Consider the following 57671-nt stretch of genomic DNA (forward strand, 5'->3'; position numbering starts at 1 on the left):
GGCCCGGAGCCTGGCACCTCCGACGTCGACGCGGACGAGTCGCACGAACCGGCCACGCAGACCGAGCCCGCACAGCCCGACGCGGCAACCGCGCCCGCACCGGCCGCCCAGAACGAGCCCACCCCGGAGCGCGACGCCGCCGCGGCCGACGACGCTCCGGTCGCCGACGAGGCGGGGCAGCCCGCCGACCGATCCCCGCTCACCTACCTGTCCGACGCCCTGAGCCCCGTCGTCGAGGAGGTGACCGCGCCCGTCGAGGAGCTGACGACGACGCTCGGCGAGCTCGTCGGAGAGGTGGTCGATCCGCTCACGCCGGTCACCGACGCCGTGCTCACGCCCGTGACCGACGAGGTCGTCGCGCCGGCCCTCGAGTCGGTCCGACCGGTGACGGACTCGCTGCGTCCGGTGCTCGAGCCGGTCGGCACGGTCGTCGAGCCCGTGACCACAGGCGCCGCTCCCGTCCTCGACGTCGTGGACCCCGTTCTCGACGCCGTCGCCCCGGTGGTCCGTGCGGTCGACCCGGTGGTCGCTCCGCTGCGGCCCGCCGTCGACGAGGTCGTGACGATCGCCGAGCCGGTCGTGGATGTCGAGGACGTCGTCGACATCGGCATCCTCGCGCCGTCGCTCGACGAGCCCGGCCCGACGCAGGACGACGCGCCCGCCGGCACACCGCCCGCAGCCGACGAGGTCCCGCCCACCGCCGTCGCGCCCGAGGCACCCGCGGGGGGCCCGGCGCAGACGCCCAACCCGGCGGAGTCGGTCGTCCCGTCCGGGTCGCAGAGCCCGGCGGTCGAGATCACCGCGAGCTCCACGCCCGCCGCGCGCACGGCCGTGGAGTCGGGCGTCGTCGTCGACGTCGCGACCGACCACGTCCCCGAGGTCGTTCCGGCCGCCGTCGCCACCTCCGTCCAGGTCGCCGACGACGTCGCCGCGCGGGTCGCTCCGTCGCAGGCACTGGCACCGGAGGCCGAGCACTCGGGTCCCCAGCACGGCCTCGACGCCGTCGCCCAGGCGGGCCACTCGTTCGCGGTCGTCACGCAGGGCGGCGACTCTCCGGTGCGGGCCGGCGGGGCCGACAGCACGCCCGGCGCCCGCTTCGAGTTCGACACGACCCAGCTGTCCTGGCCGGTCGGCGACTCCGCCGACCGTGCCCTCCTCGACGTCGATCACGAGGTCCCGGTCTCCCCTGCCTGAGTGATGCCCGCCGGCACGCGTGCCGGCACACGCATCCACGCGCATCCGCGCACTCACGGCAGATTCCAAGGAGACAGACCATGCATGCACTGCTACGCCATGCCCTGAGAGTCACAGTGCTCTCGGGCGGGCTGCTCGTCGCCGGGGCCGCAGCGGCCCACGCCGACGACGGCCTGCTGGACGACGACACCACGCTCGACGGCCTCGTCGAGGACGTCGTCGCCGACAACGTGGTCACCGCACCGGTGACCGCCCCGATCGACCTCGGGGACGTCACCGCCACCGTGCTCGGTGACACCGACGTCCGGTCCGAGGAGGTGCCGGCCGCCGAGGCGGTGCCGACCTCCACGGTGGAGATCACGACGGACGACGCGTCCGCGGGCGACGAGGCGCCCACCGAGCTGCCGGAGGCCGCCGGTACGGCCGTCCCGGCAGAGCCGGCCGAACCGGCGCCGACGACGGACCCCGACGAGCCGATCGCGCTCGACGTCGTCGCGGACAACACTGCCACCCTGCCGATCACGGCACCGGTCACGGCCGGCGACCCGGTCGTCACCGTGGGTGGCACCACCGACGTCGAGCGGACGGAGTCCGGGGTGACCGCGCCGGCCGCCGCACCCACGTCGACCACCAGCGTCGACGCGCCGGCAGCACCCGCTCCGGCGGACGACGCCGCGATCAGCGACGTCGTCGCGGACAACACCGTCACCGCGCCGGTGACCGTCCCCGTCGATGTCGGCGACATCACCGCCACCGTGCTCGGCGAGACCACGATCGACGAGACCGTGGCACCGAGCGACGGCGACACGGAGACGACGGGATCCGACGCACCGGTGTCGACCACCACCGTCGACGCGCCCGCAGCTCCCGCTCCGGCCGACGACGCCGCGATCAGCGACGTCGTCGCGGACAACACCGTCACCGCGCCGGTGACCGTCCCGGTCGACGTCGGCGACATCACCGCCACCGTGCTCGGCGAGACGACCGTCGACACCACCGAGACACCGGCCGCCCCGGCGCCGGTGTCGACCACCACCGTGGACACCTCGGCCCAGCCGGTCGAGGCCGCTCCCGTGGACGAGAACGGGGACAGCGGACCGGTCGACGGCCTGCTGGGCGACCTGCTCGGCGACGGACTGCTGAGCGACGTGGTCGCGGACAACACCGTCACCGCACCGATCACGGTGCCGGTCACGGTCGGCGACCTCTCGCTGTCCCTCCTCGGCGACACGACCATCGACCGGACCGCACCGGCTGCGACCACAGGACCGGTCGCCCCGGTCTCGGAGGTGGTCGTCACCCAGGAGCCCGGCTCCGACGCCGGCTCGTCCGGGTCGCTCATCGAGGACGTCCTGTCCGGCAACGTCATCACGCTGCCGATCACCGTGCCGATCGACGTCGGCGACCCGACGGTGACGATCATCGGGGAGACCGAGATCGTCGACGAGGTCACGCCGACCGACCCGACGGACCCCGTTGACCCGGTCGACCCGACCGACCCGACGGACCCCGTTGACCCGGTCGACCCGACCGACCCCACGGACCCGTCCGACCCGACGGACCCCGTTGACCCGGTGGACCCGACCGACCCGACGAATCCGAGCGACCCGGGGACCGACCCCGGCAACGGCCCGGACGTCGACGCCACCACTCCGGTCGTGGTCGAGGTCGTCGACCACGGCACCACTCCGCAGGCGCCCGCGACCGACGGGTCGGCGAACGCCGGGAGCCCGGTGAACGAGCTGCCGGAGACGGGGGCAGGAGCCTCGCTCCCGCTCGCCGCTCTCGCGGGCGGGCTCATCGTCCTCGGCCTGCTCACGCGAAAGCTCGCACGGGTCTGACCCAGGGCCCCTCGCGGTCGGACAACTGGTCGACGTCGGCCGGTCCCCGTGGCGGTATTCCGTCACGGGGGCCGGACCGGCGGCCGTGCTGTGCCCGCGGGCGCCCGCCCGATGAGGCACAACTGCACCCGCACCCCTTTGCGCAGAAGGTGCCTGTCAGCCCATCAGCCACCGGACGAGGAACACGATCGGGACGATCACGACGGCGGAGGCGCCGATCAACCCGACGATGAGGGCACCCTTGGCCTCGGCGCCCAGCTTCGGCTTCGTCCATCCCGCCCGGTCAAGGACCGCCTGCAGCGGGGTGTTGAGGTCGGCGGTGTTCAACGTGTAGTCCACGGGTGTCGTCGGTCCGTCGGCGCTCGTCCCGAGCTCGACGCGCTTCTCGAAGCGCCAGACGCGACCGCCCTCGCTGCTGCCCGTGAGCGCGCCCACGACCGGTACGCCCGCCTGCCAGTCGAGCGCGTAGTAGTGGTCGGACCGCGTGACCTTGCCGGGGCCCGCCATGACGAGGCGGGTCTCGAACACGCGGTTCGTCCCGTTCCGCTGGGCGAGCACCCACCAGGACCGGTCCTGCAGGTCCCACCGCACCTGGATGACCTCGTCGTTGTGGGCGACGACGTACGGCGTGTCCCGCAGCTCGTGGGCCAGCGCGGCGGCGACCGCGGCGAGCGGCCACGGGGTGTCGAGATCCTGGACGACCGGGTCCGGGACCGCGGGACGGAGGTCGTCGGCGCTCGACGTCCCCATCTCGCGCCTGGCGCGCGGCGCGAGGACGAGGGCGATGACACCGACGACGAGGAACAGCACGGCGACGAACCCGAGCGCGAGCCGGTCGCTCGTCCCAGATGCCACCGCCAGCGCCAGCACGGCCGCTCCGGCACCCAGGAGCGTGAAGATCACGCCGAAGATGATCATGCCGATCCACCGGTGCTGCGGCTGCAGCGTCCATCGCATACCTGCGCTCCTTCCTGGTCCGGTCACCGGTGCCCGGCGACCGCGGCGGACCACGCTAGGTGCCGTCCGCCGCGCCCCGACCGAGGGGGCGGGGGCAGATGTCCCCCGCCGACGCGCGCGCTCGGGTCCACCACCCGCACGCGCGCGAGGCGCACGAACCGCAATCTCGACGAGAGAACGCGGGCGCTGGGCCGCGCTCTCGACAGGAATGTGGCTCCCAACCGCAATCTCGACGTGCACCAACCGCAATCTCGACGAAGGGGGGCGGCTCAGGCGTGCTCCTGGCGGAGGCGAGTGAGGTGGCGGCGCTGGGCCGGGTCGTGCGTGAGGGCGATCGCCCGGTCGTAGGCGTCGGCGGCCTCGTCCGCTCGGCCCGCCAGCCGCAGCAGGTGGGCGCGCGTGGCCCAGGCGGGCTGGTACCCGCTGGTCCGGTCGGCGATCCGGTCGAGCACGGCGAGCCCGGCGTCCGGTCCGTCGGTGCGTCCAAGCACCGCGGCGAGTGCGGTGGCGCCGCCGAGCGACGGCGCGAGCTCGTCGAGCGCGAGGTGCAGCCGGCGCAGCGTCGCCCAGTCGATCGGCCCTTCCGGCGTGCGCGCGCAGTGGACGGCCTGGATCGCGGCCTCGAGCTGGAACCGGCCGACCTCGCCGCGCGCGTGGGCGGCGCGCAGGTGCTCGTGCGCCCGCGCGATCAGCGCACGGTCCCACAGCGCCGGGTCCTGCTGGTCGAGCGGGACGTACTCACCGCCCGGGCCGAGCCCCGCACCTGCGCGGGCGGCGGAGAGCAGGACGAGCGCCACGAGCCCCCGGGCCTCGGGGTCGCGCGGGGCGAGCTGGGCAACGAGCTCGGCCAGGTGCCGGGCCTCCGGCGGCAGCCGGCTCGGCTCCTGACCGGTGGACCACTCGATGACGTAGGCGCCGTACACGGCCTCGAGCACGGCGGCCATCCGCTCGGGCAGGGCGTGCCGGTCGGGGATCTCGAACGGGACCTGCGCTGCCTTGATTCGCCGCTTGGCCCGGGTCAGCCGCGTGGCCATCGTCCGGGCCGGGACGGCGAACGCCCGTCCCACCTGGGCGGCGGTGAAGCCGAGGACGACGTCGAGCATGAGCGGCGTCCGGGCCGCCCGGTCGACGTCCGGGTGGGCGCACGCGAGCAGGAGCTCGAGTCGTCGGTCTCCCACGGCGTCCGGGTCGATCTCGTCGACGACGGCGAGACGGCGGGCCACGTCGTCGTCGAGCGGGCCGGTCAGCCGGGACTCGCCGGATCGCCACCGGTCACGCATCCGGTTGCGCGCGACGGCGAGGAGCCAGGCGGCCGGGTCGTCCGGCACCCCGCGGTCCGGCCAGGTGCGCAGGGCACGCTCGAGGGCGTCGCCGACGGCGTCCTGGGCGGCCTGGAGGTCCCCGTCGGCGGCGGCGAGCAGAGCGACCACCCGACCGTAGGCGTCCCGGGCCGCGCGCGCCGCGGCGTCGTGCGCGACCTCGCGCGCGTCCCGGGTGGTGCCGGCGCTCAGGCGGTCCATGCCCCGTCGACGATCGACGTCGCGGCCGGGCGGACCTCGATCGTCCCGTAGGAGCTGGCGGGGCAGCGCTCGGCCCACGCCAGTGCGGCGTCCGCGTCGGGCACGTCGACGACGAACACGCCGGCGAGCGCCTCCTTCGTCTCGGCGAACGGCCCGTCCTGGACCTGTGTCTCCCCCGTCCGCCGCGTGACGGTGCGCGCGTCCCCGGGCGCGGTGAGGATGTCGGCGCCGACGAGCACGCCGGCCCGCGTCAGCGCGTCGGCGTACTCGCCGAACAGGCGCTGCATGTCCGCCATGTCCTCGTCCGACACCTGCCCCGGGTCCGGCACTCCGTTGTGCAGCAGCAGTGCGAATCGCATGATCGTCTCCGTCCGTCGTCGTCAGTCTCACGCAACCAGGATGTCGCGCACAGTGATGACGATCGGCCGGGGCCCGGATCGTCACCCCGGTCGATCCGGCCCGACGCCGTGGGGGGGGGGCCTACCGGTCGTGCACGCTGCGCGCGGCGGCGACGAACCGGTGGATGAGCGCGGGGTCCTTGACGCCGCGAGTGACCTCGACGCCGCTGGAGACGTCGACGCCCCACGGGTGGACACGGGAGATCATCTCGGCCACGTTGTCCGGCGTGAGCCCGCCGGCGAGCATCCACCGGCCGTGCGGGGAGGTCAGCTCCTCGACATCCCACGTGTCCCCGGATCCCGGGGTCGCCGAGTCCAGGAGGAGGACCTCCTCGTCGTGCGCCCGGACCTCGGTCGGTCCGTCGGCCCCGGAGGTGGCCCGCCACACGCGCGGGAAGGTCGCGGCACCGCGCAGGTTGTCGGCCTCGCCGTACCCGTGGAGCTGGAGGACGTCGACGCCGACGTCCCGCGCGAGAGCCACGGCGTCGTCGACCGGCAGGTCGTGGACGACGAGAACGGTGGTCGTGCCCCCCGCTGCGCGGACGAGCCCGGGGATGTCCTCGGGCGGCACGGCGCGGACGCTCGTCGAGCTGACGACGATGCCGACCGCGTCGGCGCCGGCGCCGCGGGCCTCCCGCACGTCCTCGACCGTGCGCATCCCGCAGATCTTGACGAACACCGGCTCTCCCTCCCTCGGCACGACGACGCCGCAGCTCCTCCCGGTCCGGGCCCCGCAGGACCCGGGGCGGGCCGGACGCCATTGTGCCCACAGGCCCGTGCCGGCCCACCCTGCCGCGCGACCTGTGGACGCGCACGGACGCACCGTCGGCCGCCGGGCCACGCTCGTGGCATGACGGGCAGTGACACGACGGCGGAGGTGGAGGACCATGAGCGTCATGACGGTGATGCCGCGCACGGACGGGTGGACGGTCGATGACCTCGACCGGATCCCCGACGACGGCCTGCAGTACGAGCTGCTCGACGGGATCCTCCTCGTGACCCCGGCGCCGGTCCTCGCCCACCAGCGCGCCATCGGCAACCTGCACCTCCTGCTCAGCGCCGCCCGTCCGCCCGGGTGCGAGGTGCTGCTCGCCCCGTTCGACTGGCGCCCGGACCGCCGCACCTCCCTGCAGCCGGACCTGCTGGTCATCGGGGTCGGCGACTCCGGCCCGGCGAACGTGACGACGCCGCTGCGGCTGGCCGTCGAGGTGCTCTCGCCGTCGACACGCCGCAAGGACCAGGTGCTCAAGCGCTCGAAGTACGAGGAGTCGGGCGTCGAGTCGTACTGGATCGTGGACCCTCAGGAGCCGGGCATCCTCGCCCTTGACCTCGTCGACGGCCGGTACGTGGAGGTCGCGAGTGCGAGCGGCGCCGCGGCCGCCCACCTCACCGCGCCGTTCGACGTCGACGTCGTGCCGGCCGAGCTCGTCCGCCCGCCCGACTGACCGCCGGACTCGATCCTGGCGAGCTTGCGCCATCGCGGGCGTCGTGCGCCAGTGCCGCGGTCCCGCGCCCCCCTCCGCCGATCGGCTGATCCGGCCGCGCGTCCGCGTCCATAGCGTCGACCGCATGGACCGATCAACCACCACCACGGACCCGGGACCGGCCCGCGCGCTCGCCCCCGATCTCGCCCGCGGTCTCATGCTCGCCCTCATCGCGGTCGCCAACGTGGCGATCTACCTGCACGACCGCCCCTACGGGCTACGCCAGCACATCGTCGAGGACGGCGTGCTCGACCGCGCCGTCACCCTCGTCGTCGCCCTGGCCGTCGACGCCCGCGCCTACCCGCTCTTCGCCGCGCTGTTCGGCTACGGGCTCGTGCGGATCGCCGACCGGCAGCGCGACCGCGGGCTCGGCGAGGACGACGTGCGGCGCCTGCTGCGCCGCCGCTCGCTCTGGCTCGTCGCGTTCGGCGCCGGCCACGCCCTCCTCGGGTTCTCGGGGGACATCCTCGGCTGGTACGGGCTTCTCGGTCTCGTCCTCGCCGGGGTGCTGCAGATCTCGGACCGGGCGCTGCTGCGCGCGGCCGTGGTCTGGCTCGTGGTCGCCTCCGCGATCCAGGGACTCGTCTACGCTGACGGCGCCGTGACGACCCAGCGCGGCCACATGTGGTCGTTCGCCATCGGCGACCCGATCGAGGCGCTCGTGTGGCGCCCGGTCGAGTGGCTGATGGGTCCGGTCGGCCTGCTCACCGTCGGCGCGCCGATGCTCGTCGGTGTCTGGGCGGGCCGGCGCCGGATCCTCGAACGCCCCGAGGCGCACCTCTCTCTGCTGCGCCGCACGGCCGGCGTCGGCATCACGGTCGGGCTGCTCGGCGGGGTCGGCACGGCGATGGCGACCGCCCGGGTGTGGACCCCGGGGGACATCGCCCTCGTCGGCTGGTCGTGGCTGCACATCCTCACCGGCGTCCTTGCCGGGCTCGGGTACGCGGCGGCGGTCACGCTGCTCGCCCGCCGCCTGGGCAGGGACCGCGACGGCGGCGCGGGCAGGCGCGTGATCGATGCGCTGCGGGCCACGGGCGAGCGCTCGCTGAGCTGCTACCTCGCCCAGTCCGTCATCTTCGTCGCGCTGCTGCCGGCGTGGACGCTCGGGCTCGGGGGCGACCTCGGTACCGCCGCGGCGAGTGGGCTCGCCCTGCTCGCGTGGCTGCTCACCGTGCTGGGCGCTGACGCCCTCGCCCGGCGGGGTCGACGCGGTCCTGCCGAGGCGGTGCTGCGCCGGCTCACGTACGGCGTCCCTTCGCAGCCGACGCGGTCCGCCGTACGGTGACCGTCATGGCGGACGCACCGCGCAGCAGCTGGACCGATCGGGTCTGGATCCTGCTGCCCTACGTCCTCCTCGTCGCCTCCGCGGTACTCACGCTCCTGGCCGACGGCACCGGCCGGGCCAACCTGCCCGTGCTCGTCGGCGGGAGCGTGGCGCTGCTGGCCTGGCACACCGGGTGGTTCTCCCTCCGCCCGGGAATCCTCGGCACCCGCCTCCTCCCGTCCGCCGTCTACTACGTGGGGCTGGTCGCGCTGTGCGCGGTCCTGCTCCACCAGTCGTTCAACTTCTTCCCGCTCTACGTCGTGTGCTTCCCACTCGCGTTCGACGCGCTGCCGGGCCGCTGGGCGTACGTCGGGGTCGCGCTCACGTCCGGGGTCGTCATCGCCGGACCCGGCGACGTCACCCCGACCGTGGAGAACACCGTCGTCACGCTCGCCGCGGGCCTCGTCGCCGGTCTGGCCGGCTGGTCGATCCGCACCGTCGAGCACGAGTCCGCCCGCCGACGCGCCGCGGTGACCGCGCTGGCCGCGGCCAACGACGACCTCGCCCGCAGCGTCGAGGAGAACCGCTCGCTGCAGGGCCGGCTCCTCACGGAGGCCCGGTCCTCCGGGGTGGCCAGTGAGCGGGCCCGCCTGGCGGGCGAGATCCACGACACGCTCGCCGCGGGGCTCGCCGGCGTCGTCGCCCAGCTCGAGGCCCTCGACGCGGAGCTCGGTGAGGACCACCCGGCCCGCGGGCGCGTCCGGACCAGCGTCACGCTCGCGCGGGACGGCCTGGCCGAGGCCCGTCGCTCGGTGCGGGCGCTGCGACCCGGGCCGCTGGCCCATCAGGCACTGCCGGCCGCCCTGGCGGAGTCCGCAGCGCGGGTGCAGCGGACCCACGGGCTGCCGGTCACGATGATCGTCACCGGCGAGGAGCGGGAGGTGGCCGCCGACGTCGAGGACGTCCTCGTCCGCAGCGCGCGCGAGGCGCTGAGCAACGTGGTGCGTCACGCCCGGGCCACCGAGGTCCGGGTCACGCTGTCCTACCTCGACGACGCCGTCGCGCTCGACGTCGCCGACGACGGCACCGGCACCACGCCCGCACCCGACGACGACGACGGAGGCTCCGGCTCGGGCGTGGGATCCGACGGCGGGGCCGGCGCGGGCAACGTCACCGGCACCGGCTCCGGCTCCGGCTCGGGATCCGGCCAGGGACTGGCGTTCATGCGCGGCCGGGCCGAGACCGCCGGGGGCACGATGACGGTGGACTCGACGCCCGGCGAGGGCACCGTCATCACCGTCACGGTGCCCGCAGCACCGGACGCGCGGAAGTCACCGAATCGGCCGGACGCGGCCGAGTGGCCCGATGCATCGACGGGGGCGCGCCCATGAGCGGCCCGGGCGACCGGACACCGGGCGGGTCCCCCGGTCAGGACCGTGTCCGGGTGCTCCTCGTCGACGACCACCCGGTCGTCCGCGACGGGCTGCGGGCCCAGCTCGACGCCGCCCCCGACCTGAGCGTCGTCGCCGTGGCGGCGAGCGCGGAGGAGGCGCTCGCGCTGCTGCGGCGGCACGCGGTCGACGTCGTCGTCACCGACCTGCGCATGCCCGGCCGCGGCGGCGTCGCCCTCGTCCGGGACGTCCGTGCCCACCACGAGGGGACCGAGGTGCTCGTCCTCACCACGTACGACACCGACGACGACGTCGCACCCGCCCTCGCCGCCGGCGCCCGCGGCTACCTCCTCAAGGACGCGAGCCGCGCGGAGATCGTCGCCGCGATCCACGAGGTCGTCCACGGCCGGGCCGTCCTCGCGCCCTCGGTCATCGGCCGGACCGGCGCGGCGGAGCGCCCGCCCCTGCTCTCGGCCCGCGAGAGCGAGGTGCTCGCCCTGATCGCCGAGGGGCGGACGAACCGGGACGTCGGGCGCGCGCTGTTCATCGGCGAGGCCACCGTCAAGACGCACGTGCAGAACATCCTCGCCAAGCTCGAGGTGCCGGACCGGGCGGCGGCCGTTGCTGCGGGCTACCGGCGCGGCCTGCTCTGAGCGGCGTCGCCGCCCGCGCCCGCCGGCGCACTCCCGCGTCGAGACCCGGCAGGCCGACCCAGCCGCAGCGCTCAGGGCCGCCGGCCGAGCGGCAGCGGAGATCCGGTCGGGTCGGCGAGCCGCTCGGCGGTCACGGCCACCGCGGGGACGAGCGCGCGCGGCAGTCGGAAGACGTCACCCGTGCGCTCGACGACGTCGAGGCGGGCGAGCGCGAGCAGATCGAGCCACACGAACCAGTCGTCGCTCGGCTCGGTCGTCCTGCGCGGCTCGGGCACGCTCAGGCCGTCCGGCCCAGCCGCCGCGAGCAGGGTGACGGCGGTCGCCGGAGCGGCCGCCGCGCGCCCGGGGTCGGTCTGCCAGGCGAAGAAGGCACCGAGGACGTTGGAGTGGAACAGTCGGGAGCGGCGCACCGTCTCGTCGATCGAGGGGCCACGGACGAGGACCGGCAGGCCGGGGCGGGCGCGGGTGGCGGCGAGGGTGACGGCGCCCGAGCCCACGAGCGCCGACCACACGACCGACAGCTCGAGGACGTCCCACATCGAGCTCCTGGGTTCGTTCCACGTCCTGATGCCGAGCAGCTCGGCGGCCTCCTCGGTGTCGCCACGTCGCAGTGCCCCGGTCCGCGTGGTCGGCCGGCCCTGCCCCAGCAGGTCGAGCAGCTGCCGCGCCCACCGGACCGCCCTCGAGGTGGTGAGCAGCGCCGCCTCCTCCTCGGGGCTCGGCCAGGTCCGGGCCTCGTCCGGCAGCGCGACGTCGTCGAGGAGCTCGGGCAGGCCGGGACCGAGCAGCACCGTGGGCAGCCCGTACGGGCCGCGCACGGACAGCTCGGGCGGGGGCACCAGGTCGGTCCCGCCGACCAGGCGCAGGTGGCCGCCCGTGCGCGCGTCGCCCGGCGGGGGTGTCCGTCTCCTGGCCATCCGTCCTCCGTCAGCGCTGCCGGCAACGACCGCAGGCGGCGGTGCCGTCTCGCGCGCCGCGGGCCCTCACGGCGACGCTAGCGGGATCCTGCCAGCACGTCCCGCAGGATCCACCGTGCCTGCCGCACTTCCGCATGCTGCCGCTCGCGTGGGCCCAGGCGTGGCCCTCCTCCCCGCACCTGGACCGACCGGACCGGGCGGCGCATAGCCTGGACCATGGCCCTGACGATCGCGGGACGGATCAGGCGGTACGGCGTCGCGGAGGACACCCCGCTCCCGGCGCGGCCTCGCGTACCAGGGGTGGACCGGCTGCGCGCGGGCCCGACGGTCCTCGTCCACGAGGAGCTCCTCGACACGCCCGACGGGACCCTGGCGGGTGAGGACGGGGTCCTGGCGACGCACGGGGCGGCGCTGCGCCGGACCTTCGACGGCGCCACGACGCTCGCCGTCGAGGTCCCGCACCGCGGGGGGCACCTCGTGCTGGTCGACCCGGACCAGGACGGGGAGGTCACCGACGAGGTCACCGACGCACTGCAGGCGCTGCTGCGCGGGCGCGAGGTGGACGTCGTCGCGGCACGCGCCGTGCGACGCTCACCGGTCGACGTCCTCGACCCCGGCGGACGGGTCCTCGCGACGTTCGACGACGACGTGGTCGGGAGCGCCACGCAGGGCACGACGACGACGTCGTCCCGCGAGTGGTCGATGACGTCGGACGACGCCGAGCTGCTCGAGGCGCTCGACGACGAGATCCGGACCGCCGGGGGTCGGCCCGTCCGGCGCGGGGCCGCGGCCGGGGGGCGGACCGGCGACCTGGCCGCGACCCTGTCGACTGCGCTGTCCGCCCAGGTGTCGATCCTCGTCGGCTGGGACCCGCTCGTGCGGTGCGACGTGCCGGACTCCGTCCATCGCATGCGGGTCGCCGCTCGGACGCTGCGCTCGATCGTCCAGGTCTACGCACCGCTGCTCGAGCCGGGGGCCGCGAAGGAGGTCTCGGCCATCCTCAAGGGCCTCGGCCGGGCGCTCGCGTCCGCCCGCGACGCGGAGGTGCTGCGCGAGTCGCTCGACGCCCGGCTCGCCGACCTGCCCGGAGGGGCGGAGGGTGCCGTGGCGGACCTGGTCCCCCGCAAGGCACGGCGGCGGCTGCGCCGGACCCGCGCGGCCAACTATGACAAGGCGCATCGCGCGCTTCTCTCGGCGATGGCCGGACCCGCACACTGGGCCGACCTCGAGCGGATCGAGCGGTTCGCGCGCGAGGTCCCCGTGCGGCGGGACGCCTCCCCGGACGACGCGGCGCAGGGGGCGGTGGCGAGCACGCTGGCGGGGCTCGGTCGGGCGCAGGTCGACGTCATCACCGACCTGGTCGAGCAGGCGGACGCGGAGACGGACGACGACCGGCGCCTCGAGCTCCTGCACGACGTGCGCAAGGAGGCCAAACGGCTGCGCTACGCCGTCGTGGCCGTGCAGGACGAGAACGGTACCGAGCTCGATCCCGAGCTGTCCGACCTCGTGGCTGAGGCGCACGCCGTCCAGAAACGCCTGGGCACGCACCGGGACTCCGTCATGCTGCAGGAGCACCTCCTCGACTGCGCGCGCAGGGCACGGAAGAAGGGCGAGGACACGTTCGCGTACGGGCTGCTGCTCACGGGCGAGATCGAGCACGGCGAGCGGGCGCTGCGCAGGGCCCGCAAGCGCCTCGCCCGCCTCACGGCCGGGTCACCCACGGTCTAGCGTGGCCGACGGCCGGGTCGAGCTCGGCCCGGCGTGGCATCCGGCCGCGATCACGACCACGACCACCACGACGACGAGAAGAGGCAGTCGAGCATGTTCACGGGCCTGAGCGCCTTCCCCCTCACGCCGCTCGCGGACGACCACCTCGATGAGGCCGCGTTCGCCGGACTCGTCGAGCGCCTCGTCGACGCGGGCGTGGACTCGATCACCGCCCTCGGCTCTACCGGCTCCTACGCCTACCTCGACCCCGAGGAGCGGGCGCGGGTGGCCCGGCTCGCCGTCGCGCACGCCCGGGACGTCCCGGTGCTCGTGGGGGTGGGGGCGCTGCGCACCTCGCAGGTGCTCACGCACGTCGACAGCGCCGAGCAGGCGGGTGCGGCAGGAGTGCTGCTGGCGCCGATGACGTACCAGCCGCTGACCGACGACGACGTGCTCGAGCTGTTCCGCACCGTCACCGAGCACACGGACCTGCCGGTGGTCGTGTACGACAACCCCACGACCACACGGTTCACCTTCACCACCGAGCTCTACGCCCGCGTCGCCGCACTACCCGGTATCGCGTCGATCAAGATCCCCGGCGTGCCCGCGGATCCCGCTCAGGCCCGTCGGCACGTCGACGCGATCCGCACGGCCGTCCCCGATCACGTCACCGTCGGGGTCTCCGGCGACGCCCTGGGGGCCGCCGGGCTCGTTGCCGGGTGCGACGCCTGGTACACCGCGGTCGGAGGCACGCTTCCCGCTCCGATGCTCACGATCACCAGGGCCGTGCAGGCCGGGCGTCCGGAGGAGGCGGCCGCGGAGTCGGCACGCCTCGCACCGCTCTGGGAGCTCCTCCCCGAGCTCGGCGGGAGCGCCCGGGTCTCCGCGGCGATCGCCCAGCACCTCGGCCTCGTCCCGGGCTGGTGCCTACCGCTGCCGATCCGGGCCCTCACCCGCGCTCAACGGGCGCGGGTGGCCGACGTCGTCGACGGGCTCGGGCTCGGCCGGTAGCAGCGCGGGAAGCGGCCTCCGCACGAGACGAGAACGCCGTCACCCAGAGGCAGGACCGATCGGGCTCCGGTCACCATGGGTTGGCACTGAGCTTGTGCAGCTGTCCGGGCGGCGGCGCGGAGGCAACTTGACGCCTTCGGTGAGCCCCCGCCCGGAAGAGGTGAGATGTCACACAGGTTCTCGACGTGACCGATGGTAACGACTTAGTCTCACGCGGTCACGTTCCGATAACGAGGAGAACCGACCGACGTGTTTGCACCCCCGCGCGGCCGCCACGTCCGGCGCCGCACCCTCGCCCCCCGGGTCGCCACCGCACTCCTGACCGTCGCCGCCGCGAGCGCGACCGTCACGACCGCCCAGGCGGCCGAGACGCCCTCAGGCGTCCGCACCGTCAGCCCCGTCATCCGCACCGACGCCGGCTGGCAGAACCAGGTCGCCAACGCGATCGCCGCCCAGACCAACGCCTACCGCGCCGCCAACGGCCTGTCCCAGCTCACGCGCACCGGGTCCATCGACTCGGTCGCGCAGTCCTGGTCCAACCACCAGGCGAGCATCGGCTCGATGGTCCACCGCGGGGACTACGGCCGCTCGGCCGTCCCCGCCGGCTCGACCGGCACGTCGGAGATCCTGTCCTGGGGCATCTACCCGGACCACCAGGCCGACTACTTCATGAGCCAGTGGCGCAACTCCCCGGTGCACAACAACATCCTGCTCACCGGGTCCTACACGCACTTCGGCGTCGGCGTGGCCGTCTCGGCCGACGGGCGCGTGTTCGCCACCCAGAACTTCGCCACCTACCCGGGCGGCGGCCCCGGCGGCTCGACCCCCGCGCCGGCCGAGCCCGCGCCCGCGGAGCCCGCCCCGGAGCCCGAGACCGCGCCCCAGGTCGAGGCGGAGCCGCAGGGCGAGACCGAGGCGCAGAACGACCAGGAGGCCCGGGACTCCGCCGCCGCGCGCGAGGCGGACGCCGCCTCCCGCGACGCCGCGCGCACCGAGCCGGAGCCGGCCCCCGAGCCCGAGCCCGAGCAGCTGCCCGGCACCCCGCGCTTCCTGCTCTCGGACGAGCTCGCCGGCGACGCCGCGCACAACTTCCTCTACGGCGTCGAGGGCGACGAGATCTTCGTCGGCGACTGGGACGGCGACGGGTCCGACTCGATCGCCGTGCGCCGCGGGAACGAGATCCACCTGACGAACACCCTCGGCACCGGCCCCGCCGAGCAGGTCCTCCGGCTCGGGGAGCCGGGCGACGAGATCGTCCAGGGCGACTTCGACGGCGACGGCACGGACACGTTCGCGGTCCGCGACGGCAACGTCCTGCAGATCATCAACGACCTCGAGAACCCGGGCGAGATCGAGCTCGCCGCCTTCGGCGCCGACGGGGACACCCTCCTCGTGGGTGATTTCGACGGCGACGGCACGGACACGTTCGGCGTCCGCCGCGGCTCCGACGTCATCTGGACGAACGACCCGACCGGCGCAGGCGTGGACGGCGAGATCTCGCTCGGCCGCGACGGCGACCTCGTCCTCGTGGGCGACTGGGACGGCGACGGTGCGGACAGCCTCGCCCTCCAGCGCGGCGCCGACTTCTTCGTGACGAACGAGATGGCCTCCGACGCCGAGGTGACCGAGACCCGCTACGGGCGCGACGGCGACGTCGCCGCGTTCGGCGACTGGGACGGCGACGGCGCGGACAGCCTCGGGGTCGTCCGCATCGAGCAGACCCGCTGATCCACGCTGGGCGGGCCGTCCTCTGTCGGTCCGCCCAGCGCTCCTTAGCAGCGGGACCCGACGGGGTCACCGGTCCATCGGACTGGTGACCCCGTCGTCGTTGACGGGACTGAGTCGTCCCGGCGCCGCGGGCAGGTGTCGGCACGAGCGCTGCGGGTGGCGCCGGTGGGTCAGCTGCTGCGGCGTGGGCAGGGCCGGTGAGCACGGAGAGAAAGGTCCTGTCACGGGCACGAGGTCAGTGAGGCGAAGGGGCCTGACTGTGGTCGACGCTCCTATCCCATCCTCAGCAGGCGGTGAAGGGACTCCTGACAGTCAGACGATGGTCTGGAAGTTGGCGGCGAGGCCCTGCAGGTAGCCCGAGATCCAGTTCCAGAGCCCGGTGATCATCGCCAGTCCGAGCAGGACGAGGAGCCCGCCGCCGAGGCGCTGGAAGGTGAGGCGGTGGCGCCGTAGGAACTTCAGCGCCCGGGTGGAACGGGACAGCAGCATCGCTCCGGCGACGAACGGGATCCCCAGCCCGAGACTGTAGGCGAACACGAGGATTCCGCCGCGGGCGGGATCGGCCTCGCTGAAGGCGAGGCTGAGCACCGCGGCCAAGGTCGGTCCCATGCAGGGGGCCCAGCCCAGCCCGAAGACGACGCCGAGCAGCGGCGCGCCCCAGAGGCCCTGCCGGGGGGTCAGGTGCAGGCGCCGCTCGCGCTGCATGAGGGGGACGTAGCCCGTGAAGGCCAGGCCCATGAGCACCACGAGGACACCCAGGATGCGGGTGATCATGTCCAGCCAGGGAGCGAGCAGGATCCCCAGCCAGGCGAAGATGACGCCGAGCAGGACGAACACGGCGGTGAAGCCGGCGACGAACAGCAGTACCCCGGCCAGCAGGCGCCGGTCACGAACCTTGGTCTGCTGCCCGCCGGCCAGCTGCGCACCCGGAGTGGTGGCTCCGGCCATGCCGCCGAGGTAGCCGACGTAGCCGGGCAGCAGCGGCAGCACGCACGGGGAGGCAAAGGAGATGAATCCGGCCAGCGCGGCTACGGGCAGCGCGGCGAGCATGGGGCCGGTGAGCACGGTGCTGGCGAAGAACGAGCCGACCTGGTCCCAGCTCATGCGTCTTCGGCCCTCTCGGCGAGCGTGTCGTCGATGAGGCCGCGCAGGCTGGTGGGGTCGAACTCGCCCATGATGCGGGCCGCGACCCGCCCCTGGCGGTCCAGAACCACGGTCGTGGGCATGGCCTGCAGGGGCACGAGGCCCTGGAAGGCGGCCACGGCACGTGCGCTCTGGTCATGGATGGAGGGGTAGGGGATCTGGAAGGTACGTTCGAAGGCCTGGGCGGTGGCCGTGTCATCGCGTGGGTTGACTCCGAGCAGGCGGACCCCTTGGTCCTGGTAGTCCTCGGCGATGGCCTCGAGGGCTGGCGCCTCGGCCCGGCACGGCGGACATGCGGCATACCAGAAGTTGACCACCGCCACCTCCCCGCGCCAGTCGGTCAGGTCGATGCTCTCCCCGGTGTAGCTCGTGCCCGTCATCTCGACCGGTGCACCGCGCTCGTCGGGCGTCCACAGCGACAGGGACCCGTCACCGGACACGTAGCCTGCGCCGGCCACCTCGGCGGGACTGCCGCCGCTGCCGGGTGCGCATCCGGCCAGCGTGATGGCAAGGGCGAACACGGTCGCTACGACAGCGCGCAGCCGTCCCGGGCCGCGACGAGCCTGGTGGTCGGGATCTGGGTGTGGACGAGGGGCAGGCATTATCCGGAACGTCTCTTTCACGGTTGACATGGGACAGGGCAGCGAGGTCTGCCCGGGCGTCCAGAACTGAGCGCAGACGAGCGTTGGGCGTGGTCGGCGTGCCGGAGCCCGGCGTTGTGATGAGCACGATGACGCAGCGGCGAAGGACCCCACGACCGTGCACCCACAACCGCGCGGGTCGTATCCATGCCGCGCCTCAGGACTTCACGAGGCGACTGATGGCTTCGGAGGCTTCCTTGAGCTTCTCGTCAGCGTCGGCGCCGCCGGCCTTGGCAGCCCGGACGACGCAGTGCTTGAGGTGGTCGTCGAGGAGGGCCAGGGCGACGTTCTCCAACGCGGAGGTGACGGCGCTGATCTGGGTGAGGATGTCGATGCAGTAGGTGTCCTCGTCGATCATGCGGTGGATTCCACGGGCTTGTCCCTCGATGCGCTTGAGACGAGCCAGGTAGCGGTCCTTATCGCTGATGTATCCGTGGTCAGCTTCGGTTGCTGTCGCGGTGGTGGTGTCCATCGTGTCTTCTCCGGATTCGTGCGGTCTCTGCTACGACAGCAGACGGGTGCTCATTCGGTCGTGGCCTGGTCAAGGATCTTCGCCGTGCTGGACGCGGGGGTGAGATCGAGGCGCCGCAGCAGCTGGGCATTGAGTGCAACGACGACGGTGGAGGCCGACATCAGGATTGCGCCGATGCTCATCGGCAGTACGAACCCGATCGGTGCGAGCACACCGGCGGCCAGGGGTACCGACATCAGGTTGTACCCGGCGGCCCACCACAGGTTCTGCTTCATCTTGCGGTAGCTGGCGCGGGAGAGGTCGATGACGGACAGCACCGAGCGCGGGTCGGAGGAGGCCAGGATGACTCCGGCGGACCCGATGGCTACGTCGGTACCGGCACCGATGGCGATGCCGACATCGGCCTGGGCGAGCGCAGGGGCGTCGTTGACGCCGTCACCGACCATGGCGACCTTCCTGCCTTCGTCCTGGAGCTCGGCGACCTTGGCAGCCTTGTCCTCTGGCCGCACGCCGGCGAAGACCCGGTCGATGCCCAGCTCGCGCGCGACGGTGTCGGCGACGGCCTGGGCGTCCCCGGTGATCATCACGACCTGGGCGCCGGCGGCGTGAAGGGCGTCGACAGCATCGTGGGATTCAGGGCGGATCTCATCGGCCAGACGTAGCGCCCCGATGACCTCGCCGTCGGCCAGGACGTGGAGGATGATCGCCCCCTCGTTCCGCCACTGGTCGGCGACCGGCAGTTCGTCCAGCCCGTGCTGGTCGAGCAGGTAGGGGCCACCGACCTCGACCACGGAGCTGTCGACGGTTGCCTTGACCCCGACCGCCGGCGAGGAGGAGAAATCCTGAGCCTTCGCCACTGGAACCTCGCGGGCACTGGCTGCGCCGACGATGGCCCTGGCCAGGGGGTGCTCGCTGTCGGACTCCGCAGCCGCGGCCAGCGCCAAAACGTCCTCGGCACTGCGGTTCCCGACCGGTTCGATGGCGGTGACGGTGGGCTCGCCCTTGGTCAGCGTTCCGGTCTTGTCGAACAGCACGGAATCGACGGTGCGCATCGATTCCAGGGCGAGCCTGTCCTTGACCAGCACGCCCCCGCGGGCTGCGCGCTCGGTGGCGATGGACACCACGAGGGGGATCGCCAGACCGAGTGCGTGCGGACAGGCGATGACCAGGACGGTGATGGTGCGCACCACCGCGGCGTCCGGCAGCCCGATCAGCGACCAGATGACCGCGGTGATCAATGCGGCGCCGAGGGCGAACCAGAACAGCCAGGCAGCGGCGGTGTCGGCGATCCTCTGTGCGCGCGAGGACGAGGCCTGCGCGTCGGAGACAAGTTTCTGGATGCCCGCCAGGGCGGTGTCGTCACCGGTGGCAGTGACCTCGACCCGCAGCCCGGAGTCGGTGGCGACAGTGCCGGCGACGACCTGCTCACCGATCTCGCGGCGTACCGTCTTCGATTCTCCGGTGACCATCGACTCATCCATGGAGGCCGACCCGTCGACGATCTTTCCATCGGCGGGTACCGAAGAGCCGGGACGGACGACGACGACGTCGCCGACCACGAGATCGCCGGGGGAGACCGTCACGACCTCGTCGCCGTCAACCTTCTCGGCCTCGTCCGGGAGGAGCGCTGCCAGGGAGTCGAGGGCGGAGGTGGTCTGCGCCAGGGAACGCATCTCGATCCAGTGGCCGAGCAGCATGATGACCACCAGCAGCGCCAGTTCCCACCAGAAGTTCAGCTCGTGGTCCAGGACGCCCAGGCTCGCACCCCAAGAGGCGAGGAACGCCACGGTGATGGCTAGGCCGATCAGCAGCATCATCCCGGGCTTGCGGGCGCGGAGCTCCGAGACCGCGCCGGTGAGGAACGGCTGGCCGCCCCAGACGTACATCACGGTTCCCAGGACCGGCGACACCCAACGGACCCATCCTGCCTCGGGCAACGGGTACCCGATGAGATCGGCGAACATGTCGTTGAACCCCACCACGGGCACGGCGAGGACCAGCATGATCCAGAACAGGCGTCGGAACTGCGCGACATGGTCTCCGTGACCCGCGTGCCCGCCATGTCCGTGATCGCCGTGTCCACCGTGGTTCCCGTGCGCCTCGGAGTGATCCGAGGCCTCGTCATGTCCCTGGGTGTGGGAGTGGTGGCCAGCATGCGGATCGGACCCGTGGTGCCGCGTGTCGTCGGGCGTCGAGGGTGATCGTGTTGAGTGGTCGTGGTGGCTCATGGTCGCCTCTTTCGTGTGTCCTCCAGGCTGGGAATGGAGCCTGAGCGAAGGGCCCGCGCTCTGCGAGGACGTGCGTCGAAGGAGCGCGGGAACGGATGCGGCCTCAGCCCACCGTCGCGTATCGATCGGGGTCGGCGTCGAACAATGGGCCGCAGGACGCGCAGCACAGCCAGTACCGCTGGCCGTTGTGATCGCGGACCAGACCGGCGTTCTCAGCTTCTGCCTTGACGACCGGGGTGCCGGCCATCACGGGGCACTCGGCCATCTCCTCAGCGGAGGTCTGTGCGACGGCGTCGGCGCTCGGCGCGTGTCCACAGCAGCTGCCTCCACTCGACGAAACGTCGGTCAGGTTCAGGTTCTCGTGTGCAGTCATCGGGTGTCCCTTCCTGTTGCGTGATGACGACGGTCAGACGTTCACCGGCTCACGGGCCGGTGCCGTGCCAGCAGGAGCCGCCGCGCTCTCGTCGTCCGCGCGGGCCGTGAAGGTCCGCAGCCGCAGGCTGTTCGACACGACGAACACCGACGACAGGGCCATGGCCGCTCCGGCGAGCATCGGGTTGAGCAGACCGAAGGCGGCCAGTGGGATCGCGGCGGTGTTGTAGGCGAAGGCCCAGAACAGGTTGGTCTTGATCGTGCGCAGCGTCCGCCTAGCCAGCCGGATGGCGTCCGCAGCGGCGCGCAGGTCCCCGCGCACCAGGGTGATGTCGGCGGCCTCGATCGCCACGTCGGTGCCGGTGCCCATCGCTAGACCCAGGTCGGCCTGGGCCAGGGCGGGGGCATCGTTGACGCCGTCGCCGACCATCGCGACAATCTTGCCCTCGTCCTGGAGCCGGGCGACGACACCGACCTTGTCCTTGGGTAGGACTTCGGCGATGACTTGCTCGATGCCGACCTCGGAGGCGACCTGCTCGGCCACGGACTGGTTGTCGCCGGTCAGCAGCACCGGCGTCAGTCCGAGTTCCTTGAACTGGGCGACGGCCCGGGCACTGGTGGGCTTGATCTGATCGGAGACGACCAGGACCCCACGGGCGGCGCCGTCCCATCCGACCGTGATCGCGGTCTTGCCCTGGGCCTCGGCGGCCCGCTTGGCCGAACGCAGGCTCTCGTCCACGTGCATCGACCAATCGGCCAGGAGCGACTCCCGGCCAGCGACCACTGCGTGGCCGTCGATGACGCCCTGCACACCTTGCCCCTCGACATTGTCGAAGGACTCCGGCGCAGGCAGGTCCCCGACCTCGCTGGTGGCGCCGGCCGCGATGGCTTGGGCGATCGGGTGCTCGGAGTAGTCCTCCAAGCCACCGGCCAGGCGCAGCAGCTCGGCTCGATCGCCCCCGTCGGCGGTGATGACATCGGTGAGGGTCATCTTCCCGGTCGTGACGGTGCCGGTCTTGTCGAGCACGATCGTGTCGACCTTGCGGGTCGATTCGAGGGTCTCGGGGCCCTTGATGAGCACCCCCATCTGCGCACCGCGACCGGTGCCGACCAGCAGTGCCGTCGGAGTGGCGAGGCCCAGGGCGCAGGGGCAGGCGATGATGAGCACCGCCACGGCGGCGGTGAAACCTGCCGACAGGGGGAACCCGGCGCCGATCCACGCGCCCAGGGCTGCAACGGCGATCGCGATCGCGATCGGCACGAACACCCCGGAGACGCGGTCGGCGAGGCGCTGGATCTCGGCCTTGCCCGATTGAGCGTCCTCGACCATCTTTGCCATCTGCGCCAGCTGCGTGTCCGAGCCCACCCGAGTGGCCTTCACCACGAGCCGGCCGCCGGCGTTGACGGTCGCCCCGGCCACGGTGTCGCCTTCGCCGACCTCGACGGGAACGGATTCGCCGGTGAGCATGGAGGCGTCGATCGCGGACTTGCCGGAGCTGATCGTTCCGTCGGTGGCGATCTTCTCCCCGGGCCGGACGACAAACTCCTCGCCTACGGCCAGCTCCTCGACGGAGACCCGCTGCTCCCTTCCATCGCGCAGCACCGATACTTCTTTCGCCCCAAGCTCCAGCAGGGCGCGCAGGGCGGCACCGGCGCGGCGCTTGGAGCGCTTCTCGAAGTAGCGGCCGAGCAGGATGAACGTGATCACCCCGGCTGCCACCTCGAGATAGATGTGTCCGAGCCCGTCGGAGCGAGAGATGGTCAGCTCGAAGGGGTGAACCGTGCCGGGCTGGCCGGCGGTGCCGAAGAACAGGGCCACGATCGACCAGAGCATCGCCGCGGTCGTGCCCACCGAGATGAGGGTGTCCATCGTCGCCGCGCCATGGCGCAGGTTCATCCACGCCGCCTTGTGGAAGGGCCAGCCGGCCCACACCACGACCGGAGCGGCGAGCACCAGTGACGCGAAGCCCCAGTAGTCGAACTGCAGGGCGGGAATCATCGCCATGGCGATCACCGGCACCGCGAGGATGGCAGAGCCGATGAGCCGCTGGCGCAGCGAACGCAGCTCGGCGTCCGCGGCAGACTCACCCTCCTCGCCCGGGCTCTGATCGGAACCCTTGGTAGGGGTCGGGAGTGCGGCCGTGTACCCGGTCTTCTCGACTTCGGCGACCAACAACATCGGATCGAGATCGTCGGGGCCCGTGACGCTGGCCTTCTCGGTCGCGTAGTTCACGCTGGCGGTGACGCCGTCGAGCTTGTTGAGCTTCTTCTCGATCCGGTTCGCGCACGAGGCGCAGGTCATGCCACCGATCTGCAGCTCGATGCTGGCGATGCCCGTGCTGGTGTTCTCAGTGGTCATGGCCGTCTCCGCCCTCATTCTCGTCAGCGTTTCCCGGCTCCTGGCCGGGACGCCCGTCCTCGGAGCGCTCCCCGCCGCCGGGGCCTTCGCCTGGGTCGGTGGTCGTGTCGATCACCAGCGGCGCGGTGTGGACCTCGCCGTCGATCTGGAAGTCGAGATAAAGCAGGTACCTCCCAGGCGTGGGCGCGGTGGCCTCGAACACGATCTCGGGTCCGGAGGTCTCCCCAGCCTGGGGTTCGTCCCCGTGCGGGTGGACGTGCAGGTAGGCCAGGTCCCCGTTACGAAGGGCAACCAGGTGACCGAATGCGCCCAGGTAGGGCTCCAGTTCGGTGACCGGCTCGCCGTCACGAGTGATGGTCATGGTCAGCTCGGACGCCTCACCTGCGGTGAGGCTGCCCTCCACGCTGACGTCGAAGCCGCCCACGGTCGTCTCGGTAACCGGCTCGGTCGCCGGTCCCGGGTTGTAATCGCCGGCCACCTGGACCGAGGTCGAGAGTGTGAGGCCCTCTCCGGTGTCTGCGGGGACAAAGTCCGCGAAGACCCGGTAGGAGCCAGCTCCGTCCCACTGCCAGGGGATCGACCAGGTGCCCTCGTCATCCATCTCGGGGTGCACGTGGCGGAAGTGCTGCCCGTCAGCACGGACGGCGATCAGGTGCAGCTCCTGCTCGTGCTCCACCTCGAAGTCCGTCACCGCCATGCCGTCCGGGCCGGTCACGGTCAAGGACAGCTCGCCCTCGCTGGTCGTGTCGGTCGGCGCGATCACGGCGGCCAGCCGGTAACCCCCCTGGGCCAGGCTCAGGCCCAGTGACGACACTCCGGCCTCGCGACCGTCCTGCTCGACGGCGTTCATCAGACCTTCTCCGTCGTGGTGGGCGGTGTCGTCGGTGTCGTGCGTCCAGCCCTGCACGGTCTCCTCGGAAACCACCGCGTTCGCTACGAATCCAGCCACAGCGAACACAGCCACCAGGAGCAGCCCGTACAGGCCGAGCCGCGCAGGCGCCTTCATGTCAGCTCCTGACGGCGGCGTAACCAGCCTCATCGACTGCGGCGATCACCGCGGCATCATCTACCGGCCCATCGGCCGTCACAGCCAGGTGGCCGGTGGCCGCGCTGACGTCGATGCCGGTGACGCCGGGGACCTCGCCTACCTCGGCGCGGACCGCGCTCTCGCAGTGTCCGCAGCTCATGCCAGTCACCTGGTACTCGGTCGTGGTTGCCATAGCTTCCTACTCCTTCATCTGTGTACGACGACCGTCACCCTATACCCCTAGCGGGTATCAATCAATTGTTGGAGCCGCCACGTTCTGCCTCGACCCCGATGACGCGCCGCGGTTCATCTAGGCGATCCTGTTGCCGGCGTTCACTGCCTCCGCGACTCAGGAAGGAACGCGGTGAGCAGCTCCGCGATCGCGATCACCGGCGAGGGTCACCGCACGCCCGGTAACAACACCCGGCCTGTCTCCATCGACCCGCTGTTCACCGTCCGTCACCTCGGCGATACCCCGGTTGCGCTGACCGGGGCCGACACCGCCAGTGGTGCTCCTGCACATGAGTCAGGTGTCCGGGCGGCTTGTGGTCGACCACAGGGGCGGTCGGTAACCTGGCCCGATGGTGTCCGTGCCGGCGACGCGATCCGAGAGAGCCCCTCGGGGCATCTTCCGGCGCCTCCTCTGGGGTGGTCTGCTTGTTGCCGGGATCATCGTGGGCCTGGTCGCCATGCATACGCTGAACCTGCATGGCACTCCGACTGCCCAGGCGCCCGCAGCCATCTCAGTTTCCGCCCCTGAGGCCGGAGAGGCCCACCACGCGGCAGTAGGGCAGCAGACATCCAGCGACACGGCCAAGAATCACGAGGGTGCGTGTGCGGACTGCGGCGCCAGCGACCATCTAGAGATGGCGATGGCGTGTGTGCTCGCGCTTCTGCTCGCGCTGCTCGTCCTGATGCCGCCGCGTCTCCTCCCTGGATGGATGCACAGCAACCCACGATCAGATCATCCCCAGGTCCGCCTCACCGTCCGAGTGCCACTGAGGGCACCGTCCTTACACGTTCTCTGCATCAGTCGCACGTGAGGGGCCGGTGAACCCGGCGCGTCCCAGAACGCCCAGGGTTCCCCACCTCACTCACGCGATGCCATCGAGGTTCGCGTGCCATCCAAGCGACTGTTGATATTGGAGAACACTGATGACTACCCGAACTGCGGCGACCGCTGCGCTCGCCCTCGCCGCTGCCTTGGTACTGGCCGGCTGCTCCGCCGGGAGCGAGGACGACTCGACGCCGGTCACGGAAGACGACTCGACCGAGCAAGCAGCAGGCGTCAACGATGCGGACGTGATGTTCGCATCGATGATGATCGTCCACCACGAGCAGGCCATCGAGATGAGCAACATCGTCCTCGCCAAGGACGACGTCGACCCGGAGGTGGCGACGTTGGCCGAGGAGATCAAGGCGGCCCAGGGCCCCGAGATCAACCAGCTCAATGGTTGGCTCGATGACTGGGGCGTCGACCCGGACGAACGCGAGATGGACGGGATGGACCACGGCGACGGAATGATGTCCGAGGAGGATCTCGCCGCCCTCGAAGCGGCCAGTGGCACCGAGGCGTCGCGCCTGTTCCTGGAGCAGATGATCGTCCATCACGAAGGAGCGGTCGAGATGGCCCAGACCCAGGTCGAGGACGGAAGCGACCCGGCTGCGATCGAGCTCGCACAAACGATCATCGACGACCAGACCGCAGAAATCCAGGAGATGGAAGACCTCTTGGCCTCCCTCTAACGCTCCGTCCGGGCCGGTGTCGGAACGCTCGAGCGTTCCGACACCGGCTTGCCCCCACGTCTCAAAGGATCAAACTATGACCAACCCCACCAGGACCCGACGAGGGAGTCTGCTCACCGCAGCCACCATGGCGCTCATCTCTGGCCTCGTGCTCGCCGGTTGCGCAAACTCCACCCCCGAATCAGCAACGCCGCCATCCAGCAACCAAGCTTCCGACAGCGAGTTCTTCTCCACGCACGACCTGGCGGGACTCGACGCCGCGCAGGTCATCGAGCGGCTCGACACGATGCCCGTTGCCGATCGCCCATCTGATCTGCTCGCATCCGTTCAGCCTGACGCTCTCGTGCTCACCGATGACCAGGGCCGCGAGGCACAACTGCCGATGCCCGAGGACGAGGTATACGTCTCCGTCGCGCCCTATCGCGAGCAGACGCACGACTGCTATTTCCACAGCCTGACCACCTGTATCGGTGAACTCGGCAATGCGGACGTTCAAGTCGTGCTCACCGACGCCGACGGTGAAGTTCTCATCAACGAGACGCGCGAGACGTTCGACAACGGCTTCGTCGGGTTGTGGGTGCCTCGCGACATCGAGGGAACCCTCTCGATCGCGCATGAAGGACAGGAAGGGACAGTGGCAATCACCACGCTGAACGAGGATGACCCGACGTGCATCACCACCCTGCGAGTTACCTGACCATCAGATAACAGGTTCGACAGCGCGGCGGCGAGTACAGGCTCTTCGGACATCGGGGGCTGCTCGGGTGAGCGGTCGGGAGCGGGGCGCGCCGGGTTGAGGTTGCGGGGGTAGGCGTCGGGGTCCCCTGGATGACCAGCAGTGACGAGTCATGCTGATCACCCTCGGGGACCTCGACGTTGTGCCACGCTACTCAGTGGCCTGGTGCACCCTTCTACGACTGAACTACGCCAACGGCGGGACGACCTCGTGGGACAGCCCGGGGCGCACGTCGAGGCTCCCGAGTGCACCGAGGAACTGGTGACGGTCACAGTCTCCTCGCCGCGGCAGCTGATGGGGTGCCCAACCTACGGCGTCGTCACTCCTAGCCGTGGCCGCCAGCTGCGAGCCCTGCGGAATATGCCGGCGACCGTACCGGTGGGCGTGATGTGGCAACACGAACCGCCCTGAAGCCTGCGCACGCCCACCAACGAAATACGGCTGAACTCCCGGCGCCCGGGGGTCCAGCCGTTCACGAGTCGCTGTCTCACGACTTCCTCGAATGGACGCAGGTGGACTCGGACCGAACATCTGGCGGCGGTTCGAGCGGCTCGGTTTCGCGGCTCTTCCGGATTGAGGGTGTAGACGGCCTGGCGCGGTGGTGAGCGAGGTGCCGGCGTGTCAGCGTCCAGATAGGGGTCGAGGTCTTCCGATGATGGGGGTTCTCACGCCACCCACCGGGAAGACCTCGACGTGCCTGACGCTACCTTCGCCCGCCCTGATCTGACCACGTTCGCTCGTCTGGACGAGCTCGGCTTGGAGGTCGTCGGCCAGCGCATCGAGCCTGGTCGGGCGGTCCTGGCCTGCAGGGTCGTCGAACCGGACAGCTGGTGCCGGCGGTGCGGGTGCGAGGGCGTCGCGCGGGACACCGTCACGCGCGAGCTCGCTCACGAGCCTTTGGGGTGGCGTCCCACGACGCTGGAGGTGAGGGTGCGTCGGTACCGGTGCACGGGCTGCGGGCACGTGTGGCGTCAGGACACGACCGCCGCGGCCGAGCCGCGCGCTCGGCTCTCCCGCCGCGGGTTGCGGTGGGCGCTGGAAGGGATCGTGTGCCAGCACTTGAGTGTCGCTCGTGTCGCCGAGGGGCTGGGGGTCTCGTGGAACACCGCCAACGCCGCGGTCCTGACCGAAGGACGCCGCGTCCTCATCGATGATCCGACCCGGTTCGACGGCGTCAGCGCCATCGGTGTCGACGAGCATGTCTGGCGCCACACCCGCCGCGGCGACAGGTTCGTGACCGTGATCATCGACCTCACCGCTGTTCGCGAGGGGACCGGCCCGTCCCGGCTGCTGGACATGGTCGAGGGCCGCTCGAAACACGCCTTCAAGCAGTGGCTCGCGGGCCGGCCGCAGGACTGGCGCGACGGGGTCGAGATCGTCGCGATGGACGGCTTCACCGGGTTCAAGACCGCCGCCGCCGAAGAGCTGCCCGACGCGGTCGCCATCATGGATCCTTTTCACGTGGTCCGCCTCGCTGGCGACGCGCTCGATGACTGCCGGCGCCGTGTCCAGCAGGACACCTGCGGGCACCGGGGCCGCAAGGGCGATCCGCTCTACGCCGCCCGCCGGACCCTGCACACCGGCGCCGACCTGCTCACCGAGAAGCAGTCCCAGCGCCTGGAGGGCCTGTTCGACGGCGACACCCACGTAGCGGTCGAGGCCGCCTGGGCCGTCTACCAGCGCATGATCGCCGCCTACCGCGTCCCCGACCGCGCACATGGTCGCCAGCTCATGGCCCAGCTCATCGCCTCCGTCAGCTCCACCGTGCCAGCCGCCCTGACCGAGCTGCGCAAGCTGGGCAGGACCCTGAAGCGCCGCGCCGCCGACGTGCTCGCCTACTTCGACCGGCCCGGCACGTCCAACGGCCCCACCGAGGCCATGAACGGCAGGCTCGAGCACCTGCGCGGCTCGGCCCTCGGCTTCCGCAACCTGACCAATTACATCGCCCGATCACTACTCGAGACGGGCGGATTCCGACCCCAACTACACCCTCGAATGTGAAGAGCCGGTTTCGCGCGGAAACAGCCGAAGCTCAATGCTGACAAAGTGGTGCCCCTGAGACTGATCTTGCCGCTGGCGACCGCGCCCATATCTGAGACGACCACGAGGTCACCGCGCTGCACCACTATCCGGGACTCAACTGTGCGCAATGTGTCCTTCGCAGGGCATGCACACGTCTCATGACCTTCTAACATCGGCCGTGGCGAAGAGATGCTGGCTGCAAATCTACGCAGGCGTGGTGATACTCGGTCACTTCTCGAGACACGATTCGTCATCAGATGTGCGTATGTGTATGCGGTTAGTGCCGGATGGAGGATGGTGGCGATGTCGACGTTGAGGGCGCTGCTTCACATAGTCTTGATGCATCTTCGTGTCGCCCCCCGTGCACTATGGACGAGGACCAGAGCCAGGGTCAGCAGCAGGAGGCTCCCGTGGTGCTCAGCGACGTTCTTGGCCTGGCGGCGGCGGGGTGGGGAGTCGTCATGGCGATCGCCCCGACTCTGCAGATTCACAGGATGCTGCGAACTCGGTCCGCCGACGATGTATCACTCGGCTATTTCGCCCTGCTCATCCCGGGCTTCCTGCTGTGGGCCTTCTACGGACTGGCCCGGCACGACTGGCCGCTCGTCATCCCCAACACGGTAGCCACGGCCGTGGCACTCGTGACCATCGCCGTTGCGGCCCAACTCAAGAGGAGCAGCGCGCAAGCCGAACCGGACGTCTGAGTCGCACCTCTCGACCGCGAACGGACCCGGCAGGGCAGTCCGGTCGGCCCGAAGCGATTGACCATGCGGATCAGAATCGGCGCGACCTCCTCTGCCAGACGCGCGACAGCCTGGCAGGCTCCGGACGGGAGCGAGATCAATGTCCGAGCTCAACCGCCCTGACGCCCGCGCACTCCTACCGACGGAGAAACGGCCGGCTCCCCGCATCCGGGGAACCAGCCGCTGACGAGTCGCTGTCTCACGAACCACTCGAGTGGAGCTAGGGGGATTCGAACCCCCGACCTTCTCATTGCGAACGAGACGCGCTACCAACTGCGCCATAGCCCCATGCTCCCCGGCGGGCCGGTGAGCGAAGAAAAGTCTAGCACCGCGCAACCCCCTCACCAGCGCCTCGATCCGTGTCCTGCGTCATGCCGAGGGGCCCCGACGACGACGAACGCCACCGCTCGGCAGGGCCGGCCGCAGGTGCGGGTCAGGCGCCCTTCGCCCGGCGGCGCGCGAGTGCGGCGTCGAGGTCGAGGACGGGGGCCTTCGGTGCGTCCGGAGCCGGGGCGTCGGCGCCCGAGCCGGCCACGACGGACCCGGCCGAGCTCGGCCGGGTCGGGCGCAGCGGCACGCGGGCGGACGGCGCGACGGGCGGCTCGAAGGCCGGGGCGGTACGGCGCTGCGCACCCGAGCCGTCGCCGGACCACCGCGAGGCAGGCACGGGCACCGGCGTCCACGCGCCCGGGGCGTCCTCGGTGCGGGGGGCACGAGCAGGACCGTCCTCGCGGACCTCGCCCGACCGACCCAGGGGCTCGGCGGCAGGCTGCGGGTCGCTGTGGGGGGTGAGCTGCGCGGAGGCGACCGTGGCCCAGGTGCGGGCGGCGACGCCGTCGGGGGCGGACGTGGCGGCGCGCCCGGCGGGCGTGGCCTCCTGCTCGTCCGTGTCCGTGCGCTCGGCGTCGGCACGGCTCTCGGCGTCCGTCGAGCCGACCGCGGCGGGCAGCTGTGCGCGGGTCCGGTCCTGGCCCGCCCCGGTCGCGCGCTCCTCGGCGCTCTCACCGGCCTCGAGCTCGCCGGCCGCGCGCGGACGGCGGGCGAGCTCCTTGAGCTCCCCGTCGATCCGACGGATCTCGGCGCGGTCGACCGAGTTGAGCATCCGCCGCTCGCCGGCCGCCCGGACCGACAGGGCCACGACGGCGACGAGCAGCAGGCTCGGCACGATCGCGGCCGCCAGGTGCCAGCCGGCGTAGTGCACGAGCGCCCAGGCGGCGACGGCGAGCAGTCCGAGGACCACCTGGTACATCGTGCGGCGGTTGCGGGCAGCGTCGCGTCGACTCATCCGGGCAGCCCGCTGCGAGCGGGCATGGGCGAGGTCGCGGGCACGCCGCGCCGGCTCGGAGAGGCGGGGCTTGATCGTGCTCATGGCGCGTGACTCCGGTCCGACGGGTAGCAGCAGCGGTGCGGTGGGTCGGTCGGCCGCGCTGCGCGCGACCCGACCGGGATGGCCGGGCGAGGCCCGACCCCGGCGCCCGCCGTCACCGACGGTCGCCACGACCCGCAGCCGGTCGGAGTACCGGTCCTCGAGCCGCGTGGCGGCCATGAGGCGACGGCGGTCCGCGACGGCGGGCAGCGCGTAGACCAGGAGCATGACCACCGCCGCGGCGAGGACGTAGCCCTGAAGATCCACGAATCCCACGCTAGGTCGGCGCGCGGGCAGGATCCGGGAGGCGCGCGGACGTGACAGCGACCGCATTCCGCACCGTTGCGCCGAATCGGACGGCGCCCCTGGCTACGCTGCGACGAGCCCCCCGGGGCCGATGCAGCCGGGCGCCCGCCGCCCCGCATCCCCACCCGACGATCACAGGAGCTCCAGCCCTATGCGCACCACCACCCGGAGGATGACCGCCAGCGTCGCGCTCGCCGCGGCCGCCGCCCTCACGCTCGCCGCCTGCGGGAGCGACGGCGAGGACGCGACGCCCGCCGAGGAGCCGACCTCCGAGGAGGCACCGGAGGAGGAGGAGACCACCGAGGAGACCGAGTCGGAGTCCGAGGAGACCCCCTCCGAGGACGAGGAGTCGGAGTCCGAGGAGACCCCCTCCGACGACGCCGCCGGCGGCGAGTCCCCGAGCGAGTCCGCGAGCGACGAGGGCGGTGCGTCCGCCGGCGCCGGTTCCGCTGCTCCCTGGGCCAACGAGGTCACCGAGGACGGCGAGCTACTCGGCACGATCGAGGCCGGCGACGTGACGGTCGACGTCTACCAGGTCGGCACCGGCCAGGCGACGCGCTCGAGCATCTGGGCGGACCCGGACACCGACGAGCCGATCGTCAACGAGGGCGACGAGGTCCTCATCCTCAACTACGTCGTCACCAACAACGGCGACCCGATCACCCTGACCTACGGGCTGGTCGACGCGGGCCTGAGCTACGACACCTGGCCCTACATGCAGCAGCCGTCCGTCTCCGACACCGACCTGCTCGAGGAGAACGGCGTCAACGACAACGCGGTCAACGGCGACTCGCTCGGCGAGGACACCTACGTCCTCGGCACCGGCGAGCAGTACTCGGTCGGCGAGGTCATGCTCTACCAGCCGGGCGAGGCCTTCACGGTCGAGGTGTCCTACGAGCCCCGCGACGACGCCGGCGAGCGTCTCGGCGAGGAGTTCGAGGGCGAGCTCACCGGCACCGTCGAGTAGTCCGCCGCCGGCGCCCCGCGCGCCGCGCACTCACCGGCCCCGTCCCGCACCCGCGGGGCGGGGCCGGTCCCGTTCCACCGCCGGGCCGGGCCGGGTTCGACCGGCGCCTCGCCCTCGGGCCGTTCGGTCCCGCGTCCTCGGGTCGGTCCCGCGTCCTCGGGTCGGTCCCGCGACCTCGGGTCGGTCCCGCGACCTCGGGTCGGTCCCGCGACCTCGCGTCAGTCCGTCCCGCCCGACGACGAACCGCCGTCGAGATGGCGCCGCACCGCCCCGGGCCCGCGCCCGTGGTCCCCGGCCAGCAGCGCGAACGAACGATGGTCGCGCCAGTCGCCGTCGACGAAGATGAGCCCCCGCCTCGGGCCCTCCTCCGTGAAGCCCAGCTTGGCGACCACGCGCAGGCTCGCCGCGTTCTCCGGCCGCACGTCGATCTCGACCCGGTGGATGCCGAGCTCGTCGATGAGATGGTCGGCCACGAGCGCGACCGCCCGGGGCGCGATCCCCCGCCCGGCCACGTGCCTCGACACCCAGTACCCGATCGATGCCGTCCAGCTGGACCCGCGCGTGACCGGCTGGGCCGTGACGGCCCCGACGATCTCGCCGCCGAGCACGACGACGAACGGCAGCGCCTCCCCCGCGCGTGCCGCCCTGCGGTTGGCCACGACCTGCTCACCGACACTCATCGGTCGCCCGGGCGCGGGTGACCCGGCCATCCACGGCTCGAGCCAGGCCCGGTTCGACTCGAGCAGCGCCTGCCAGGGGCGTCGGTCGCGGCGGCGCAGGCCGCGCAGCACCAGCTCGTCGTCGTGCAGCTCGACGGGCCAGGTGGTAGGCGTGGGCACGCCTGAGAGGGTACGGCCCGCCCACGTCGGGCACCGCCGCGCCACCGCCTACGCCGGGGGCGAAACGGTGGCATCTTCCCCCCTGGTCGCCGCGCCTCGGACCCCGATCCTTGGCATGATGGTGGCCATGCACCGGCGCATCCTTGACCTTCCGCGCGTCGACCATCTCGAGGTCGACGACGCGAAGCAGATCCTTCGGGCGACCGTCAGGGACCACCGCGCGCGACGGCAGGACACCGACCGGGCCCGGGACGGGATCGCGATCGCCCGCCACGTGCTCCCGCTGCTCGACGGCGCACGGACGGTCGCGCACCACGTCTCCCGCCGTGCCGAGCCGCCGTCGCTCCCGACGATCGAGACCCTGCACGAGACGGGCGTGCGGATCCTCCTGCCGGCGCTCGGGCCGGGGCTCGCCCGGGCCTGGGCCACCTTCCGCGGCACCGACGACCTCGCGGAGCGCGCCCCGGGCCGCCCGCTCGAGCCCTCCGGCGACCCGATGCCATCCGAGGCGATCGCGGAGGCCGACGTCGTCGTCGTCCCCGCCCTGGCCGTCGACCGACAGGGCAACCGACTCGGGCAGGGCGGTGGCTGGTACGACCGGGTGCTCAAGCACCTCCCGCCGAGCACGCCGGTCTGGGCCGTCCTTTTCGACGACGAGCTGGTCGACGGCCCGCTCCCCCACGGCCCGCAGGACGTCCGGGTGGCCGGCGTCGTCCAGCCCTCGGGGACCACGAGCCTGCTGCCGCCCGACGACCCGTACGAGACGACGGCCAGCGGGGACAGCGCACCCGCGCGCGGGGCCTGATCCCGGCGCTCAGCCGCCGGGCGTGAGGACGAACCGGTCGTCCTCGGCCTCCTCGACCGCCGCCCGGCTGAACGCCCACGGGAAGGTCTCGCCCTCGGCCCACGCCTCGGCCTGGTCCGTGTAGTGCGCCGAGGCCGGGTGCCCGCTCGTCCCCGAGGTGGTCACCCAGGTCGAGGCGTCGAGGTCCGCCATGTCGACGACCATCCGCATCGACGGTCCCGCGGTGACCGCGTAGCTCGGCCGCCCGTACTCGTCGCGGGCCGAGGTGCTGTAGCTCGTCGCGTTGACGACCGCCGAGCCGCCGGGCACGCCGACCGGCTCGGGGTTGACGTACCGCCGCACGAGGCCGGGCACCCCGTCCCCGCCGAGCACCGGGTGCTGCGGCGCGAAGACATGGAGGTCGCCCCAGCGCCAGGTCGACGGGTCCTTCCCGAGGCGGGCGGTGAGCTGGTGGCGCCCCTCGACGAGCGCCTGGCCGAGGATCTCGTCCCGGGTCTCGACCACGTTGACGGTGGTCCGGTCGTCCCAGTGGCGGTCCGAGGGCTCGGCCAGCATCTGCTCGAGCACGAGGAGCCAGCGGTCCCCACCGTTCGGCGCCTGCGCGTCGGGCAGCTCGTCACCGAGGGTCATCGCGAGGATCTCGACCCACACGGCGTTGAAGTAGGCGGCGCCGGCGGAGTCCACGTCGTTCGGGTAGCCCTGCTCCGCCCAGTCCTCGAGGAGGGCGACGGCCTCGGCCACGAACGGGTCCTCGACGTCGACCTCGAGGAGGTAGGGCACGACCACCTCGCCGAACGGGCTGGCGTCGTCGAGCATGATCTCGTTCGCACCGTCCACGGTCAGCGGCTCACCCGCGGCGAGCCGCTCCTCGAGGAGCGTGCGGATGCGCTGCGAGCGGTACCCCGCGTCGTAGTCCCCCGTGAGGAACGGCTCCGTCCCGGGCGGGAGCACCGCCTGGTTCGCGGCGACGACGAACCCCTCGGCCGGGTTGAGCGCGGCGGGCATGTCCTCCGGCGCGACGAACCCCTGCCAGGCGTAGCGCTCGTCCCACCCGGGGCGCGGCCACGAGCCGTCGGCGGGGAGCTCGGCGTCCGGGACCTCGCCGCGCACGGGGATCCGGCCGGGCGCCTGGTAGCCGATGTCGCCGTCGGCGGTCGCGAACACGATGTTCTGGCTGGGGACCTCGAACAGCTCGGCCGCGGCCGCGACGTCCTCGGCGGTCGCGGCGCGATTGAGGGCGAACACCGCGTCCCCGGTCCGGCCGGGGGTCAGTGCCGTCCACTGCAGCGCCACCGAGTACCCCTCGAAGTGCGCCTCGGGCGAGTCCTCGGGCACGGGGACACCGGCGGCCGCCCGGGTGTCGCCGAGCACCTCGGAGACGATCGGCCCCGCCTCGGTGGACAGGACCTCGAGGGTGACGGGGTCCCCGCCGTCGACGAGGATCGTCTCCGTGCGTCGCTCGAGCGCGAGGCGCTCCTCGCCGCGGAGGTAGGTGCCGTCGGAGAACACCCGCTCGAGCGTGAGGTCCATGACGTCGGCGCCGAGGTTCGTCAGCCCCCAGGACAGCTGGTCGTTGTGGCCGATGATGACGCCCGGCATGCCGGCGAACGAGAAGCCGGTGACGTCGAACGTGCAGTCCGCGTCCAGCTCCACGCAGTGCAGGCCCACCTGGTACCAGAGATTGGGCTGCTCGAGCCCGAGGTGCGGGTCGTTGGCAAGGATCGGCTCCCCCGTCGCCGTGTGCTCCCCGGCCACGACGAACGAGTTGGACCCGATGCCGTCGCCCTCGCCCAGGAGCACCGGCACGGCGTCGAGCGCGCTGCCCGCCGAGCTCACGGCGTCGCCCGCCCGGTGCGAGGTCAGTGAGGAGGCTGTCCCCGCGATCGGGTCGGTGACGGCGCCGCCCAGCGGCCCGGCCCCCGGGATCGGGGCGGCGCCCGGACCGGTGTCGACCTCTGTGCCGGCCTCGGCACCCGGCACGGCTTGCGCGTCCGGTGCGGCGTCGGCGTCCGTCTCCTCGGTCGGCGCCTCCGAGTCACCCGAGGGACTCTCGCCGGGCTCCCCCGACGGGCTCTCGCCGTCCCCCGGAGCCGGGGCGGCGGACGCCGACTCCCCGCCCCCGTCGCCGCCCTCGGGAAGGATCGGGGCGTGCTCCTCGGCAGGGTAGGCCGGGAACAGGCCGTCGACGACCTCGACGTCGCCGAACATCGGCCGCAGGGCGCCCGCGCGCGCCACCTCGTCGTTGTAGTTCCCGCGCAGGTCCCAGGCCATGGCCTTGAGCCAGGCGAGCGAGTCGACGCCCGTCCACGGGTCGATGTCCTCGACGTCCGTGCTGAGGGACAGGACGGTGTACTCCAGGCCGAGCCGGGAGGCCTCGCGGCCGTCGAGGTAGGCGTTCACGCCGTCGGCGTAGGCCGTGTACAGCGCTCGGGACTCCTCGGTGAGCAGCTCCCACTCCTCCTCGGCGACCTCCCGCCAGCCCATCGTGCGGATGACCATGTCGGCCTCGACCGCAGCGGGGACGTCGCCGACGAGCTCCGAGAGCCGACCGGAGGTGACGTGGCGCCGGTAGTCCATCTCGAAGAACCGGTCCTGGGCGTGCACGAACCCGAGCCCCGCCATGAGGTCCTCGTCGGTCTCCGCGTACAGGTGCGGCACGCCCCGTTCGTCGCGCAGCACCTCGACCTCGGCGGTGAGGCCGGGCACCTGCTGCTCCCCCGAGTGGTCCGGCAGGGGTCGCCGGACGAGGTAGGTCGCTACCGCGACGACCGCCACGGACAGGACGAGCACCACGGCGAGAAGACTGACGAGCGCGGTGCGCCACCTGGAGGACGAGGATCGGGCTGCCACCGCCCGAGCGTATGGCGCGCGGGTCGACCGGCGACGCAGGTCACTGCGCGCGTCGAGCCGACGGCGCTAGCATTGGCACTCGACGGGGCCGACTGCTAGCGCCGCCCCACGAGACCGGAGGTCCTCCCAGGTGCCGACGTACGCCTACCGCTGCACGCTGTGCGGCCACGAGCTCGAGGCGAAGCAGTCCTTCACGGACGACGCCCTCACGATCTGCCCCGAGTGCGGCGGCGCCCTCCGCAAGCTGTTCAGCTCGGTCGGCGTGGTGTTCAAGGGCTCCGGCTTCTACCGCACCGACTCGCGCTCCGGGTCCGGCTCGAGCGGATCCGGCTCGTCGTCGAGCGTCGCCGGTTCCTCGTCGAGCTCCTCGTCCGACTCCTCGACCGGCACGACGCCGGCACCCGCCTCCGCGTCGACGTCCGGCTCCACGGGCGCCGGCTCGGGGTCCTCGGGTTCGGGGTCCTCGGGCTCGGGCTCCTCGGGCACGGCAGCGGCCGGCTCCGCCGCCTGACCCACCCGGGCGCACAACGCGCCCTGCCGAAGCCCCGTCCACAGGCGACGACGCCGCGGCGGCCTCCTGCTCTCCCCGCTGCCTAGCGTCGGAGCATGACGAGAGCCACCTCCCCACCCTCCCGCAGCGCCGGGGCCCGCCTGCGCCGCGGCGCGTGGCGCTGGCGCCATGCCGTCGCCGCGGTGTGCCTGGCCGGGGCCGCGTCCGTCGCGATCGGCGAGCTGAGCCCACCACCTCCGACCACCACGACGGCCGTCGCGCTGAGCACCGACCTGCCGGCCGGCCACGTCCTCGGCCGCGGGGACGTCGGCACCCGCGACCTGCCCGTGGGCGACGTGCCGGCAGGGGCGCCGGCCGACGTCGAGGCAGTGGTCGGCCGCCCCCTCGCCGTACGGCTCACCGAGGGCACGGTTCTCGGCGAGGGGATGCTCGCCGGCGCCGGGGTGGCCGCCGCGCCGGGCGAGGTGGTGGTCGCGGTGCTCGTCGCGGACGACGGGAGCGCGCATCTCGCCGAGCCAGGGCTGCGCGTCTCGCTGCTCGCCCCGCCCACCGACGGCGGACCGGCCGAGGTCGTGGCCGAGAACGTGCTCGTGCTGGGCGCCGTCGAGGACGAGGAGGGTGGTCTGCTCGGCGGCGGCGACGAGAGTGACGTCACTCGCATGTATGTTTCTGCAACGCCGGACACCGCTACCCTCCTCGTTGGCTCAAGTGCCTGGACCCCGCTGAGCGTCGTGCTCGGACCGAGCTGACCGGGGGCCGGCGTGAGCCGGCGCGCACCCGGCGCCACTCTCGTCACCCCCCGGTCCCACCCGCACAGATCCTCGGAGGTCAGCATGCTCAACGGTTTCAAGGAGTTCATCTCCCGCGGCAACGCGATCGACATGGCGGTCGGCATCATCATCGGCGGTGCGTTCACGCCGATCGTCACCGCCATCACGGACAACGTCCTGCTCCCGCTCATCGGCGCGATCTTCGGGCAGCCGAACTTCGACACGATCGGCCAGTTCGTCGTCAACGGCGCCACCATCTCGCCCGGAACGATCGTCACCGCGCTCGTCAACTTCCTCCTCATCGCCGCCGCCCTGTACTTCGCGGTGGTCATGCCGATGAACAAGCTCGCCGAGCGTCGTAAGACGGACGAGGAGGAGCCGGAGGAGAAGGCGGACGACGTGCTCGTCCTCGAGGAGATCCGCGACCTCCTGCGCACCCGCAACGTCTGACCGGTACCTCCGCGTCACGCAGGTCCGGCGTCGCCCACCGGCGGCGGACCGACGGCCCATCGCCCCCCGCGGGGCGGTGGGCCGTTCCCGTTCCTGCCCCGGGCAGCGTCCGCGGCACCGCCCCCGGCACGAGCGACGGCGCTCGCGGCGCCCCGGAGGTCCGAGGCGTCCCAGCTGTCGGAGACGTCAGAGGCGGCCGAAGTGCGGTGGGACCTCGCGCAGGAGCCGCTGGTCGGCGGCCGAGGGCGGACCGGACGACGACACAGGCGCGTCGGCCGCAGCGGTGTCCTCGACCGGCTCGGGCGCGTCGAACGCATCCTCCGGCCGGACGAGGTCGCCCTCGGCCAGCCGGCGCCGGTCGGCGGCCGACAGGGCGATGACCCGTCGGCGTCGTCCGGTCACGGCCAGGTTCCGTCGGTGCCCTGTCCGGCAACGTCGTCGGCGTCCGTGCCCGTGGCCGGCGCGGCCGGGGACACCCCGGAGTACGCGCCGCGGCGGGCCGCGACCTCGTCGAGCACCACGCGGCGCAGGCGGTCGGCCTCAGCCTGCGGGTCGAGGAAGATCGAGACGGTGAACGCGCGCTCGACGCGCCAGCCCGCACGCGCGAGCACGGCGCCCCGGTCGAGGCGGCGGCGCAGGCTGTGCTCGCCGGCGTCCTCCCCCGCGTCCGTGAGCACCGCGACGAGGCGCTGCCCCGGCAGGTCCGGGTGGCCGAGCGCGAGAGGCACGTCGACCGCCCCGCGCAGGTCCTCCTCGATGACGAGGCCGAGCCTGCGCAGCCGTCGAACGAGGTCGCCGAGGATCTCGTCCCGGGTGTCCTCCTCGGGCGACCCGGTCGTCTCCGCCGCCCGCACCTCGCCGTACGTCTCCTCGCGCAGCCAGGCCGGCACGGGATCGGGGGTGTCGTCGTCGGGGGTGTCGTCGTCGTGCGCCGCCTCGCCGGCGACCGGGTCGGCGAGGTCCTCCGCGACGGGGCGCTCGTCGCCGTCGTCCTCCGCGTCGACGGCGCCCCCGTCCACGGCGTCGAGCCGGGCCGTCGCCCCCGGGTCCACCCCGGCGTCGTCCGTCGGCCGCTCGGCGGCGACGGCCTCGGCGTCCGCGCCCGACGACGCGGCGTGCTCCACCTCGGCGTCGGGTGCCGACGCGCGCTCGGTGCCCGTCGTCGATCCGTCGCTCGCTCCGGCGACGACCTCGGGATCCGGGCCGGCCTCGCCCGCGGGCGGGGCGCCGACCGCCTGCTCGCCCGCGACCTCGGTCCCGCCGGAGGCCCCGCCCGCGGCGTCGGCCGGTGCCCCGGCGTCGGGCACGGTCCCCGCACCGCCGGCGAGGTCGAGGAGCTCGGCGAGCATGTGCGCGCCCTCGTGGTGGATACGGGTGCGGTCGATGGCGCCGGGGCCGATCGTCGAGACGACGACCAGCGACTCCCGGGGCGCGGCGAGCGCCGTCACCATCCGGGTCCGGCCGTCGGGGCCGGACAGGTCGCCGAAGCGGTGGACGAACCGGCCGTGCGCGTTCGCGCCGAACCCGACCGAGAGCACCACGACGTCGCGGCGCAGACCGCCGGCGTCCGCGAGGTCGGCCACGACGAGCGGCTCGACGAGCCGGGGGTCGAGCGCCGCCTCCAGGCCGGGGTCCTCGGCCGCCGCCTGGGACAGCGCCTCGCGGACGCGCGAGGCGTGCCGCGGGGACGGGGTGACGACCGCGATCGAGGCGAGCGGGGCGTCGTGCACCTCCCGGCTCACGGCGTCGACCACCGCGCGGACCTCGGCGTCGACGCTCTCGACGACCTCCTCGCCCGGCGGGGGCGTCCCGTAGCCCTCGACGAGCTCGAGGCGGACGCCGCCGTCGGGGCGGACGGACGGGACCGGGGCGACGGAGTCCTCGTAGCCGTGCGTGGCGAGCAGCCGAGCCGCGCCGGGCACGAGGGGCCCGCGCACGGCGGGCAGCTCGACGGCGGGCAGGACCTCGGCGAGGGCGTGGGTGGCGCCGCCGGGGTGACGGCGCACGTCCCCGACGACGACGACCTGCCGCGCCCGGCCCGCCACCGAGGCGACCTGCGCGAGCGGCAGCAGCTCGGTGCCGTGCAGCACGACGAGGTCGACGGTGGGGCCCGGCGGGATGATCTGCGCGACCAGGAGCGGGGCGGCCGCCCGGACGGGCCGGATCGTCGGCGCCACCTCGGGATGATCGGCGAGCGCCCGGCCGAGGGTCGCCCCCCGGTCGGCCGCGAGCTGCTCCCACAGGTGGGCCGCCTGGGTCCGGTGGGTGCGCACCGCGCGGCGCAGCCGGTCGGCGGTCGCGGACCGCACGGCCGGGACGAGCGTGGCCCGCTGCTCCGCCTCGCGCCGCTCGAGGTCCGCGAGGTCGGCGGTCAGCTCGGCGGGGTCGCGCCCGGCGAGCGCCGGCTCGTCGGCGAGGACCTGCTCGAGCACGGAGCTCCACCACGCGAGGTCGAGCTCGTCCGCGACGAGGTCGTCCGGCACGGCCCGCTCGACGAGGTCGTCGACGAGCTCGCCGAGCCCCTCGGCGCGCAGCTCGTCGACGAGACGGGTCCGCTCCGGCAGGGTCCGCAGCGCGGTCGTGTCGGCCTCGAGGGCGTCGATCCGTCGCCGCAGCTCCGCCAGGTCGAGGTCCTCGAGCGCGACGGTGTCGTCGTCGGGCTCGAGGACCGCGCCGAGCGCGGCCACGTCCTCGCTCGTCTCGCGCTCGAGCTCGCGGATGTCGGCGAGCCCGTCGGGCAGCCGGGGCCAGCCGCCGCCGGTGGAGTGGCGCCGCCAGATCTCCCGCTGCTCCTGGACGCGCAGCAGCTCGGCGTGCAGGTCGGTGACCGACCGGCCGGGGCGCACGAGGTCACGGGCCTGCCGCGTGAGGCGACGGCGCATCCCCGCGGACAGCTCGACCTCCTGGCTGCGGCGCTCGTTGCGCGGTGCCGTCGCCGCCACCATGTCGGCGGCGGAGTGCTCGAAGATCTGCGGCAGGAAGACGTCGAGCGCGTCGGCCACGCCGTCGAGCATCGCGAGCTGCTCGCGCCATTCCCGCAGGGTGGTGGCCCGTCTGAGACCGGTCTGCACGGCGGTGCTCTGGACGAGGTCGTCGACGGCCGGGAGCTCGACCCGGGTGAGCCGCTGGACCCGGTCGAGCGCGTCGGCGGCCTGCTGGTTGGTGGTCAGCCGCGCGCCGTACCAGGGGGTGCTCGAGCGGCGCAGCGTGAAGGCGCCGAGGATCGCGGCACGCGAGAGCCGGACCGCGGCCCCGCGTCGGGCGTCCCCGGTCAGCGCCCGCAGGTCCTCCCCCGAGATGCGGGCACCGGTGCGGGGTCCGGGCGTGCGGGCGGTGAGGCGGGCGAGCGCCTGCAGGGCGTCGAACAGCGAGACGCCCCAACCGTCGTGGCGGCGGTGGAGGGAGTCGAGCTGCTCGCGCACGCCGGCGCGCGTGGCCCGCAGCTCCTCGCGCGTCCGGGCCACCGTCGCCTGGTCGACCGTGACGGCGGGCGCCTCCATGCCGCGGCGGATCGACCGGGAGGCCTCCTCCCGCCAGCCGCCGTCGGCCCGCAGGTCGAGGACGAGCTCGCCGAGGCCCAGCTCGTGCAGATGGGCGACGGTCGACCGGCCGGTGCGCCGGTCGCCGGGGACGTAGGCGACGGTCCGGCCGTCGGCCGCCGAGGCCGCGAGGATCGCCGCGACGACGCCCACGTCGTCCGCGCCGGGCGGGGCGTCGACGACGAGCTGGTACCCCTGCGTGACGAGGCGCACCGCGCGCTCGCCGGCCACCTCGACGTCCCCGACCGCGCGCTCCTCGTCCGGGTCCGGGTCCGTCCCGTCGTCGGGCGGGAGGGTGGTCGCGAGCGTGCTGCGCGCCTCGAGGTCGCCGGCCAGCGCGGCCACGACGTCGGACGAGGCGAGGTGCGGGACCATCGACTTCAGGTCCTCGACCGCGACCTGTCCCGGGTGCAGGAACGTGCCGACGACGACCCGGTCCTCGATCTCCAGGCCCGGCAGGTACCGCGCGGCGAGCTCGGCCACCCCCGCGAGCGCCTCGCGCTGGCTCGAGGCCGGTCCCAGCGCCGGGAGGTGGTCGGTCGGCTCGCCGGGCAGGCCGGCCTCGGTGAGCGCGCGGGCGAGCACGGGGTTGAGCTCGACGGCGCGCTCGAGGGTGAGCTCGACCTCGCCGTCGGCCGAGACCGGCTGCAGGCGGACGCCGCGCAGGAAGACTGGCGTGCGGATCGTGCGCGCGAGCGGGGCCTCCGCGCCCTCGTCCGCGCGTCGGCCGGCGGGCGGCGCGGTCGGGTCGAGGTCGGCGTCGTGCTCGTCGCCGTCGACCACCGGGGGCGGGAGCGCCGACCAGGTGGCGACCCCGGTCGCGAGGTAGGTCGGGGCCACCCCGAAGCGCTGGGCGAGGTCCTCGGCCCGGGCTCGGACGAGCCGGGCGTGCTGGTGGGCCGCGACGGCGGCGTTGCGCTCCCGCACGAGGTTGGACAGGCGCGTGGGGCGACCCGCGTAGAGCTGGGCGGTGCCGCCGGGGTGGGCGTGGGTGAGGTCGAGGACGGCCTCCCCGAGGTCGTCGTCGTCCCCCAGGCCCTCGGCGCCGAGCGCGGTGAGGTCGGCGACCCACCGCTCGACGGCGCGGGCGACGACGGCGGTCCGGCTCGAGCGGCGCTGCGGCGACGGCGTGCCCGCGCCCTGCCCGGACGCGTCGGACGCCTCCTGCGCCGCCCCCGCACCACCGTCCGGGTGCTGCTCGGGGACGTCACCGTTCGCCGGGTCCTCCGGCGTCGAGGGGGCTGCTCGCCCCGGGCGACGGGCGGGCCGGTCGTGGTCTCCCCGGGCCACGGTCCGCTCGCGCGAGCGGTCGCTGTCCCGGCCGCGGCGGAAGGGCGGGATCGGCGGAGGCGTCATCCCACCAGGGTAGGCGGGGCACCGGCGTGGGGCGCGGAGCACGGGCGCACACCGCCGGAGATGTCGTGCCGCGACGTCGTGCGGCCCGGGCGCCGCACGGATCCTCGCCACGAGTCTCGTCGTCGGGACCTCGCAGGGTGCGGACATGAGAACGGAGCGTGACGCGCAGGGGGGGGCAGGCGTCACGCTCCGTCGAGCACCCATTCTGCCGACGTCGACCGGTCCGCGCAAGCCCCTGAAGGTCGTGCGCGTCACGTCGGCGCCGCGGCGCTCGTGCCCTCGGGCGGATTCGAACCGCCGACACCCGCTTTAGGAGAGCGGTGCTCTATCCCCTGAGCTACGAAGGCCAGAAGGCCCGCCAAGTTTATCGCGCCCGGGCCGCCCGCCCCGCGCGGACCGACCACATGGCGGCCCGGACTGACGGAACGGCATCCCGTGTGGCAGGCTTCACGTCAGGCGCAACGTCGCGCCACGACGATCGGGGGCACCGATGATCGCAACCGTCTCGACGACGCCGACCGCGCTCGTGATCGAGAAGGTCCTGGACACACCGATCGACGCGATCTGGCGCGTCCTGTCCGTGCCCGCCCTCCACGTGGCGGCCGACGCCAGCGACATGCTCCGCGGGGCGCGCTCGCCGCGGCCGATCGAGGCCCTCGGGGACCAGTTCACGATGGACATGCAGCACGGCCAGGAGGGCGCCCACTACGTGACGGTCAACACCGTCAGCGACTTCATCCCCGGACGGTCGATCGGCTGGATCGTCAACGCGCCGGATCGTCGCCTCGGCTGGGGCTGGCGCTACGACCTCACCGCCGTGCGGCCGGGCGGCACGCGCACCCGCGTCCGGCTGACCTACCACTGGGGCGACGCCTCGCCGGAGGCGCTCGCGTCGATCGGCGTCCCCATGCCGGCGATCCCGGCCGAGGTCCTCGAGCGCGGGCTCGAGCTGCTCGAGGTCGAGGCGGCGCTGACCCCCGCGCCGGACGTCGACGAGGGCGCCCCGCCGGTCGCCGGGGCGCCCGGGATCAGCCCCTCCGCGCGGACGTTGCCGCCGTCCGAGCCGCTGCCGGTGCCGGACGGCGCGGAGGATCCGGAGCCGGCCACCCCGGTCGCGGCGCGGGCCGCCGAGGTCTGACCGTGCCCGCCCCCGCCTCCCGGCTGGCCCGGAACTACGCCCCGCTGCCGGTGACGGTGGTGCGCGCGGAGGGTGCCTGGGTCGAGGACGCGGACGGGGCGCGGTACCTCGACCTCCTCGCGGGCTACTCGGCACTCAACTTCGGGCACCGGCACCCGGACCTCGTCGCGGCGGCCCGCGCCCAGCTGGGTCGCTCGACCCTGGTCTCCCGGGCGTTCGACCACGACCTGCTCGAGCCGTTCGCGGCGGCCGCCACGGACCTGACGTCCACCGAGATGCTGCTGCCGATGAACACCGGGGCCGAGGCGGTCGAGTCGGCGATCAAGGTGGCCCGTCGGTGGGGCGCGCAGGTCCGTGGCGTCCCGGCGGAGCGGGCGACGATCGTCGTGGCCGACGGCAACTTCCACGGCCGGACGACGACGATCGTCTCGTTCTCCACGGACCCCGACGCCAGGGAGGGCTACGGCCCGTACACGCCGGGCTTCCGCCACGTCCCGTTCGGGGACGCCGAGGAGCTGGCGGACGCGGTCGACGACGACACGGTCGCGGTGCTCCTCGAGCCGGTCCAGGGCGAGGCCGGGGTGGTCGTGCCGCCGGCCGGCTACCTGCGGGCCGCCCGCTCGATCACCGAGGAGGCAGGGGCGCTCCTCGTGCTCGACGAGATCCAGTCGGGCCTCGGCCGCACCGGCGCCACCCTCGCCCAGGACCTCGAGGGGGTCCGCGCGGACCTCACCACGCTCGGCAAGGCGCTCGGCGGCGGGATCGTGCCCGTCAGCGCCGTCGTCGGCCGTGCGGACGTGCTCGGCGTCCTCACCCCCGGCAGCCACGGGTCGACCTTCGGCGGGAACCCCCTCGCGTGCGCGGTGGGGATCGCCGTGTGCGAGCTGCTGGCGGACGGCACGATCCAGGCCCGGGCGACCCGCCTCGGCGAGCTGCTGGGGGCCCGCCTCGACGCGCTCGTGGCCGACGGTCTGCTCGCCCGCGCGCGGCGCATCGGGCTGTGGGCCGGGATCGACCTGCCGGGCGGCCTCACGGTGGACGGACGGCGCGCCGACGGGCACGACCTCTGCGTCGCGCTCGCGCGTCGCGGGGTCCTGGCCAAGGACACGCACGGCGCCACCGTGCGCCTCTCCCCTCCCCTGACGATCGACGAGGCCGACCTCGAGGCCGCGCTCGACGCCCTGCGCGCGGCGCTCGTGGAGCTCGCGGCCTGACGGACGCTGAGCCAGGCCCGTTCCGTCGTCCCCCGCCGGCGCGCCCCTGGACCGCGCCGCGCATCGGCCTGGTCCGGGGCCGGGTCCCGCGGCTAGGCCGGGTCCGGGGCCGGGTCCCGCGGCTAGGCCGGGTCCGGGGTCAGGCCCGCGTCCTCCACCCGGGACGGCGTGACGATGACGGGACACTTGGCGTGCCCGAGGACCGCCTGCGAGGTGGACCCGAGGACGAGTCCGGCGAAGCCGCCGCGCCCGCGGCTGCCGACGGCGAGCAGGTCCACCTGCTCCGAAACCTCGGCGAGGACCGCCGCCGGGTTCCCGTCGACGGCCCTGCGGTGGACGGTGATGTCCCGGCCGGCCAGGAGCGGCTCGACGACCTCGTCGATCGAGGCACGCACGTCCGCGAGGATCTCCTCGTGGTCGACGGTCGAGGGGACCCAGGCCATCGCCGACGCCCCGGCCGTCAGTGGGACGGCGGCGACGGCGTGGACCTCGGCCCCGAAGGACTCGGCGAGGTTGAGCGCCACCGTCACCGCGAGGCGGGCGGAGGGTGAGCCGTCGACGCCGACGGCGATCCGCCGGATCGGCACGAACGGCTCCTCGCGCGGCGCGGGCACGACCACGGCAGGGCTGTGGGCGTGGGCGGGCACCGCGGACGGCACGGCGCCGAGCAGTCGGTCGGTGAACCCGCCGCCCCCGCGCGTCCCGCACACGACCGCCCGCGCGTCCTTCGACAGCTCGATGAGCACGCCCGACGGGTCCCCGGGGTCGACCGAGGTGCGCACGGGAACGCCGTGGTGGGCCACGCGGGCCGCGGCGTCGTCGACGACCGCCTGGGCGGCCTCCCGCACGCTGGCCTCGTCGACGACGACGGTGCCCGCGCGGCCGGCGGCCATGTAGCTGGGGAGCCGGTACGCGCAGACGATGTGCAGCCCGAGCCCGCGGACCGCGGCGACATGGGCGGCCCAGTCCAGGGCGCCGAGGCTGATCTCCGAGCCGTCCACACCGACGACGATGTCCTGCGTCATGGCACTCACCCTTCCTCGCGACGTGTGCAGGACCATTGTGCCGCCTGAGGAGCGATCGGCGACCGGACCAAGGTCACGAACGGGGGCGCATCTCCCGTGCGCTGCGCGGTCGGGCCTCGCCGTCGGGGTTCGTCGTCGGGCATCGAGCTCGACGACGACGGCACGACGACGACGCCCCGCCCCGCTCGAGGCGGGACGGGGCGAGGTCGGTGGTGCGGTGGTGTCAGCCGACGCGGATGTAGGTCGGCGCGCCGAGCCAGGAGTTCGGGCCCACGCGGGTGCCCATGCTCTCGTTCCAGGCCCCGATGTTCTGTCCGTCGCCGATGTAGATGGCGACGTGGCCGGGCGTGTAGATGATGTCGCCCGGACGCGCCTCGGAGGCGGGCACGCGGGTGCCGGCGGAGAGCACGGCGGCCGGCGTGCTGCCGACCTCGTGGCCGAGCTGGCGGTAGACGTAGCTGACGAAACCGATGCAGTCCCAGCCGGACGGGCTCGTGCCGCCCCAGACGTAGGGCGCACCCTGGTACTGGAGGGCGATCGAGACCGCGGCGCTGCCCGAGGCGCTGGCCGCGGGGGCCGGGGCCGGCTCGGCGGCGGCCTGCGTGGCCGCCTCGGTCTGGGTCTCGGCCTGCGGCGCCGCCTCCTCGACGGCGGGCTCCGGCGCCTCCGCGCGCTCGTCGGTCCGGGAGGCCGCGGCCTCCTCGCGCTCGACGGGCTCCGGCTCCGGCTCGGGGGCCGGCTCCGGCTCGGGGGCCGGCTCCGGCTCCGGCTCGGGGGCCGGGGCAGCGTCGGCGGTGCCGAAGACGCTGGCGGTCTCGACGTCGTACGTGGCGTCGGCGGCGACCGTCAGGGCGGCGTTCGTCGGGACCACGCGGTCGGAGACCTGCGAGATGCGCTCGGTGGACTTGGAGCCGGCCTCGACCGCGGGGTCGGCGGCGGCGGAGGTCGCGGCGACCGCGACGATCATCGAGGCGGAGACGGCCGCGAGGGCGGTGCGGCGCGCGGGGAGACCCTGGAACGTGGTGGTCATGGATCAGCCCGCCACTCGGATGTAGGTGGGGTTCGCGCGGTAGATCGGCGACTCGTGGGTCGGCGTGCCCGGGTTGCGGGCCGCGATGTGGTTGCCGTCGCCGGTGTAGATACCGATGTGGCCGGGCCACCAGACGAGGTCGCCGGGGCGGGCCTCGGCGGCCGAGACGACCTGGCCGGCGCCGCGCTGGGCCGCCGAGGAGCGCGGGATCGAGATCCCGGCCTGGGCGAACACGTAGGAGGTGAAGCCGGAGCAGTCCCAGCCGCTGGGCGAGGTGCCGCCCCACACGTAGGGGACGCCGACGTACTGGCGGGCGATGGCGACGATCGAGCTGCCGGCGGCCGACGGGGCGGCGGCCGGGGCCTCGGGCTCCGGGGCGGCCTCGACGGCGGGGGCCTCGGCCGGCGCCTGCTCGGCGACGGGGGCATCCGCGGCGGGCGCCTCGGCGACCTCGGCCTGCTCCTCGGCGACCTGCTCGCGCTCGGCGTCGCGGGTGGCGGCCTCGTCCTCGCGGACGACCGGCTCGGGCGCGGGCTCCGGCTCGGGGGCCGGGGCGGCGTCGGCGGTGCCGAAGACGGACGCGGTCTCGACGTCGTAGGCCGCGTCGGCGGCCACGGTCAGCGCGGCGTTCGTGGGAACCACCGCGTCGGTGACCGAGGCGAACGTGCCCTGGGTCTTGTCGACGGCCGACTCGGGGGCGGGGGACGCTGATGCCGACGAGGCGGCGACCGCGACGACGATCGACGCCGAGACGGCGGCGAGCGTTGTGCGGCGGGTAGTGCTCTGCACGATGGGGGACCTCTCCTGTGACCTCTACGGGGTGAGCTGTCGGGTTCGGACTGGGAGAGCGTCCGGCGCAGCCCGGAAGGCCGCGCTTCACCCCAAGACCGGTCGCCCGGCCGTACTACCTGGTTCCCCCGCCCCTGCCGCGGTGGTTCGCACCTACCCGGGGCGGCGACAGGGCTCGAAGTCCGTCCGGGTGCGCCCCCAGCGGGAGGCACGGGTAGGACAGTAACCATTCCGAGACCAAAAGTCACACCTCGGTAACGACACTGTGTGGAACGTCACGGAATGGACACGCGGCCCCGGTCAGGTGCCGGAATTCCGCGGAATCGTGCGGGAGATCGCGCCGTCACGCTCTGTCCACACCCCGGCCACCTGAGGGTTTGACCCGCCCTTGGGGCGGACCCGAAGGTCACGGAACCACATCGGCCGTGACCTGCGCGGGCCGAGGACACGCCCGGCGCCGGGGCGGGAGACACGCCCGGGGGCGGGGCGGGAGCGGCTCGTCGGGGCCGTTCGTCGCGCGGAGGCGTCAGGCGACGACGGCGAGGTGACGACCGTCGGCCGGCGTCATCTCGAGCACGAGCTCCTGCCCGGCGTCGAGCTCGAGCACGTCGTCCCGGCGCGTGACCGTGATCGACGCCCCGGGGAGCAGGCCGCCGCTGCGCATGTCGGCCAGCAGTCCGGTGTGCACCTGGAGCGGCTCGCCGATGCGTACAAGGGTGAGCTCGCGGCTCTCGCCGTCCTGCAGGTCGGCGACCGCCTCGGACAGCGAGGTCATGCCCGGGTCCGCCGCCGGGGCGTCCGTGCCCGGGATCGGGTTGCCGTAGGGGTCGTTGGTCGGGTCGCCCAGCAGGTCGACGAGGCGCTCCTCGACCCGTCCGGACATCACGTGCTCCCAGCGGCAGGCCTCCTCGTGGACGAACGCCCAGTCGAGACCGACGACGTCGACGAGGAGCCGTTCGGCGAGGCGGTGGCGGCGCATGACCTGCACGGCGGCGTCGCGGCCCTCCGTGGTGAGCTCGACCTCGCGGGAGGGGCTGAGGTGGAGCAGGCCGTCGCGCTCCATGCGGCTGACGGTCTGCGAGACCGTGGGGCCCGAGTGACCGAGCCGCTCGGCGATGCGCGCCCGCAGCGGCGGGACGCCCTCCTCCTCCATCTCGACGACAGCCTTGAGATACATCTCGGTGGTGTCGATGAGATCGCTCATGGTGTCTCCGGTGCACGAGGACGTGGCGGGGCAGCTGCCCCGCGTGCCCGCTCCGGGCACACCCTCGACCTTACCCGCCCGGCCCGACATCCGACCCGGTCGGCAGACGCCCGGCCACGAGCGACGGTCGCCTGGTCACGGGCGGCGGACGCCCGGAGCCTCGGCCCTGCTGCGGTGGGATGATCGACCGGTGGCCGACGTGACGATCCCTTCCCACCTCCTGCCCGCCGACGGGCGCTTCGGCTCCGGCCCCACCCGGGTCCGGGCCGGCCAGCTCGCGGCGCTGACCGCCGCCGGGACCGGCGTGCTCGGCACCTCGCACCGGCAGGCGCCGGTCGAGCGCCTCGTCTCGCGGGTGCGCTCGGGGGTCGCGGAGCTGCTCGGGCTCCCGGACGGCTACGAGGTCGTCCTCGGCAACGGCGGGTCGACGGCGTTCTGGGACGCGGCCGCCTTCTGCCTCGTGCGCGAGCGCGCCCAGCACGCGGTGCACGGCGAGTTCTCGAGCAAGTTCGCGACCGTCACGGACCGCGCGCCGTTCCTCGCCCCCAGCGTGCGGGTCGAGGCAGCACCAGGGTCCATCGCGCGCCTGTCCGCCGTCGAGGGCGTGGACGCCCACGCGTACCCGCACAACGAGACGTCGACCGGCGCCCTCGCCCCGGTCGAGCGGATCGGTGGGGCGGACGCGCTCACGCTGGTCGACGCCACGTCGGCCGCCGGCGCGGTCCCGGTCGACCTCGCCGCGACCGACGCCTACTACTTCGCGCCGCAGAAGGCGTTCGGGGGCGACGGCGGCCTGTGGGTCGCCACCCTCTCCCCCGCCGCGGTGGCGCGGGTCGAGGAGCTGACGGCGAGCCGCTGGGTGCCGGCGTTCCTCGACCTCGGCGCGGCGCTCGCGAGCTCGCGCAAGGACCAGACGGTCAACACCCCCGCGCTCGCCACTCTCGTCCTGCTGGCCGAGCAGCTCGACTGGATGCTCGAGCGCGGCGGGCTGGAGTGGTCCGCCGGGCGGTCGGCCGAGAACGCCGCGCACGTGTACGCGTGGGCGGAGCAGCGATCGTGGGCCGCGCCGTTCGTCGAGGAGGCCTACCGCTCCCCCGTCGTCGCGACCGTCGACCTCGAGGGGGTCGACGCCGCCGCGGTCGCCGCGGTGCTGCGGGAGCACGGGGTGGTCGACGTCGAGCCCTACCGCAAGCTCGGGCGCAACCAGTTGCGGTTCGGCCTGTTCCCCGCCGTGCCGCTCGCGGACGTCGAGGCCCTCACGGCGTGCATCGACCACGTCGTCGAGGCGCTGGGCTGAGCCGCGCCTCGGGCACGACCTCGGCGGAGGCTCCTGCCCCCCGGCATCCTCAGGTCTGACGCCCCTCCTCGGCGGCGCGGGCGGCACGCTCGCGCGGCCCCTCGTAGGTGAGGTGCCGTCGCGGCTCGCGGTCGAGCCCCACCCGCACGTCCCACGCGCGCCGGACCCACAGGGCGGCGACCGCGGCCACGAGGATCGAGGGCACGGCCCCGACGAGGATCGAGGTGCGGGCGCCGAACTGCTCGGCGATCCAGCCGACCAGGGGCGCGCCGAACGGGCCGGTGCCGAGCAGCACCATCATGTACAGGCTCATCACGCGGCCCCGGTAGGCGGGATCGGTCGACGTCTGCACGGTGGCGTTCGCGGACGTGAGCATGGTGAGCACCGTGAAGCCGACGGGCACGAGCGAGGCCGCGAACCACCAGAAGCTCGGGGCCAGCGCGGACAGCAGCGAGGCCACCCCGAACGCGAACGCGGCGAGGATGACGGTCCGCACCCGCGGGTTGCGTCGTCGGGTGGCCATGAGCGCCCCGAGGAGCGACCCGACGGCCATGACCGACCCGAGCACCCCGTACTCCTCCGGGCCGCGCTCGAAGACCTGCCGTGCCATGACGCCCTGGGTGACCGCCTGGTTCATACCGAGGCTGGAGACGACGCCGACGGTCACCATGACGACGACGAGGTCGGAGCGGTGGCGCACGTAGGCGAGTCCCTCGCGGAACTGGCCGCGGGCGCGGGGCACGACGTCGCGCGGGTTGAGCTCGCCGACCCGCATGAGCGTGAGGGCGAGGATCGTCGCGCCGAAGAACACGCCGTTGGCGACGAACACCCAGCCCGTCCCGACCCAGGCGATCGCGAGGCCCGCGAGGCCCGGTCCGACCATGCGGGCGAGGTTGAACGAGGTCGAGTTGAGGCCCACGGCGTTCGGCAGGTCCGCGGGCTGAACCATGTCGGAGACGAAGGTCTGGCGCACGGGCCCGTCGAACGCCGAGGCGCAGCCCAGGGCGAACGCGAAGCCGTAGACCATCCACAGCTCGACGGCGCCGGAGAGCACGAGGATCCCGAGGCCGAGCGCGAGGGCGCCCATCGCCCCCTGGGTGAGCATGAGCATCTTCCGCCGGTCGACCCGGTCGGCGGTCACGCCGGCGATCGGGCTGAGCAGCAGCGCGGGCAGGAACTGCAGCCCGGTGACGATGCCCATGGCGATGCCGGAGTCGTCCGTCAGCTCGGTGAGGACGAGCCAGCCCTGGGCGACGCGCTGCGCCCACGTGCCCGTGTTGGCGATCATCGACCCGAAGAACCACAGCCGGTAGTTGAAGTACCGCAGCGAGTGGAACGTCGAGCCGAGGAACCCGCGCCTCGGGCCCGTGGACGCCTGCGTCATCAATCGATCAGATCCCCAGCAGGTCCTGGATCGGGCCGAGGGCGAAGTAGATCGCGAACGCGACGACGACGCCCCACATGAGCGGGTGCACCTTGCGCACCTGGCCGGTCGTGGCCATGAGGATCGCGTAGGCGACGACGCCGACGCCGATGCCCACCGCGATCGAGTAGGAGAACGGCATGAAGATGATCGTGAGGAAGGCCGGGATCGCGAGCGACAGGTTCTTCCAGGGGATGTCGACGACCTGCTGCATCATGAGGAACCCGACGACGACGAGCGCGGGGGTGGCCGCCTCGTAGGGCACCGCCTCGGCGAGCGGCGCGAGGAACGTCGCGAGCAGGAAGCAGGCGCCCGTGACGATCGTCGACAGGCCCGTGCGGGCGCCGTCGGCCACGCCGGCCGCGGACTCGACGAAGGACGTGTTCGAGGAGACACCGCCCGCGCCACCGGCGGCGGCCGCGATCGAGTCGACGACGAGGATGCGACGCGTGGCCGGCGGGTTGCCGTCGGCGTCGAGCAGGTCGCCCTCGGAGGCGACGGCGACCATCGTGCCCATCGTGTCGAAGAAGTCGGCGAGCATGATCGAGAAGATGAGGACGAGGACGGCGACGAAGCCGATCTTCTCGAACGCCCCGAACAGGGAGAACTGGCCGAGCGTGGCGAAGTCGGGGACCTGGACGATGCTGCCCTCGATCGCCGGGACGGTGAGGCCCCAGCCGCCGGGGTTCGACCCGTCGGGGGTCTGCGCGCCCGGGCTCGCGACCGCCTCGACGATCACCGCGATCACGGTGGCGACGACGATGCCGATGAGGATCGCGCCGCGCACGTTCCGGGCCATGAGGACGAGGATGAGGAGGAGTCCGATGATGAAGACGACGAGCGGCCAGGAGGCGATCGAGCCGCCGATGCCGAACTCGAGCGGCGTGCCCGCCCCGGGCCGGACGATGCCCGCGTTGACCACGCCGATGAGGGCGATGAACAGGCCGATGCCGACCGAGATACCGGTCTTGAGGGAGGGCGGGACGGCGCGGAAGATCGCCTCCCGCAACCCGGTGAGCACGAGGACGAGGATGACGATGCCCTCGAGGACGATGAGGCCCATCGCGTCGCCCCAGGTCATGCCCTCCATGCTGACGACGGTGTAGGCGAGGAGGGCGTTGATCCCGAGCCCGGCGGCGATCGCGAGCGGGAAGTTGGCGACCGATCCCATGAGGATCGACATGACGCCGGCGACGAGCGCGGTGCCGGCGGCGATGGCGGCGAAGTTCGCGCCGTCGGTGCCACCACCGAGGTAGTGGCCGGTCGAGTCCGGCGTCGAGAGGATGATCGGGTTGAGCACGATGATGTAGCTCATCGCGAAGAACGTGACGAGGCCACCACGGACCTCGCGCCACGGGGTCGAGCCGCGCTGCCGGATCTTGAACAGCCGCTCGAGCATGTTGTCCGCCGGTACTGGGGTTGCGCGGCCGGAGGTGGGCTCCGGGGCGGTCGCGTCTGCGTCGGGGGTCACAGTCGGTCATTATGGACGCCTCCGGCCGTTCTCCCTAGTCCCTGACCACGGCGGGGGCCGGCGCGCCGCCGTCGGTCGTCCCCGGCCGCCGCCCCCTCGCACCGCCCGCCCACCGCCCGCGCACCCCGGTCCCGACGGAGGAAGTCGCCATGAAGCTGCTCGTCACCAACCGCTCCGACCTCGACCTCGAGATGCCCGACGGCGTCACCGTCGTCCCCCTCCGCGAGGGCCACGAGATCCCGCCGGAGGACCGCGACGCCGAGGGCGTCGTCGCGTGGGGCACGCCGACGCTGCTCACCTCGGTGGCCCGCGACCTGCCGGACCTGCGCTGGGTGCAGTCCCTCGCGGCCGGGACCGACCTGTTCGAGGCGGCGGGCCTGCCGGCCGACGTCGTCCTCACCTCGGGACGCGGGCTGCACGACGCGACCGTCGCCGAGCACGCGGTCACTCTCGCGCTCACCGTGCTGAGGCGGATGCCGCAGCTGCTCGCGGCCCAGCGGGAGTCGCGATGGGCCGACGAGCTGCGCCGCCCGCGCTCGATCCAGCCGCCCGAGCGGGTCGCCTCGCTCATCGACGCGCGCGTGCTGATCTGGGGCTTCGGGTCCATCGGGCAGCGGCTCGCCGGGATCCTCTCCGCGCTGGGCGCGAGCGTGCGCGGGGTGGCGCGGTCGGCCGGCGAGCGGGGCGGGTACGACGTCGTCGCCCAGGACGGGCTCGACGCGGCGCTGGCGGAGACCGACATCCTCGTCATGGTCCTGCCCTCGACCCCGGAGACCGAGCTCGCCCTCGACGCACGGCGGATCGCCCTGCTCCCCGACCGCGCGATCGTCGTCAACGTCGGCCGCGGGGCCACCCTCGACGAGGACGCGCTCGTCGACGCCCTCGAGGCCGGCACCCTCTCCGGTGCCGGGCTCGACGTGAGCGAGCAGGAGCCGCTGCCGCCGGAGTCACGGCTGTGGCAGGCGCCGAACCTCGTCTACACGCCGCACGTGGCGGGCTACCGGGCGCACGGCGGGAAGCAGCTGATCGAGCACAACCTGGGCGCCCTGCTGGCCGGGGACGTCTCGGCCATGCGCAACGTCGTCGACCGCGGCTGAGCAGCCCCCCGTTCGTCGAGATTGCGGTTGGTGCTCGCCGAGATTGCGGTTGGGGCCCCAACCGCAATCTCGATGAGCTCGCCCGCTCACTCGTCGAGGCGGGTGGGGGTCGAGCCGTCGGGGTTGAGGCCCGCAGCCCGCCGCGTCGACCGGCTAGCGTGCACGGAGTAGCGCGGCAGCCACCGCCGCTGCACCGCGATGGACACCGCCGCCACCCCCGACGTCACCCACACGGCCACGGCCAGAGAACCCAGCGCCGGCCCCGCGGCGAGCACGAGCGGGCTCGCCGCCGCGCCGAGGTCGCCCTGCAGCCGCCACGCGGCGAGGAACTGGGCCTGGCCCTCGCGAGGGGCCGCGTCTGAGCCGATCGTCATGAGGATCCCCGAGGTCAGCCCGTTGCCGATGCCGAGCGCGAGGCCGGCCGCACCCAGCTCGGCGGCCGAGTCCGTCAGCGGGATGCTCGCGAGCGCGAGGCCCATGATCGCCATCCCGGGCACGCCCACCCACAGCCTCCCGAACCGGTCCATCACCTGCCCCGAGGGGTAGAAGAGCAGCATGTCCATCCCCGCGGCGACGCCGAAGATCACCGAGGTCGTGGCACCGTCGAGCCCGATGTGCTCCGCCCAGATCGGCAGCACCGTCTGCCGCGCGCCCCGCACCGCCGCGACCGTCACGGCCACGGCGCCCAGGCGCGCGAGCACGGCACGGTGCCGGCGGACCACCGAGCGCATCGTCGGCCGACCTGCCGTCCGCGCCATCACCGCGGGACGGTCGGCCTCGGACCCGCCGGCGAGCAGGACGACCGCCACCGCGAGCAGCGACGTCACCACGCCGACGGCGAACGCCCACCTCGTCGAGGCCGCAAGGAGCACGGCCGCACCGACGAACGGCCCGACGAACAGCCCGGCGCGGAAGACCCCGGCGATCGTCGACAGGACGCGCGCACGGCGTTGCGGCGCCGTCGTGCTCGTGAGGTACGCGTGACGCGCGATCGCGAACACGGACTGCGCACCACCGAGCAGGAGCGCCGCCACGCCGAGCGCCACGACCGATCCGGCGACCACCCCGAGGACGAAGCCGACGACGGCGACAAGACCCGCCGCGACCATCGCCCACCGGTCCCCCACCCGCGAGGTGAGGCCGCCCGCCGGCAGGTCCGCGAGGATCTGACCGACCGGGACGAGCGCGGCCAGGAGGCTCGCGACGCCGAGCGAGGCGCCGAGGTCCGTGGCCCGCGTGACGATGACCGGAAGGGCGGCGCCGATGCCGACCTCGAGGAGGAAGGTCGGCACCATCGCGCCGAGGACGACCGACCGGAACGGGAACATCGGCCCGTCCGCGGCCGGTGGCGCGGAGGAGGGGCTCACCGCGGGATGTCGTCGACCATGACGGCGATGTCCTCCGCCGTGTACAGCGCGTTGATCTGTGCGTCGTTGGCGCCGCCGTACCCGTTCGACTCGAACAGGCCGGTCTGCCAGGGCCGCTCGATCTCGCGGAAGTCCCGCGGCCGGTTGTGGACCTGGCGGACGCGGGTCCCGGTGCGCAGGGAGTGCCAGTGCAGCCAGATGTCGTCCGCCTTGGGGCAGCGCTCGGTGAAGGTCGTGCCCGACTCCCTCAGTGCCTCGAGCATGGCGGGCGGGTGGAGGACGCCCGAGACGCCGGTGGCGAAGTGCCGGTGCGAGGCCTGGGTCGAGCGCACCGGGTGCCACGTGAGGTACGGGGTGAGGATCTTCCCCTGCAGCCGGACGCGGTGGGCGCGCATCGCCACGACGTCGCCGGGGTGCTGGGTGTGCACGCCCCAGATCTGCTCGAGCCACCGGTAGGGGTAGATGACGTCGTCGTCCGCGGTGACGAGCGGGAGGTCGTGGTGCTCCCGGCTCGCGACGTACGGGTAGTACTTCTTGTGCGGCCCGTAGTTCTCGCACGGGAGGACCTCGACGCCGCGGGCCATGAGGCGGCGCAGGGTCTGCGGCGGGTCCTCGAGGACCTCGGGCTCGTCGACCCAGAGGATGAGGCGGGAGGGCCGCACCGAGCCGCGGGCGATCGACTCGAGCGCGAGGTAGGCCGTGCGGCGCAGGCGCTTGCCGTAGCTCGTCATCGACACGACGGCGGGGATCGTGCCGACCGCCGGCTCGTCCCGGTCGAGCACGTTGCGCACGCCGAGGCGGATCTCGTGCCCGGTCGCCGTCCAGCGGTGCCGGATGAAGCCGCCGGCCCAGCCGGCGACGTTCTTCAGCGCCAGCTTCTGGCGCTCCTGCTCCTGGGCCTCCCAGTCCGGAGCATCCCCCTGCTGCGGATCGGTCACGTCGGGTCCGACACCTCGGGCCCGTCCTGCGGGGCCGGATCGTCCCCGGTGGCCGGCTCCTCGGCCCCCGCCGGCTTCTCGACCGACGACTTGCCGGACGCCTCGTCCGTCTCCTCGACCTCCGCCGGCTCCTCGGGCACGGGGTTGAGCGGCGGGAGGACGATGAGGTCGGCCTCGTCGCGCACGGGCGGGGTCGCGTCCCACAGCGGGGCGGGCTCGGGCGCGCGGGTCTCGGAGTGGGCGCCGCACCCGTGGTCGAGGGCGACCACCCGGCCGTCGTCGGGCGACCACTCGTTCGCGCACACGCCGAACATCGTCCGCGCGGTGCCGGCGAGCTGCATGAAGAACCCGCACGACGAGCAGGG

General features: G+C 73.3%; 50 protein-coding genes, 2 tRNA genes and 1 riboswitch (2 of these 53 only partly in view). Of the genes, 23 read left to right on the forward strand and 29 right to left on the reverse strand.

All coding sequences use genetic code 11. From position 1 onward, the window contains the following. Both AC24FB_RS05560 and AC24FB_RS05565 read left to right on the forward strand, forming a co-directional pair. A protein-coding gene (locus AC24FB_RS05560; RefSeq protein WP_425714686.1) for a hypothetical protein crosses the window boundary here: on the forward strand, positions 1-1194 show its 3' portion. It extends 537 nt beyond the left edge of the window; 1194 of the gene's 1731 nt are visible here — the last part of the coding sequence; its start codon lies off the left edge, out of view; its stop codon occupies positions 1192-1194. A gap of 80 nt (positions 1195-1274) precedes the next feature. Continuing rightward, complete coding sequence (locus AC24FB_RS05565) at positions 1275-3035, forward strand: chaplin family protein (RefSeq protein WP_425714685.1); 1761 nt, start codon at positions 1275-1277, stop codon at positions 3033-3035. Positions 3036-3191: 156 nt separating this feature from the next. On the opposite strand, the gene AC24FB_RS05570 is transcribed toward AC24FB_RS05565, so the two are convergent. From AC24FB_RS05570 to AC24FB_RS05585, 4 genes are all read right to left on the reverse strand, one after another. Next, entirely contained in the window at positions 3192-3992 is an 801-nt protein-coding gene (locus AC24FB_RS05570) for a hypothetical protein (protein WP_425714684.1), read from the reverse strand. A 269-nt stretch (positions 3993-4261) separates the two neighbouring features. Then, positions 4262-5512, reverse strand: a complete 1251-nt coding sequence (locus AC24FB_RS05575; RefSeq protein WP_425714683.1) for an RNA polymerase sigma factor — start codon at positions 5510-5512, stop codon at positions 4262-4264. Continuing rightward, a complete protein-coding gene (locus tag AC24FB_RS05580; protein ID WP_425714682.1) occupies positions 5500-5871 on the reverse strand; it encodes a YciI family protein in 372 nt (123 codons plus the stop codon). Before AC24FB_RS05580 ends, AC24FB_RS05575 begins: the two co-directional genes overlap by 13 nt. Positions 5872-5992: 121 nt before the next feature. Next, positions 5993-6610 (reverse strand): phosphoribosylanthranilate isomerase, encoded by a 618-nt coding sequence (locus tag AC24FB_RS05585; RefSeq protein ID WP_487561181.1) that lies wholly within the window; start codon positions 6608-6610, stop codon positions 5993-5995. A 187-nt stretch (positions 6611-6797) separates the two neighbouring features. Between AC24FB_RS05585 and AC24FB_RS05590 the strand changes: the two genes are divergently transcribed. The 4 genes from AC24FB_RS05590 (at position 6798) to AC24FB_RS05605 (ending at position 10702) form a co-directional block, all read left to right on the forward strand. Continuing rightward, the gene (locus AC24FB_RS05590) at positions 6798-7355 is read left to right on the forward strand and encodes a Uma2 family endonuclease (RefSeq protein WP_425714680.1); all 558 of its coding nucleotides are present in this window, start codon (positions 6798-6800) and stop codon (positions 7353-7355) included. 124 nt (positions 7356-7479) lie between these two features. After that, on the forward strand, positions 7480-8679 hold the full coding sequence (locus tag AC24FB_RS05595) for a DUF418 domain-containing protein (RefSeq protein WP_425714679.1): 1200 nt from the start codon (positions 7480-7482) through the stop codon (positions 8677-8679). 5 nt (positions 8680-8684) lie between these two features. Next, positions 8685-10049 carry a sensor histidine kinase gene (locus AC24FB_RS05600; protein ID WP_425714678.1) on the forward strand — a complete coding sequence of 455 codons (1365 nt, stop codon included), beginning with the start codon at positions 8685-8687 and terminating at the stop codon, positions 10047-10049. A 53-nt stretch (positions 10050-10102) separates the two neighbouring features. Then, positions 10103-10702, forward strand: coding sequence for a response regulator (locus AC24FB_RS05605; RefSeq protein WP_425714677.1), 600 nt, complete (start codon positions 10103-10105; stop codon positions 10700-10702). A gap of 71 nt (positions 10703-10773) precedes the next feature. Here the strand turns inward: AC24FB_RS05605 and AC24FB_RS05610 are convergent, their stop codons facing one another. Beyond that, a complete protein-coding gene (locus AC24FB_RS05610; RefSeq protein WP_425714676.1) occupies positions 10774-11619 on the reverse strand; it encodes a hypothetical protein in 846 nt (281 codons plus the stop codon). 216 nt (positions 11620-11835) lie between these two features. Between AC24FB_RS05610 and AC24FB_RS05615 the strand changes: the two genes are divergently transcribed. From AC24FB_RS05615 to AC24FB_RS05625, 3 genes are all read left to right on the forward strand, one after another. Then, complete coding sequence (locus tag AC24FB_RS05615; RefSeq protein WP_425714675.1) at positions 11836-13347, forward strand: CHAD domain-containing protein; 1512 nt, start codon at positions 11836-11838, stop codon at positions 13345-13347. A 93-nt stretch (positions 13348-13440) separates the two neighbouring features. After that, a complete protein-coding gene (locus AC24FB_RS05620) occupies positions 13441-14337 on the forward strand; it encodes a dihydrodipicolinate synthase family protein (RefSeq protein WP_425714848.1) in 897 nt (298 codons plus the stop codon). 249 nt (positions 14338-14586) lie between these two features. After that, positions 14587-16065: a CAP domain-containing protein gene (locus tag AC24FB_RS05625; protein ID WP_425714674.1), complete on the forward strand. Its 1479-nt coding sequence runs from the start codon at positions 14587-14589 to the stop codon at positions 16063-16065. 312 nt (positions 16066-16377) lie between these two features. Here AC24FB_RS05625 and AC24FB_RS05630 read toward each other — a convergent pair whose 3' ends face one another. The 8 genes from AC24FB_RS05630 to AC24FB_RS05665 all read right to left on the reverse strand — a co-directional run bounded on the left by AC24FB_RS05630 (position 16378) and on the right by AC24FB_RS05665 (position 24500). After that, positions 16378-17169 carry a cytochrome c biogenesis CcdA family protein gene (locus AC24FB_RS05630; RefSeq protein WP_425714673.1) on the reverse strand — a complete coding sequence of 264 codons (792 nt, stop codon included), beginning with the start codon at positions 17167-17169 and terminating at the stop codon, positions 16378-16380. Then, on the reverse strand, positions 17166-17729 hold the full coding sequence (locus AC24FB_RS05635; protein ID WP_425710258.1) for a TlpA family protein disulfide reductase: 564 nt from the start codon (positions 17727-17729) through the stop codon (positions 17166-17168). The genes AC24FB_RS05630 and AC24FB_RS05635 overlap by 4 nt, the downstream gene beginning before the upstream one ends. A 277-nt stretch (positions 17730-18006) precedes the next feature. Then, positions 18007-18321 carry a metal-sensitive transcriptional regulator gene (locus tag AC24FB_RS05640; protein WP_425710259.1) on the reverse strand — a complete coding sequence of 105 codons (315 nt, stop codon included), beginning with the start codon at positions 18319-18321 and terminating at the stop codon, positions 18007-18009. A gap of 50 nt (positions 18322-18371) precedes the next feature. Further along, positions 18372-20549, reverse strand: a complete 2178-nt coding sequence (locus tag AC24FB_RS05645) for a heavy metal translocating P-type ATPase (protein WP_425714672.1) — start codon at positions 20547-20549, stop codon at positions 18372-18374. Positions 20550-20652: 103 nt separating this feature from the next. Further along, positions 20653-20922: a hypothetical protein gene (locus AC24FB_RS05650; RefSeq protein ID WP_425710261.1), complete on the reverse strand. Its 270-nt coding sequence runs from the start codon at positions 20920-20922 to the stop codon at positions 20653-20655. A gap of 33 nt (positions 20923-20955) precedes the next feature. After that, positions 20956-23280: a heavy metal translocating P-type ATPase gene (locus tag AC24FB_RS05655; RefSeq protein WP_425714671.1), complete on the reverse strand. Its 2325-nt coding sequence runs from the start codon at positions 23278-23280 to the stop codon at positions 20956-20958. Further along, the gene (locus AC24FB_RS05660; protein WP_425714670.1) at positions 23270-24286 is read right to left on the reverse strand and encodes a heavy-metal-associated domain-containing protein; all 1017 of its coding nucleotides are present in this window, start codon (positions 24284-24286) and stop codon (positions 23270-23272) included. The genes AC24FB_RS05655 and AC24FB_RS05660 overlap by 11 nt, the downstream gene beginning before the upstream one ends. A 1-nt stretch (position 24287) precedes the next feature. Then, on the reverse strand, positions 24288-24500 hold the full coding sequence (locus tag AC24FB_RS05665; protein WP_425710264.1) for a heavy-metal-associated domain-containing protein: 213 nt from the start codon (positions 24498-24500) through the stop codon (positions 24288-24290). A gap of 496 nt (positions 24501-24996) precedes the next feature. On the opposite strand from AC24FB_RS05665, the gene AC24FB_RS05670 reads away from it, so the two are divergent. From AC24FB_RS05670 to AC24FB_RS05690, 5 genes are all read left to right on the forward strand, one after another. Next, positions 24997-25350, forward strand: a complete 354-nt coding sequence (locus tag AC24FB_RS05670) for a DUF6153 family protein (RefSeq protein ID WP_487561414.1) — start codon at positions 24997-24999, stop codon at positions 25348-25350. A gap of 112 nt (positions 25351-25462) precedes the next feature. Continuing rightward, entirely contained in the window at positions 25463-26053 is a 591-nt protein-coding gene (locus AC24FB_RS05675) for a DUF305 domain-containing protein (protein WP_425714669.1), read from the forward strand. 76 nt (positions 26054-26129) lie between these two features. After that, positions 26130-26750: a CueP family metal-binding protein gene (locus tag AC24FB_RS05680; protein ID WP_425714668.1), complete on the forward strand. Its 621-nt coding sequence runs from the start codon at positions 26130-26132 to the stop codon at positions 26748-26750. Positions 26751-27482: 732 nt separating this feature from the next. After that, the gene (locus tag AC24FB_RS05685) at positions 27483-28790 is read left to right on the forward strand and encodes an ISL3 family transposase (protein ID WP_425713489.1); all 1308 of its coding nucleotides are present in this window, start codon (positions 27483-27485) and stop codon (positions 28788-28790) included. A 431-nt stretch (positions 28791-29221) separates the two neighbouring features. Further along, positions 29222-29515 carry a SemiSWEET family sugar transporter gene (locus AC24FB_RS05690; protein ID WP_425714469.1) on the forward strand — a complete coding sequence of 98 codons (294 nt, stop codon included), beginning with the start codon at positions 29222-29224 and terminating at the stop codon, positions 29513-29515. A 254-nt stretch (positions 29516-29769) separates the two neighbouring features. Here AC24FB_RS05690 and AC24FB_RS05695 read toward each other — a convergent pair. Next, positions 29770-29842 (reverse strand) — tRNA-Ala (locus tag AC24FB_RS05695). A gap of 145 nt (positions 29843-29987) precedes the next feature. Then, complete coding sequence (locus tag AC24FB_RS05700) at positions 29988-31187, reverse strand: hypothetical protein (protein WP_425714468.1); 1200 nt, start codon at positions 31185-31187, stop codon at positions 29988-29990. 211 nt (positions 31188-31398) lie between these two features. Here AC24FB_RS05700 and AC24FB_RS05705 point away from each other — a divergent pair, with 211 nt between their 5' ends. Next, the gene (locus AC24FB_RS05705) at positions 31399-32193 is read left to right on the forward strand and encodes a hypothetical protein (RefSeq protein WP_425714467.1); all 795 of its coding nucleotides are present in this window, start codon (positions 31399-31401) and stop codon (positions 32191-32193) included. Between the two features lie 218 nt (positions 32194-32411). Here the strand turns inward: AC24FB_RS05705 and AC24FB_RS05710 are convergent, their stop codons facing one another. After that, a complete protein-coding gene (locus tag AC24FB_RS05710) occupies positions 32412-33032 on the reverse strand; it encodes a GNAT family N-acetyltransferase (RefSeq protein WP_425714466.1) in 621 nt (206 codons plus the stop codon). Between the two features lie 127 nt (positions 33033-33159). On the opposite strand from AC24FB_RS05710, the gene AC24FB_RS05715 reads away from it, so the two are divergent. After that, positions 33160-33837, forward strand: a complete 678-nt coding sequence (locus tag AC24FB_RS05715; protein WP_425714465.1) for a 5-formyltetrahydrofolate cyclo-ligase — start codon at positions 33160-33162, stop codon at positions 33835-33837. Positions 33838-33846: 9 nt separating this feature from the next. Here AC24FB_RS05715 and AC24FB_RS05720 read toward each other — a convergent pair whose 3' ends face one another. Continuing rightward, positions 33847-36687 carry a penicillin acylase family protein gene (locus tag AC24FB_RS05720; RefSeq protein ID WP_425714464.1) on the reverse strand — a complete coding sequence of 947 codons (2841 nt, stop codon included), beginning with the start codon at positions 36685-36687 and terminating at the stop codon, positions 33847-33849. Positions 36688-36817: 130 nt separating this feature from the next. On the opposite strand from AC24FB_RS05720, the gene AC24FB_RS05725 reads away from it, so the two are divergent. The 3 genes from AC24FB_RS05725 to mscL all read left to right on the forward strand — a co-directional run bounded on the left by AC24FB_RS05725 (position 36818) and on the right by mscL (position 38418). Next, complete coding sequence (locus tag AC24FB_RS05725; RefSeq protein ID WP_425714463.1) at positions 36818-37198, forward strand: FmdB family zinc ribbon protein; 381 nt, start codon at positions 36818-36820, stop codon at positions 37196-37198. A gap of 95 nt (positions 37199-37293) precedes the next feature. Further along, positions 37294-37947 carry an SAF domain-containing protein gene (locus AC24FB_RS05730; RefSeq protein ID WP_425714462.1) on the forward strand — a complete coding sequence of 218 codons (654 nt, stop codon included), beginning with the start codon at positions 37294-37296 and terminating at the stop codon, positions 37945-37947. An 84-nt stretch (positions 37948-38031) separates the two neighbouring features. Continuing rightward, a complete protein-coding gene (gene mscL, locus AC24FB_RS05735) occupies positions 38032-38418 on the forward strand; it encodes a large conductance mechanosensitive channel protein MscL (RefSeq protein ID WP_425714461.1) in 387 nt (128 codons plus the stop codon). Between the two features lie 186 nt (positions 38419-38604). On the opposite strand, the gene AC24FB_RS05740 is transcribed toward mscL, so the two are convergent. The 3 genes from AC24FB_RS05740 to AC24FB_RS05750 all read right to left on the reverse strand — a co-directional run bounded on the left by AC24FB_RS05740 (position 38605) and on the right by AC24FB_RS05750 (position 43660). Continuing rightward, complete coding sequence (locus AC24FB_RS05740) at positions 38605-38820, reverse strand: hypothetical protein (RefSeq protein WP_425714460.1); 216 nt, start codon at positions 38818-38820, stop codon at positions 38605-38607. Then, positions 38817-43313, reverse strand: a complete 4497-nt coding sequence (locus AC24FB_RS05745) for a hypothetical protein (protein ID WP_425714459.1) — start codon at positions 43311-43313, stop codon at positions 38817-38819. The genes AC24FB_RS05740 and AC24FB_RS05745 overlap by 4 nt, the downstream gene beginning before the upstream one ends. 274 nt (positions 43314-43587) lie before the next feature. Beyond that, positions 43588-43660 (reverse strand) — tRNA-Arg (locus AC24FB_RS05750). 143 nt (positions 43661-43803) lie between these two features. On the opposite strand from AC24FB_RS05750, the gene AC24FB_RS05755 reads away from it, so the two are divergent. Next, entirely contained in the window at positions 43804-44451 is a 648-nt protein-coding gene (locus tag AC24FB_RS05755) for an SRPBCC family protein (protein WP_425714458.1), read from the forward strand. A 2-nt stretch (positions 44452-44453) separates the two neighbouring features. Then, on the forward strand, positions 44454-45665 hold the full coding sequence (gene rocD, locus AC24FB_RS05760) for an ornithine--oxo-acid transaminase (RefSeq protein WP_425714457.1): 1212 nt from the start codon (positions 44454-44456) through the stop codon (positions 45663-45665). Between the two features lie 122 nt (positions 45666-45787). Here rocD and AC24FB_RS05765 read toward each other — a convergent pair whose 3' ends face one another. From AC24FB_RS05765 to AC24FB_RS05780, 4 genes are all read right to left on the reverse strand, one after another. Then, the gene (locus tag AC24FB_RS05765; protein WP_425714456.1) at positions 45788-46690 is read right to left on the reverse strand and encodes a universal stress protein; all 903 of its coding nucleotides are present in this window, start codon (positions 46688-46690) and stop codon (positions 45788-45790) included. Between the two features lie 223 nt (positions 46691-46913). Beyond that, positions 46914-47720 carry a C40 family peptidase gene (locus tag AC24FB_RS05770; protein WP_425714455.1) on the reverse strand — a complete coding sequence of 269 codons (807 nt, stop codon included), beginning with the start codon at positions 47718-47720 and terminating at the stop codon, positions 46914-46916. A 3-nt stretch (positions 47721-47723) separates the two neighbouring features. After that, complete coding sequence (locus AC24FB_RS05775; protein ID WP_425714454.1) at positions 47724-48509, reverse strand: C40 family peptidase; 786 nt, start codon at positions 48507-48509, stop codon at positions 47724-47726. Between the two features lie 7 nt (positions 48510-48516). After that, positions 48517-48665: riboswitch (cyclic di-AMP (ydaO/yuaA leader) on the reverse strand. A 370-nt stretch (positions 48666-49035) separates the two neighbouring features. Beyond that, complete coding sequence (locus tag AC24FB_RS05780) at positions 49036-49713, reverse strand: metal-dependent transcriptional regulator (RefSeq protein WP_425714453.1); 678 nt, start codon at positions 49711-49713, stop codon at positions 49036-49038. A 199-nt stretch (positions 49714-49912) separates the two neighbouring features. Between AC24FB_RS05780 and serC the strand changes: the two genes are divergently transcribed. After that, positions 49913-51010 carry a phosphoserine transaminase gene (gene serC, locus AC24FB_RS05785; RefSeq protein ID WP_425714452.1) on the forward strand — a complete coding sequence of 366 codons (1098 nt, stop codon included), beginning with the start codon at positions 49913-49915 and terminating at the stop codon, positions 51008-51010. A gap of 49 nt (positions 51011-51059) precedes the next feature. Here the strand turns inward: serC and AC24FB_RS05790 are convergent, their stop codons facing one another. Continuing rightward, the gene (locus AC24FB_RS05790) at positions 51060-52394 is read right to left on the reverse strand and encodes an MFS transporter (RefSeq protein ID WP_425714451.1); all 1335 of its coding nucleotides are present in this window, start codon (positions 52392-52394) and stop codon (positions 51060-51062) included. A gap of 7 nt (positions 52395-52401) precedes the next feature. Beyond that, positions 52402-53832 (reverse strand): NCS2 family permease, encoded by a 1431-nt coding sequence (locus AC24FB_RS05795; RefSeq protein WP_425714473.1) that lies wholly within the window; start codon positions 53830-53832, stop codon positions 52402-52404. Positions 53833-54053: 221 nt separating this feature from the next. Between AC24FB_RS05795 and AC24FB_RS05800 the strand changes: the two genes are divergently transcribed. Further along, the gene (locus AC24FB_RS05800; RefSeq protein ID WP_425714450.1) at positions 54054-55001 is read left to right on the forward strand and encodes an NAD(P)-dependent oxidoreductase; all 948 of its coding nucleotides are present in this window, start codon (positions 54054-54056) and stop codon (positions 54999-55001) included. Between the two features lie 86 nt (positions 55002-55087). Here AC24FB_RS05800 and AC24FB_RS05805 read toward each other — a convergent pair whose 3' ends face one another. The 3 genes in view from AC24FB_RS05805 to AC24FB_RS05815 are tightly spaced (each overlapping or abutting the next) and all read right to left on the reverse strand, a layout consistent with a single transcriptional unit that may run on beyond the window. Further along, entirely contained in the window at positions 55088-56368 is a 1281-nt protein-coding gene (locus AC24FB_RS05805; protein ID WP_425714449.1) for an MFS transporter, read from the reverse strand. Then, positions 56365-57306, reverse strand: coding sequence for a hypothetical protein (locus AC24FB_RS05810; protein WP_425714448.1), 942 nt, complete (start codon positions 57304-57306; stop codon positions 56365-56367). The genes AC24FB_RS05805 and AC24FB_RS05810 overlap by 4 nt, the downstream gene beginning before the upstream one ends. Next, positions 57303-57671 carry the 3' portion of a DUF3027 domain-containing protein gene (locus AC24FB_RS05815; protein WP_425714447.1) on the reverse strand. 549 nt of this gene lie beyond the right edge of the window, so only the last 369 of its 918 coding nucleotides appear in the window; the start codon falls outside the window, past its right edge — the gene reads right to left on this strand; the stop codon is at positions 57303-57305. Before AC24FB_RS05815 ends, AC24FB_RS05810 begins: the two co-directional genes overlap by 4 nt.

This window comes from Georgenia sp. Z1344, assembly GCF_057652375.1.

Coding starts and splice junctions, on each gene's coding strand:
- AC24FB_RS05565 (WP_425714685.1), top strand. CDS start 1,275: ATGCATGCACTGCTACGCCATGCCCTGAGAGTCACAGTGCTCTCGGGC.
- AC24FB_RS05570 (WP_425714684.1), bottom strand. CDS start 3,992: ATGCGATGGACGCTGCAGCCGCAGCACCGGTGGATCGGCATGATCATC.
- AC24FB_RS05575 (WP_425714683.1), bottom strand. CDS start 5,512: ATGGACCGCCTGAGCGCCGGCACCACCCGGGACGCGCGCGAGGTCGCG.
- AC24FB_RS05580 (WP_425714682.1), bottom strand. CDS start 5,871: ATGCGATTCGCACTGCTGCTGCACAACGGAGTGCCGGACCCGGGGCAG.
- AC24FB_RS05590 (WP_425714680.1), top strand. CDS start 6,798: ATGAGCGTCATGACGGTGATGCCGCGCACGGACGGGTGGACGGTCGAT.
- AC24FB_RS05595 (WP_425714679.1), top strand. CDS start 7,480: ATGGACCGATCAACCACCACCACGGACCCGGGACCGGCCCGCGCGCTC.
- AC24FB_RS05600 (WP_425714678.1), top strand. CDS start 8,685: ATGGCGGACGCACCGCGCAGCAGCTGGACCGATCGGGTCTGGATCCTG.
- AC24FB_RS05610 (WP_425714676.1), bottom strand. CDS start 11,619: ATGGCCAGGAGACGGACACCCCCGCCGGGCGACGCGCGCACGGGCGGC.
- AC24FB_RS05615 (WP_425714675.1), top strand. CDS start 11,836: ATGGCCCTGACGATCGCGGGACGGATCAGGCGGTACGGCGTCGCGGAG.
- AC24FB_RS05620 (WP_425714848.1), top strand. CDS start 13,441: ATGTTCACGGGCCTGAGCGCCTTCCCCCTCACGCCGCTCGCGGACGAC.
- AC24FB_RS05630 (WP_425714673.1), bottom strand. CDS start 17,169: ATGAGCTGGGACCAGGTCGGCTCGTTCTTCGCCAGCACCGTGCTCACC.
- AC24FB_RS05640 (WP_425710259.1), bottom strand. CDS start 18,321: ATGGACACCACCACCGCGACAGCAACCGAAGCTGACCACGGATACATC.
- AC24FB_RS05645 (WP_425714672.1), bottom strand. CDS start 20,549: ATGAGCCACCACGACCACTCAACACGATCACCCTCGACGCCCGACGAC.
- AC24FB_RS05650 (WP_425710261.1), bottom strand. CDS start 20,922: ATGACTGCACACGAGAACCTGAACCTGACCGACGTTTCGTCGAGTGGA.
- AC24FB_RS05655 (WP_425714671.1), bottom strand. CDS start 23,280: ATGACCACTGAGAACACCAGCACGGGCATCGCCAGCATCGAGCTGCAG.
- AC24FB_RS05660 (WP_425714670.1), bottom strand. CDS start 24,286: ATGAAGGCGCCTGCGCGGCTCGGCCTGTACGGGCTGCTCCTGGTGGCT.
- AC24FB_RS05665 (WP_425710264.1), bottom strand. CDS start 24,500: ATGGCAACCACGACCGAGTACCAGGTGACTGGCATGAGCTGCGGACAC.
- AC24FB_RS05670 (WP_487561414.1), top strand. CDS start 24,997: ATGCATACGCTGAACCTGCATGGCACTCCGACTGCCCAGGCGCCCGCA.
- AC24FB_RS05675 (WP_425714669.1), top strand. CDS start 25,463: ATGACTACCCGAACTGCGGCGACCGCTGCGCTCGCCCTCGCCGCTGCC.
- AC24FB_RS05680 (WP_425714668.1), top strand. CDS start 26,130: ATGACCAACCCCACCAGGACCCGACGAGGGAGTCTGCTCACCGCAGCC.
- AC24FB_RS05705 (WP_425714467.1), top strand. CDS start 31,399: ATGACCGCCAGCGTCGCGCTCGCCGCGGCCGCCGCCCTCACGCTCGCC.
- AC24FB_RS05715 (WP_425714465.1), top strand. CDS start 33,160: ATGCACCGGCGCATCCTTGACCTTCCGCGCGTCGACCATCTCGAGGTC.
- AC24FB_RS05730 (WP_425714462.1), top strand. CDS start 37,294: ATGACGAGAGCCACCTCCCCACCCTCCCGCAGCGCCGGGGCCCGCCTG.
- mscL (WP_425714461.1), top strand. CDS start 38,032: ATGCTCAACGGTTTCAAGGAGTTCATCTCCCGCGGCAACGCGATCGAC.
- AC24FB_RS05745 (WP_425714459.1), bottom strand. CDS start 43,313: ATGACGCCTCCGCCGATCCCGCCCTTCCGCCGCGGCCGGGACAGCGAC.
- AC24FB_RS05755 (WP_425714458.1), top strand. CDS start 43,804: ATGATCGCAACCGTCTCGACGACGCCGACCGCGCTCGTGATCGAGAAG.
- AC24FB_RS05765 (WP_425714456.1), bottom strand. CDS start 46,690: ATGACGCAGGACATCGTCGTCGGTGTGGACGGCTCGGAGATCAGCCTC.
- AC24FB_RS05770 (WP_425714455.1), bottom strand. CDS start 47,720: ATGACCACCACGTTCCAGGGTCTCCCCGCGCGCCGCACCGCCCTCGCG.
- AC24FB_RS05780 (WP_425714453.1), bottom strand. CDS start 49,713: ATGAGCGATCTCATCGACACCACCGAGATGTATCTCAAGGCTGTCGTC.
- AC24FB_RS05790 (WP_425714451.1), bottom strand. CDS start 52,394: ATGACGCAGGCGTCCACGGGCCCGAGGCGCGGGTTCCTCGGCTCGACG.
- AC24FB_RS05795 (WP_425714473.1), bottom strand. CDS start 53,832: ATGCTCGAGCGGCTGTTCAAGATCCGGCAGCGCGGCTCGACCCCGTGG.
- AC24FB_RS05800 (WP_425714450.1), top strand. CDS start 54,054: ATGAAGCTGCTCGTCACCAACCGCTCCGACCTCGACCTCGAGATGCCC.